Source organism: Psychrobacter sp. CoH-33_TS_01, from assembly GCF_058189395.1.
Genome location: NZ_JBVGQI010000011.1, coordinates 1 through 57,671, shown reverse-complemented (window position 1 = coordinate 57,671; position 57,671 = coordinate 1). Strand labels below are relative to the sequence as shown.

Sequence of the window (57,671 nt, the reverse complement as noted above, 5' to 3'; positions counted from 1 at the left end):
AGTGGCGCAAAAGAGTTATTATTTTCATTGATAGCCTTCGTCAGCCGTACTGCCGTGACATCGCCAATACCTTGTAATAGCGTGAGTATTCGATGCCAAGAAATCGTATCGTTAGGGTTAAAGAGCACCTTAATAAAGGCCAAAATATCTTTGATATGGCGGCGCTCGATAAACTTAATCCCGCCCACCACAATGAAAGGAATACCCCGCTCCATAAACTCTACTTGGATGTAGTTCGACTGAAAGGAGGTGCGGCAAAGTACCGCAAAGTCTTTGTAGTCCTGATCGTCTTTTAGCGAAATGATAGTGTCGGCAATATAGCTGGCCTCTGCGCGCTCATCAGTACGGCGGCAGAATATGGGCTTAAACCCGTCAACACTGACATTAGAAAACAGCCGTTTTTGATAGCCGAGCGTAATTTGCTCAGACAAGGCATTAACGTAGTTCAAAATAGCGGGACTGCTGCGATAGTTTTGCTCCAGTTTAATCAGCTTGGCCTCAGGATAGGTCTCCCCGAACAATAAGATATTCTCGTAATTAGCACCGCGAAACGCGTAGATACTTTGGTTGTCATCACCCACCACCATTAGCGATACTGAGTCCGGCTCGCAAATCAAATCAATCAGCTGCTTTTGCGGAATATTGGTATCTTGATACTCATCAACCATTACATGGCGATAGGTCTGTTGTAGGATTTCTCTAAAACGACGATTTTTACGCAAATGGTAAACGACTTGTCCGATAATATCATCGAAGTCATACAGGTGATTACTGCGCTTAAAAGTATGATAATCCTCCGCCAATTGCTCAATAATCGCGGTATGGATAGCCAAGTCAGGGTAGTTGTCTTCAATAAGATTGCGCAGGAGAATACGGCGGTTGCGCGAGGTCGAAATCATTTTCTGCAGGGTTCTTTTGCGCGGAAAGGCTTGTTTGCTTTTATCAATCGGATATTTTTTATCTTTGATAATCAGATCTAACGCATCCTCTGAATCGATAGTGTCCAAAATCGTAAAATTGGTGCTAATACCAAGCAGCCCAGAGTATTTGCGCAGGAGCATATTGCAAAACGAGTGAAAGGTACCGCTAGTGATATTATTGAGGCGCTGGCTGTCATCGAGTGTTGCCGACAGCAGAGCACGAGCGCGGCCTTTGATTTCATTCGCCGCCTTACGGGTAAAGGTCAGTAGCAAGATGCTACTTGGAGCAACACCGTTTTCAAGCAAATAGCTGGTGCGGTAAGTCAGGGTCTTAGTCTTGCCCGAGCCCGCTCCTGCAATCACTAATATCTTGCCATCAATAGTGGTGGTCGCTAATAACTGGTTGGGATTGAGCTCGCTAGCATAGTTGATCGCCAAATCTTGCTTCGCTAACCGCTGACTTATTTTACTAACGCCATCCTCATCGATATCAGCATCAATTAGATTGGCTTCAAGTTTGCTAATCGACTCTTGTAAGTGGCTAATTTTGCCACGGACTTCTTCATGCAAATCAGGGTAAGTGTAGCTATCAATATCAAAAGCGGTGTTCGCCATGGTGACTTCCAGTGGTTCTTATTGGTTATTAGATTGGGGGGTTCTACAGTATAACAGTGCCCTGCAAGCGTTGGCTTGGCGGCAAACAAATATCACGCTATTGAATATACCATATGCTCTGCCCAATCAATATTTTACGGGTTATAAATCTAGCCTAGTTTACGGAATTGGGACAATAGGAGTCCTACCCGCTTAGTCATGCAGTCAACCTTAAGCTCTACAGGCAAATTTAAATGAACTCAAGTCATAATAGCCCGTAAAAAAACCACCCGTTAAGGTGGTTGCTGTACAGCCAAAAACTTTATTTATTTACGGCGCCGTGGTCTCTTCAATAGTTAATCTCATCTTGCTAACATCATAATTTTTAATATTAAACTTTGCTTCAAACGGTTGCGGTAAAGACATAAACGGTAGGGTCACTATGGCTTCTTTTGCCGTAGTAAATTGATTAAATAGACGGTCTTCCACAATCTTATCTAGCGGTTTCAATATGCTATCGCTAGCTTGAGTCATACGATATCTACTAGTAACCCCATCAAAACTTATGACGACATCACAACTGGGCGTACATTTCACCGGCTCAACCGTATTAATGGTCACTGTCTCTGCAATACCGCCGGTCGCTATAGCGGTCCTTTGCACCTCAGCCGACACTCTTTTCTGAAAGTCGGGCTCAGTTGGGACGGTGAAAGTATTGTCTGAAACGACGGTCGCACGCGTGGAGAAGGTATTGTTGCCTTCAGTTTGTGAGCCGTACTTCCAATCACTAAACTGATTATTATCATTGCCGCCGTTATTACCGTTATCCCCATTATTATCAGGATTGGTCACGGTCGAACCAATACCGCCACCGGGTCTGGCAGCATCCAAATCGTCATAACCACCGCCACAAGCAGCTAAACTTAATACTGACGCGCATACCGCTAACTTTTTCATTGGTTTCATCTCTAATTTATCAATCAGACAACTGTATAACATCCACAATAGTTCAGCAATAGTAAAGACTTAGATATCTATCACTGTTATTGAAAACTCGAAATTAAAAACACAAATAACCTATTAAAAGAGCCATTAAAAAACCACCGGTTAGGGTGGTTTAAATCAAAATAGCTAGGGTATTAGCGGAGGAAGTTTATCGCTCCTGACTACGTTTGCCTAGCTTGATTATTAACTTTATTATTGCGCCCGCCAATAAACCTTTAACACGAGGTCTTCGCGCGACAGTTGCAACGCAGTTTTTAATTGTCGTCTTAAGGTCTTGGCGTCTTGTGCCTCTAGCGCTCCCCAGACCTTCTCAATCGTCAAATTAGCAAGAGCAGGATGCGTGTCAAGCAATCCCATAATAGTGTCTGTTAAGTATACCTCTGGCGTATTGACGACCGCTATTATGTTGTCAGTTTTAAAGCCCTGACGCTGTGCTAAAGGCTCACTCAGCTCAACCGCGTGTAGATATGCTAATTCCTCTGGGTCATTCGTCACTGCAATGACCACCGGCGCTACTGGATTTTGCCAGGTCTCTAAGAGATTGGCGACAGTTGGTAGCGAGGTCTCATCACAAATCAGCAAGCACTGTCCTGTTGATAAATGGGCAATCTTTTCGGGATAATCACGCACACTATTTAACGTCATCCCCGCCTGTTGCCGCAAAGCCCAATCGCCGCCAGGAGTACTGCCATGAATGTAGGCATCTACCCAAGCATGCACTTGCTGCGTCTGCGGGTCTTGCCAAGCTTTTCTTAACGTATAGTAACGCTGCAATTTATCGCCTTTACTCTTAGCGACTAACGCTGCACTTTCATCGGTTAAGTCCGCATAGACGTCAAACAGATAAGCATAGCCAGGATGGTCTAAAGGCGTATCGGCTGGCGCGGTCACCACCATTCTATACAGACTGGGACTGGCATAATAACTGTCGGTCACGGTAAACTGCCGGTCTTGTAACTTAATAGCTAGCTTGCCAAGTTTTTTGGAAGCGCTCTGCAGCAGTAAAATATATTGCGATTTTAGGGTGATATCGCCTGCTATTTTATTTTCAAACGCGATGAAATATTGCTCGATATCATCATCCTCATCGCTCTCTGCAGACTCCTCTGGCTGAGCTGTTTGCGATAATGGCGATGACGCTGACGCTGATGTAACCAATGGCGCGGTAACAGATTGGGAGATGAGCAATAAACCATCTGTATAGACATCAGCCACCTGCACGACTCTATCCTCCGCTACGGAGTCATCGGTGAAGGCTTCAATGAATAAGGCCAGCTCATCCTGATGCTCTTCATTAACATGCGTCATAAATTTGATTTTATCGACCACGGCTAGCGGAGTTTTATCGCTGAGTACTGCCGGGAATGCTGTCGCTAACTGTGGCATATTGTCCCCTTTAATATAAACACTTTATGGCTTAAATAGTTATAGCTTAAATAGTTGTGGCTGCAATAAAGGCTATTTATTAGCAACCGTAATGGTGAAAATGGGTGGGGCATCCTACTACTGCGAGAGACCGGCCACCCAGTTGCTCAATTGCTCAATTGCTCAATTGCTGACGTTATTAGAATTCATACGTCAGTGAGGCTTTTACTTCGCGCTCATCGCCTGGCATATTGAAAGTATTGGGCGAACCGACCCGCACATAGTGGTCATCATTGAATAAGTTATAAATGTTCAATTGTCCGGTCAGACGCTCTTGAAACGGATAACTCACCATCGCATCCCACGTGTAATAGACGTCCGCTTGTAGACCTTGTGAAGAGGAGAACTTACCGACTGCGTTGACGCCTAACCCTATCGTTAAAGGCTGCGGTAGTAAATCTGTAGCCTTGTAAGTGCTCCATAGATTAGCGGAGTGCTTAGGCATCAATAAGAAAATACCATCATCACGGTCGCTAGAGGCTTGCTTAATCTCGCTATCAAGGTAGCTATAACCGGCAGACACCTGCCAATTAGGTAGGATTTCTCCATTGACCTCCAGCTCTATGCCCTGCATCTCGCGCTTGCCCATGGCCACCTGGTCGCCATCTTGGGTCGGTGCGGCCGCATTTTCATCGGTGAGCTGATAGCCACTGATACGCGCAGATAGCGTGTCTTGCCAATGGCCTTTTAGACCGATTTCCACCTGCTCGCCTTCACGAGGTTTAAGAATATCACCCGCTTTATTAGCCACATACTGCGGCATAAAGACTTGCGTATAGCTGCCATAAGCATTGATATTCGGCGTCAACTCATAGACCAAACCGCCATAGCCTGTGGCCTTACTGCTATCATCCGTACTCATATGCGTATTGCTAACCTTGTCATCGCTCTCAACTTTATAACGGCTGACCCGGCCACCGGCGATGAGGTTTAATCGATCCAAAGGCTTATAGTTGATTTTGCCATAGACACCCGTTTCGCTAAGGGTATTGTCCGTATGGGTCAAGCGATAGCCAGGCTGCCCATTGCGAGCCAACTCTAAAATATCGACTTGCTCTAAATTATTAATCTGCTCTACAGTCAGGCCTTTACCGAGTGCTTGGCTGCTGGCACGGGCGGTATCCGCATTAAAGCGCTTATAATCGGCACCAAGTACGTATTCGCTCTGTAGGTCATTTAAGATAAAGGGCTGACTGAGGTTAATATCGGCACTTAACGCTGTCTCATGCACCTCAACACCGAGCCCTGCGACGTTGGTTTTACCATCTACTACGCTACTGCCCCCAAAGGCATAGTTATAATCAGCGTCTCTATTTGAGTAACGAACCCCACCACTGACTACCCCTTCACTGGCTAAGCGATGTTGAAAATCGGCAAAGATATCATGGCTCTCATTATTAAAATCATTCCAACGAGCGCCGTAAAACTGGTCATTCGGTAGCGATAATAAACTACCATCCGTATAAGAGGGCAAGCCATTATCCGGGGTAATATCTCGGCTTTGCAGTAGATAGCCCACGCCAAATTTAGTGCTGTCACTCAGCTGTTTGTCTGCACTTAAGTAGATGGTACTGTTGCTATTATCGTCACCACCGATGTCGTCTACTACAGGGTTAGTTTTTTGGTTATATTGCACCACTGCGCGGCCTACCGTGCTGTCATCCGTGCTCAAACTGCCCTGCAAGTCGGCTGATACTTCATAACCTGTTGGATTACTTACGCTCGCCTTAAAGGTTTGTGGGCCATCCACCTTGCCACGCTTGCGCACTAAGTTGACCACACCGCCCATCTCTGACGCTGAGTTAAAGAGTCCTGAAGGCCCTCGCATGACTTCAACTCGGTCAAACGCTGCAAGGTTGGGCAAGGTACCATTAATACTTGCCATAGGTGACGCCAAACCATCGATGCTAAATTGGTCGTACTCATAACCGCGCGAGTAAATAGAGGAGCGGCCATCATCATTTTGTAGTACTCGCAGGCCCGTAGTGCGCTTGGCCATTTGGTCTAAAGTCTCGACATTTAAGTCATCTATTTTTGCTTGGGTAATGACGCTAATAGATTGAGGGATATTTTCGATATAATCTGGAATCTTGGTACCGACTGTAGCGACGTTGGCGTTATATAACTCGTTGTCTTCACTAGGGTCAGTCACATAAAGCGGATTCGCCGTGATAACTATTTTATCTAGGGTAGCATTAGGCTGAGCTACAGGCTGCCCTTCAGTGACCGTGGGAGTAGCTGCTGCTGCAGAAGTAGAAAAAGAGACAGAGGCACAAAGTAAAGATAATAACGAATAGCACAGCGGTGACAAACGAAAAGTAGCAGAAACAGGCGACATAAATAGTCCTTACTGAAAGTGAAAAACTCTGACAGAATATCAAGCCTTTAGGGCTAAATAATGCTGTCAGAGCAAGGTAGTAATGAGCTATAACACTATAAAATCATTAACAATAATAAAGGTCGACTGCTAAAACCCTTTCGCATTATCTGGCGTGGCGGTATAAAAGATTTGGAAAGCACTGTCAGCACTGGTCGTGACCGGCTTGCCATCTACTAAAGCGCTGGCTTCAAAACGTACTCCACCACCTGCACTCTCACCACTGGCAAAGTTAGGCAGGGTTAATGCCTGTACCGTGACTTTCTTATTGGTTACAGAGACCCCGTCTTTGGTCAATTTAGTGCCGCGTGGCTTGACCACTTCGCCTTCTGCAAGTGCTTTAGCAGGGTCGTCATAGATGATGTCTAAATCTAATAGCTGCGCTTGTGCCAATACCGCTGTACCATTCACTACGGGAATACCCACTAACGCTTTACTGCCACGATGAATCATACGGTTATCGATGATACTGCCATTCTTCATCACTCGCCCTTCTGCTGCGACTGAATTGGTACGGTTAATCAATAAAATCTTATAGCCTGGTACAGCTGTTTTGGCTTTACCATCAAAGATATCTGCGACCAATTCAGGTTGGGTTTGTGCTGCATTGACTAGCAGACGTGCAGAAGTTTCAGAAACTGGCTGTACTTGACCGGCAATAGTCAGCGTGCGTACGTCGGCATAATTGCTCTGCGTTTGCGTAATATTTTTTGCGACTGCGCTGCTGACCGGTGCAACTTCGCTTTGGCTAAGCGGGGCAGTATTTTGACAGCCGGCTAAACCTAATGACAATAAAAGTGAAGATACGACCAATGATTTAGAAGTGAATGCCATGCGTGAACCTATAAGTTTTGTATGGTGAGTGGTGAATAGGAAATTTAAGTAGGGCTATACTTTTGCAGATGGATTAAAAGGAAATTAAGGACGATAAAAAATTACCGCTTTATACTTTTAATCTATATATATTTAAAAACAGTACTTTTGGAAAGAACCTTGAAAAAACTATCTTTGATAATGATTATCAGTTGTATTATTATTACTACTAAATTACTTATTGTCAATAACTTAGCGAAATGTTTATGGTTTTTATTGCCCTATTAGACTTTTTGTTATTGCTAGCTATTTTTTATTCTACTAGAGGTCTGTATGTCTAAACTTTATCGCTATATCCATCTTCCTATCTCACTAGCCTTGCTTATGACTGCCCCGAGTTATGCCCAACCTGACCTAACCACGCCCATAGATTTCAGTCTGCTACACAGCCACGATACGAGTTATCGCTTTGTGACTCAGAGCTTTAATCAGCCTGCCCCGCAACTCGATACTACGGATAAAGAGGCTCAGAAACTGACTGAACTGGCTAAACCTCGTCATTATCAAGTTTGGCTAGCTATCCCTGAAGGCTATGACTCAAGCAAACCTGCCAATGTCTTATATCTGCTCGATGGCAATGGGGTGTTGGATGATTTAGAGGAAGCGACTTTACGAGACTTGACTGAACAAAGCCACTCCCTCTCTACCGAGCAAAAACAGCCGCCCATCCTAGTGTTAATCGGCTATCAAACGCCCTATCGCTTTGATGTAATGGCGCGCGCTTATGACTATACGCCGCCTCTGCTCACCAGTACGGGAATAAATACGGCTTTTCAAGAAACAGGCCGCGCTCGTTTAAACGGGGGTGCCGAGACTTTCTATACCTTAATTGAAGGCGAAATAAAGCCTTGGGTAGCGCAAACGTTAGGGACAGCGCCTGCGAGTGAGGCCATCTGGGGACATTCCTACGGTGGTCTATTTGTGCTGTATACCTTACTCAAACATCCTGAAGCCTATCAGCACTACTATAGCGCCGACCCTTCGCTCTGGTGGCAAGACGGTGAGATGACTCAATATTGGCAGGCTTATCAAGCATCTTCTGCCGCTCAGTCCAAGCCTCAAGGGACTAATAGGCTAAACCCACACAAAACTATCCGACTAACTTTTAGTGGCGATACTGCGACGGTGGCTAACAGAACGGCGGCTATAGCAGAGCCAGTAACCCCTGTCGCAGACCAGCAAGCGATGACGCCTGCGGATCAAGATAAACAGCAATTCGCCAAAGAAGTTTGCCAATATTTCGTGACGCAGCAGCAAGCCGAATGCAGCTATCAGCAGTATAAACAATCGCATGGGGAACTGTTTACCAGCTCGCTACTGGACACTCTCAAACGCTTTAAGTAATAGCTTCAGCGTTAAAGCTTATTAGGAAAATGCGCCCTACCCGATCAAATCGTATCCACAATTACCGGTCGGCCATTATGCGTAAGCACGGTCACATCAACGCCATATAACGTAGCGATGGTTTCGTGAGTCAGCACTTCCGCCGGTGTGCCTATATTGGTAATTTGCCCTGCTTTCATCATGACCACGGTATCGGCAAACTGCGCAGCTTGGTTAATGTCATGTAGGACAATTACCACGGTCTTTTGCTCAGTATGCGCTAAGGTGCGCAAAGCGCGCATCAACTGTCCCGAGTGGTACATATCCAAGTTATTCAGTGGCTCATCGAGTAGCAGATAAGGTGTATCTTGGCAGACAATCATAGCGATTAGCGCCCGTTGGCGTTGGCCGCCAGACAGGGTCGACAAGTAGCGCTTGGCTAAAGGCTCAAGCTCAAAACGGGTAATCATCTCCTGCACTATTTGGCTGTCATTTTGACTAGGTCTGCCTTGATGATAAGGATAGCGGCCAAACATGAGCAGCTCTTCTACCCGTAAGCGCCCCTGAATTGCATTTTCTTGTGCGAGCATAGAAACCATACGCGCCATCGTCTGGCTCGAAGCTTGGCTAATATCGTGCTCAGCGAAACTTATCGAGCCACTTTGCAGCGGGCTTAAACGTGACATAACGCTAAATAATGTGGACTTACCCGCGCCATTAGGCCCAATCAAAGCGATGACCTGACCTACAGGCAGACTCAGCGAGACGTCGGTTAAGATAGTAGTTTCTTCGATACGGTGGCTGACATTGCTAATTTGAATCATAAGCGCGCTTCATAAATAAGGTTTAAAACGTTTTTAGAAATGGGAACATCGTTTGTAATGACAGTAGTAGGATAAGGCTCTTACTAGGCCTTCTGTGGGCGATATTGGCTAAGAATTAGCAGGATAAATACTACCCCGCCCAACAGCTCGATGACCACAGACAGTACCCCTGCCATGCCCAGTACTTGCTCAAAGAAGGTCTGACCGAGTACCAGACAAATCATCGCGATAAGGCTCACTAAAACCAGCCGCTCGCTGTGGTACATCGCCTTACTCATACGATTGGTTAAGGCACAGACCAGCAGCCCTAAGAAAATAACCGGTCCTACAAAAGCTGTCGCGGTCGCTACCAAGACCGCAATGACTATCAATAGTTTTCGCGTCAGTGCTTGGTAATCCACCCCTAAATTAAGCGCATGCGCCTTACCTAACATCAACACATCGACCTGATGCCGCCAGCGCCAGATAAACACCGCACTTACCACGCATATCGCTAAACTGGTCCACATCATCGTAGGATTGATGGTATTAAACTGAGCAAAACTGGCCGCTTGCACGGTGATAAAATCTTCGGGGCTGATTAACCGAGCTATCAAGGAAGACAGACTACGAAATAGCACACCAAAGATGATACCTGCGAGAATTAACCGGGATAAATTTTGGCTAGAGCGGGTAAATAAAAACCGGAATAACAATAAAGAAGCGACCACCATCAGGCCTATTTCGATCGTGAATTTCAATAGCGGTTGCTGGCTGAATAAATTACTCGCGCCCAAAAAATACACTAGTAAACTTTGAATTAACACGTAGAGCGCGTCAAAGCCCAATAGTGCTGGGGTCAAAATCGGATTGTGCGTTAAGCTTTGGAACAATAAGGTAGACACGCCAATGCTATAGCCGACAATTAATAAAGCGAGCAACTTTTTACCACGAAAAGCCAAGATAAAATCCCAATTGCCATGCGCATTTAGCCCCATAAATAATAGCGCACTAATCAGCAGCACCGCTAAGGCAATCCAAACTGGTTTGGTCGCTACTGTGGCAGTCAAATTTTTGCGAAGAGTGGCCGTTACGCCCTCAGGTTTTTGGGACGTAGCTGTGGAACTTTTGAGCGATTTTATAGTGGAATTAAGCATGAATAGTCAGCAATTAATTTAAAAAATATAGTCGGGTTAGCAAGTCTTGGAAGCTTGGTAGCCATTAATGCGTATCTGGCTGACGCATCAATAACCAGAGGAATATCAAGGCGCCGATGACCCCAAAGACGGTCGCCACCGGAATCTCATAAGGATAGCGAATACTGCGACCGATAATGTCACAAAGCAATACCAGACTGGCCCCCAATAACGCTACGGCAGGGAGACAACGGCGCAAGCGATCGCCCATCATTCGGCTAATGATATTGGGAACCACTAGGCCGACAAAAGGAATGGCACCGACCGTTACCACTACCACCGCACTAATCATGGCCACGGTGATAATGACAAACCACGTGACCAGACGCTGATTGACCCCAAGGTTAATCGCGATGGCATCGCCTAAGCCAACGATGGTCAGCTTATCCGCCAAGATATAAGCCATTGCCGCAAGTGCGCCGGTCAGATAAAGCAGCTCATAACGACCTGATAGAATGGTAGAGAAATCCCCAAAGCGCCATACCGTTAACAGCTGTAAAGACTCGGTCTGGTAAGCGATAAAGACCGTAATTGCCTCGACAATACCACCAAAAACGATGCCTACTAACGGCACCATTAAAAAGTCAGTCGGCGGCAAACGCTTAATCAAGCGCATGAACAGGACCATCCCGCCTATCGCACATAAGACCGCAAAGACCATCTTAGTGAATAACGCGCTGGTGGGCAGGTAAAGGCTCACCAACAATAACCCCAAGCTCGCACTTTGCGTCGCACCAACCATGGAGGGATCAACGAAGCGGTTTTTTAACACTACCTGCAAAATCATCCCAGCGACCGATAACGAGGCGCCGGTTAAGATAATCGCTAAGGTGCGCGGTAGCCGACTTAACAGCAATAACTGCAGATCAGTATTTTCTGCAGCAGTGGCGGCCCCTGACGAGCTAGCTTGCCCCATACTTTGCAGCAATGCCTGCCAAAGACCTGACCAAGAAAAATCAGCCACGCCAATAGACAGGCTCAATAAAATTAGCCCGATTAACAGAAAAACGCTAAGCGTATTGAGCAGACTTGGCGGTATAGACCATAAGCGAGGACGATTGGAGATAGCGGTGAGTGACATAGTGGGACAGTGTTTAGGTAACCCAGAATAGCAGGCTAATAGAAAGTAAATTTATAAGAAATAAATGCGGATAACAGTGAAGCGGCTCATTAATAAAGGCGATTAAGGCAATAAATTATCGAAACCCAAATAACGGGCTAAGCGCTAGCCCTGTATTACCAGGACTAACGCTTAAAAATTGCTAAACAGCTTTCTTATTTAATAAACAGCTCACTAGCTGTCTTATTGACTAGCAGCCGCCTTACTAAAGTTATCCGTGATCAGCTTGGCATCTTTAATCCACTGGTAATAACCACCAAAGGCTAGATACGAGTCTGGGCTGAGATAGACCACATGATCATTTTTCCAAGCATTGGTCTCGTGTACTAATGGGTTGTCCAATACTTCTTTGGCGCCAATACCCTCTTCGCCAATAGCAGAGGTTCTATCAAGTACAAATAACCAGTCTGGATTGGTCTTTTGTAGGTATTCAAACGATATGGGTTGGCCATGCGTGGCGTCTTTAATATCGGCATCTGCCATAGGAATATCAAAAACGGTATGTAAGAAACCAAAACGTGAGGCCGCGCCATAAGCAGAGATTTTATTGCCATTCACTAGAATCACTAAGCCATTACCTTTACCGGCACTGGCGGCTTTCGCATCGGCGATAGCGGTATCGATATCTTTCTGCAATTCTGCAGCTTTATCCGATTTATTAAATAAGCGCCCTAAATCTGCCAAACGGGTCTTGCTCGACTCATAAATATCGGTCGTATCTACGGTCAAATCTAGTGTTGGTGCCATTTGCTGTAAGGTGCTGTACTTTTCTGCCATGCGGCTACCGATTAAGATAGCTTTAGGTTGTAGCTCGTTTAACACTTCCATATTGGGCTCAAATAGCGTACCAATATCGCGGCTTTCTGGCGTATTTTCTGCTTTCAAGTTGTCTAAATGCAGACTGTTTGGCAAGCCTTCTACTTCCACGCCTAATGCGGCTAAATCTTGCATCAAAGTCATGTCATAGACCGCTAACGGATGTGGATTAACAGGGACTTCCACTTCGCCTTGTGCGGTATGTATTGTCACCATGCCATTACTATCAGCAGTTCCCTCGGTAGCTGCAGTGTTGTCTTTATCCTGTGCGTCAACCTGTGCCGCTGGCTCGGCATCCGGTGCCGCATTGTCAGTAGTTTCTTTTGGTGAACAGCCTAATAGGCTACCACTCATGATTAAAGCTACTAGCGCGAGTTTGGATTTGGACGGTAGCGAAGCAGTCGCCGCAATAGGAGTTAACTTAAACATAGAGCCTCATATATCAATCTGTTTTTAAGATGCGGCTATGATACGCTTTCTTAACAAGAAGGTAAATGATAATGATTAGCAATTGCGTGTTAAAGACACATTCTACTTTTGAAAATTTTGCTGTAACTCACTTGTTGCAAGGGTTTTAGGCGATTGAAATAATTGTGATTTTTTTGATATAAAGAACGATATATAGAGATTATTACTCGCTATACTTCGAAAGAGACTCAACGGACTACACAAAGAAACCACTAACCAAAAAAAGCAGCAACCAGAATGACCAGTTACTGCTTATAAAATCGGACTATTAAAAAACTATTCTGTATTAACTAAAAACCGTCTTAAGAGTGATCGGCAATCCAACTTTCCATGGTTGCAATCTCTACTTTTTGAGCAGCAATAATGTCTTCAGCCAACTTTCTCATAGCCTCATCTTTGCCATATTTGAGCTGTACTTCTGCCATAGCAATAGCACCTTGATGATGCGGCAACATGCCTTTAGCAAAAGCCATATCAGGATCACTAGCTTTAATCCCTGCCATCATATCTTCGTGCATAGCTTGCATGCTTTGCTCATAGGCTTGCTGTACTTCTGCCGTATTGTCTTGTTTTTCAGTGTCCGGATGCTCAGTTAGCCATTGTTGCATCTGGGCAATCTCAGCTTCCTGCGCAGCGATGATTTCTGTCGCTAGCTGTCTCATAGCGTCATCTTTGCCATATTTCAGCTGCACTTTAGCCATATCGACAGCGCCCTCGTGGTGAGGTAGCATCCCTTTGGCAAACGCCACATCAGCATCATTCGCCTGCATGCCCGCCATCATATCGTCATGCATTTTGGTCATGCCCGCCATATAGGCCTGTTCAACTTCGTTATCACCACCGGCCATCGCTGACATGTCATGACCGGCATGCGGGTCAGCAGTAGGTTCAGTCGTCTCTACAGGCACTACCGTTTCAGTAGCAGGCGCATTAGTATTGGCATCCACTTCACTTTCTGCGGCAGGCTGGCAAGCGGCCAAAGCTAGCATAGCGCTACATAGAGCGATAACTAGCGAACTTTTTTGCAATGTCATAGGATCTATCCTTACTAATTAATTTTACGAGGCTGCCTTAGCATCTCGGTTAGTTAAATCTAAAAATTTATTGGCATATCTAAAGTTGTTGCTGCTCAGAGTCAATCCTGGCATAGACGCTCGTCGTACCGTCCTTATTCAGTAACATGACGTCATACGAATCAAACTGACCCTGATATTCCATACCTGGACTGCCCATCGGCATATTGGGTACGGCTAAACCAAGGGCATCAACAGGAGGTTTGGCTAAAAACTGCGCCATATATTTGGCGGGCAAATGACCTTCAAACACATAACCGTCTTGTGTTACAGCAGTATGGCAAGAGCGCATCTGCTGGGGTACTTGGTAGCGGTCTTTGAACACTGTGAGGTCTGCTGGATGCTGAACCTGTAATTGCATTCCATGCCCTTCAGCGTAATCTATCCATTCTTCACAGCAGCCGCAGTTAACGTCTTTATAGACGGTCGCTGAGACGTTTTGTAGCAGCGGATTATCCGTAGTGCTTGAATTAGATGTTGTGTTAGTGGCGTTAGCTATAGCCGCTGACTTGCTATTTTGAACGTCATTACTAGCTGCCTTATTACTAGCCGTTTCATTAACAGTGGTTTCATTAATGGCAGCTTGCGTAGCATTAGACTCAGTCGTCGGGCTACAGGCCATTAGCACGGGCAAGACACTAGTAAATAGCGTCGCTTGTATTAGTCTGCGGCGGTTTATATAGGCTTTTTGATTTATATAGTTGCTTTGCTTTTGACCTTGTTCCATAAACATTCTAATTACCTTTAGTTATCACCCTATAAGCTAGACTCACAATTAACTTTATACAGCTCATCCTTTATTAATTATCAATAAGTTAGCGATATAGTTAACATAGTAATCTCAGCATTCTGACGCCTACATGACACCCAGATGACAATTCTGTCATGTTGTAGGATTACCATTCCATTTCCCAATCTATTGCTCTAGCATTAGATGCATAACCTATTGCGGTTATATGCTTTTACCGGTGTCATAGTGGCTAGTGTTAATAAATGCACAAGCACACCTAACCACAGTCAACGTGACTGGAGTACAAATGAAAATTTTATTGGTGGAAGACGAGCTACAACTCGGCAACTATATTAAGAAGGGACTGACCGAGGCAGGTTTCCTCGTTGAGCATCACACTACGGGTCTAGACGGCTATCATGCGTTAATGACGGAAGACTTTAACGTCGTGGTAATGGATGTAATGCTGCCCGATATCAGCGGTTTTGAGCTAATTAAGAATTATCGCCGAGCCAATCACTTCACACCGGTATTATTCTTAACGGCAAAAGATGATGTTAGCGACCGCATTAAAGGTATAGAAATTGGTGGTGATGACTATCTGACCAAGCCGTTTGCCTTTGCCGAACTATTGGTGCGTATCAAAAGCTTATTACGCCGTGCCACCCAAGCCGACTATAAAAGCACGACCTTAGAACTGGCCGATTTAAAGATGGATATCGCAAAACGGACCGTATATAGAGGGACAGATTTAATCAAATTGACCGCCAAAGAATTTGCCTTATTACAGTTCCTACTCGAGCGCTGTGGCGAAGTGCTACCGCGCTCCATAATCGCCTCGCAGGTGTGGGATATGAATTTTGACAGCGATACCAATGTCATCGACGTTGCCATTCGTCGCTTACGTAAAAAGGTCGATGACGATTACGAGGTCAAATTGATTCATACTGTGCGTGGCATGGGTTATCGCCTCGAGGCACCCGTCCCTATTTCTGCAATGACTGAGCTTCCCGTTAATACAACCGCTATAGAAACGACCTCAACACCTACACCTAAGTCCAATGCTGACCAACCTGACAATCCACAGGACAATCAATACAGCTACCTTGATGGTCACGTAAATGACTGAGACTAGACTTGCTGATCGGCGGTTGTCTTTATTGTGGCGGACGGTTTTATCCTTAACCCTCGGTGTCATCCTCACGCAAATTCTGATTTATGCTTGGGTACAGCGCTCTGTCACCGCCCACTTTGACCATATGGATTCGGAGATACTTACGCACGCTGCGTTTAATCTACGCCAACGCCTATCAAACGAGTCTAGCGACCCTGCTATCGCTACCACTACCCCACCGAGCATTTATAATAGTACTGCTGAATTAGACTATGAGTTAAAAGCAATTATCGCCAACGAAGACGGCAAAGTCCTGCGCAGTATGCCACAGGATTTTTATGGCGACTTACCCCCAGACTTCTCTCTTGAGACCTTGTGGCAACGCCCCTCTGAGCAGCAGTTTAGCCTTACTATTGGTAAAAACCACTATCGAGCCATTGTCATTCGCCACTCGCAAAAGCTTGCCCTTATTGCCTTACCTGTCGAAGTGCATCATCAGTATTTGGCCCAGTTCAATCGCCAATTAAGCTGGATTCTCTTCGCTATTACCTTGCTACTGGTCTCTATCGCCGCCCTTAGCGTCTATTGGGGCTTTGCGCCGTTATCTACCATTAGCGCCAAGATGCAGCGCATTAACTCTGAGCAATTGGATGACCGTATAGCCGTGCAGAGTATGCCCAGAGAGCTACGGCCCTTAGCAGAATCCTATAATGCGATGATGGATAAACTCGAGGATAACTTTGACGCCTTATCCCGATTTTCAGCCGATATTGCCCATGAGCTGCGTACCCCGCTTGCCAGCCTAAATACTCAAACCCAAGTCATGCTGAGCAAGCCTAGAGCCGTAGACGAATATATCGAGCAGCTGCATCATCAACACGAGACCTTAGCGCAATTATCAGTGCTCATTAATAACATGCTGCTGCTAGCAAAGACGCAAAAAGGCTTACGAGACTCGCAGCTTGTAGCGGTAGATTTGTCTGAGTTACTAGCCAAGTTAGTCTCGTATTACGAGTGGATGGCGGAAGAGCGCAACATTGAGCTGCAGGTGATCGGGGAATTTTATCCTGTGCACGGAGATGCCAGTCTGCTGCAAAGGCTGTTTGCGAATCTTTTATCCAATGCTATTCAATATGCTGCTAGCGATAGTGTAATAACAATTGTGGCACCTCAGCTTGCGACCGCTAGTGACCTTAAAAATAATGACCACAACGAGAATCAGGCACGCAGTCCGCAACGGTTAATTACTATTAGTAGCCGATTAGCAGCGCCTATGACGCAAGCCCAAGCCGATAAATTAACCGAACGTTTTCATCGGCAGCCTTTAAGTCAGGGTCAATCAGGTACAGGATTGGGGTTGTCAATTGCGCAAGCGATTGCTGTGTCACATCGCGGGTCACTGACAGTTCGTATTCTTGATGATGATTATTTTGAAGTTGGGGTGCGGTTGTTGGCTCTATCAATATAAACCATGGTCAAAAACGCATACTGCATCTAAATTATTAATATAATTAAATATTTTATAGCATGGAAGGCAAAGATATTATTGTATTAGTAAACAATTATTGTATCAATAGCTTTTAAAAAGGGTCAATTATCAACACTTGTTTATTATAGATATAAATAACCACATTCTTATCGGTGAGTTACTACCAAATATCTTAATTAAAATATTAAACTTAAAATTATGTTTAATTTATATAATAAAATTAACTTTTTATGTAATTAATACTCCCACTTATTTTATTACTATAAATACCCTACAAGTATGATGGATTACTACTTACAGCATAATATTTTAATAAAGCTAAAGCTTTTTTTAGTCAAAATAAGGGGTTCGATATCAGAGAAAACCGGTAGTTTCAAGGGTATAATAAGTCTCTGAACAATTGGTTAAAGTACTGAAATTAATGGATTTTATATGAGATAATGAATTATAGAATTTGTACAGAGAATTGGTTACTTCCCTCTCCAGCTGCAACTTTATTATCGTTAGATAGCATAGCGACAAGTAGACATGGCAAGCTAATGGAATGGCGTACAAATTGTAAAAGACATTTTTCTGTCAGATGCGCTCTCAGCAAATGACAATGTGTTCCACTCATCGAATACCTAAACCCTTGGAGGTTTGCCATGCAATTTCAAAAATCTTTATTGACCGCTACTTTACTTGCCGCTGCTAGTTTGACTGCTGTTTCTGCCAATGCTGCTGAAAAGACTGGTAATTTCAAAGTTACAATGACTATTGAAAAGACTTGTAGTGTGATTGCTGCTACTACTGGTCAAGACATTAAACTTGGTTCTCATATCGCTGGTACTACTGGTGTAACAGGAAGCTCTGCTGCTGCTATCAAAGTTAACTGTTCTAACACTACTCCTTATACTGTTGGCTTAACCCCTTCAAACACAGACGCGTCTGGGGCTGGAATTATGACAGGCTTAACATCCTCAGATACTATCCCATATCAGCTAACCTCTGGTTCTGCCAGTGGTAGTGCTTGGGGTAATACTGCAGGTGTAGGTGGTAATACGGTGGGTGGTACAGGAGATGGGATGTTAACTACTTCTACAGAATATACTGTGTACGCTACAGCAGGTGCGACTGACGTTACTCCGGGTGATTATGAAGATACTGTCCAAGTTAAAGTGATTTACTAATCATTATGTTAAGTCTCTGGTTACGCAGTATAGCCACACCGGCTGTTATTTCTAGCTTACTGCTAGCTAGTAGTGCTGTGATGGCGAGTGGCCTACAAGTCTCTCCCATCTCACTAAGCTTGCAAGCTAAAGAAAACGCCAGTGGCTTAACGTTGAGTAATACCGGTAATGATGTGGTACATGCGCAAGTGCGGGTGTATCAATGGTCTCAGGATGAAAAAGGCGATCAGCTTACAGCATCACGCGGCTTATTGGCGAGTCCACCGATGATTGAACTTAAACCGGGTGAGCAGCAACTCATCCGGATCATCCGTGCGTCCGCGCCACCCAGCGGTATTGGTGCCGTAGAAAGCAGCTATCGCCTCTCTATTGATGAGCTCCCTATTCCATCTACTGAGCAGAAGACGGGCTTGCAGTTTGCCCTGAGCTACTCTTTACCTGTATTCGTAAACCCTGTTGGCGTCACTAAGACTATGCCACAACTGCAATGGCGTTACAGCCCCAAAGCAGATGGCGAACAGGTAGACTTACACGTCCGCAATAGTGGTAATGGGCATGCCCAACTGGCAGCGCTCAGCTATACAGATGCTGCCGGTAATGATGTTGCCATTCATCCCGGCTTGCTAGGGTATGTCTTACCAGGTGCCAGTATGCACTGGACCCTGAAAATACCGCCCTCCGCCCTTAAGACTAGCGGTAAATTCAAGGTGATGATCAATGGTACTCAGACGACACAAGACCTCACGTTGGACGTCGCCCCTCGCTAAAGCGCTGCTGCTACAAAGTGTGGCAGTGTCGGTCAGCCAGGCGGCAGTTGCAGATGACGTTCCGCCTGCTGTCTCTACTTCACAAACTACTTCTGTTGATAATAGCTTTACCCAACTCGGCCTCAATGAGGATGCGAGTCAAACGCGTGGCTTGGATTTATACCTAGACGTGACCCTAAATGGCGCTAGCGCAGGTTTGGCGCATTTTGATTATCGTGAAGACCAGCTTTGTGCGAGTATTGCTGTATTGCAGCAGCTGGGCTTTATCGTACCTCCCGGTATTACAGACCCTGTACCGCTCAATAGCTTTGCCAATATCAAGGTCGACTATAACCCGCGTATGCAATCGGTCAACATTGTGGCGCCCTTAAGTATCCTGAACCTAGATACTACGGTATTAAATAATCGCGATAACCGACGCACCCAAGCCAGCTCATCGCCTGGGGTCTTATTAAATTATAACCTTTATGGCTCGCGTACCGACAATAACGCCATCAATTTAAGCGCCTTTAGCGAAGTGCGCGCCTTTAATGCTAATGGGGTTTTAAGCTCAACGGCACTCACTACTAGTAACCGTCTGGCCCGCACTAATAATACTGATAATAGTGTTGATAACGGTGCTGACCGCGATTGGAAGAACCGCACTGTACGCTTGGATACCAGCTGGAGTCAGTCCTTTCCAGATAAGCTGATAACCGTCCGTGCTGGCGATATTCTCACAGGGGCATTATCTTGGACGCGCTCTACCCGCTTGGGTGGATTACAGATTGGCAGTAATTTTAATCTGCAACCTTACATGACGACTACCCCGTTGCCTTCCTTCTTTGGTTCAGCCACCCTACCTTCCGCAGTAGAGCTGTATGTAAATGGCCTCAAACAATATAGTGGTGAAGTCCCTGCCGGCCCCTTTGAGTTAAATACTACTCCTAGCATCAGTGGTACAGGTAATGCGCAACTGGTATTGACCGATGCGCTAGGACAGAGCTCTACGGTTAACTTCTCGCTTTATGATACCCACCGTTTACTACAGCCCGGTTTATCAGATTGGTCTGTCGAGCTTGGTACTGTACGGGAAAACTATGGCATTAAATCCTTCGACTATGGTAGCGATGTCGCCGTCAGTGGCACTTGGCGTTATGGCGTGAATAACCGCTTTACCGCTGAAACTCATGCTGAAGCGACTAAAGATATAGCCAATGCAGGCGTTGGCGGCACTTGGGTATTGGGCGGTCCAGGTGGGGTATTATTTGCCTCATTAGCGGGTAGTAATAGCCAAGATGAAAGCGGCGCCCAATATAGTGCTAGCTATCAATGGAATAATAAACGCTTCAACGTTGGTGTTAATACTTTAGGCACCCAAGGCGAATATCGCGATGTAGCGACCCAGTATGGCTCAACCCCTATTCGCCAAAGTTATCAACTCTCCACAGGTTATGGCAGCCAAATGTTAGGCAGCTTTGGGGTCAGTTATAATCAAGTGGATTATGCTGAGGATGACACTGCACAATTTGCTAGCGCTTATTGGAGCAAATCTTTAGGCAGGCGTGTGAGCATCAATGCCAACTATAACCATGACCTGAATAACTCTGATAATAATAGTGCTGCTATTGGCGCGTCTTTTTCATTCGACCGCAATATCTCGGTGAATAGTAGCTTGCAGCACAGCAATGCACAAAATGTCATGGTAGCAGATGTCTCACAGTCAGCGCCTAGTGCTGGCGGATTAGGTTGGCGTGCACAGGCGCAACACAGTATCGATAATGGGGATAATGACGATAGCTCTCGGGGCTTAGCTGAGCTGAATTATCTCGGACGCTATGGTCAAGTACAAGCAGGCGTCAGTAGTTATGATAGCAATTACTCTACCTTTGCCAGTGGTACAGGCTCGCTAGTCATGATGGGTGGTGGGGTGTTTGCTGCGCGGCAAATCAACGATGGCTTTGCCGTAGTCTCTACTGATGGGGTTGCCGATGTGCCGGTACTATTACAAAACAATGTCATCGGTACTACGAATAGCCGTGGGCTCTTGCTAATCTCACCGCTCAACGCTTATCAAGACAATAAGATTGGTATTGACCCTATGGACTTGCCTGCTGATTTACGTATTGATCAAGTCAGCATGAGTGCTACACCGACTGACCGCGCCGGCACATTAGTGGCCTTTGGCATTACCGAAGCGCGCTCTGCCTCGGTTATCCTAAAAGACAGCAACGATGAGTTTATACCGATAGGCAGTCAAGTTGGTTTACTCAGCAAAGTAGGGACACCAGCGGCCATTGTAGGCTTTGATGGTGAGGTCTATTTAGATACGCTCGATAAGCAGAATATATTAGAGGTAACTACCCCCTCTGGGGACCGTTGCCAAGTTAGCTTTGATTATCAGAAACAAGGGGATGGTATTCCGTTAATCGGTCCCCTTGTCTGTCAGAAGGTACAGTGATGAAAATAAATATATTTCAGTGGCGATATAGCCCATTTTTGTTGCTTGGATTTGGCGTGTTTGGTGTCGAGTCCGCACAATCCCAAGTGCTATGTAGCGCTTCGTCGATGACACCTCTCAAGTTCGGTAATGTAGACCCTCTGTCTGGCCAGACCGATGCCACGGCAGAATTCAGCATGGTGTGCAGAAATAATAGTCCCACAGGAACAAGGGCGGCAACTGTCTGTTTGAGCATTGGGCAACCGCGCCAGATGGCAAACGGCTCAAATCAGCTTAATTTTCAGCTCTATAAAGATGCTTCACGAACCGACACTTGGGGTAGCCAGTTCGCAGGTTCTATCACACCACTTCAGTTTGACATAGTATTAGGTCCAAACGCGTCGAATTTCCCGGTTCCAAAAACTCTGTATGGGCGCGTACTACCGGGACAGACAGCTGTTGTTCCCGGTGCTTATACTATAATCCTACCCTGGAAACAACAATGCACGAGTGTCCCTTAATGCTCCACTTGATAATACTGCGCCTGGGACGTGCAATACAAATCCTACCGGAAGCCTATACTTTGGATTCACAGTATCAGCCACTGTACCTAAAGAATGTAAAATTAATACTACTTCTGATATTAATTTAGGTAATAAAGATGCAACGGCAACCAATATAATTGGTAACACTGTGATTGGTGTAACCTGTACTGCTACCACACCCTATAATATTGGCCTAGCGCCTGCGACGTCCGACCCTTTAGGCACTGTTAATAATGGCTCTGGTCTTTTAAACGGAACTGGCAGTAATACAGATACAGTACCATATCAACTATTTTCGGATTCTAACAGAACGAAGAAATGGGGTAATACAGCCACTTCTACTTCTGTAGGAAATGGCGTAACAGGTCAAGGTAACGGATCACCTAAGACTTATCCTGTATATGTCACAGTACCCAGCGCCGATTTTAAGCCAGATACCTATACAGATACCGTCACCATTAACGTAAATTATTAGTTACTAATAACCCAGTAAAACAAAAAAACGCACCCCGTCAAAAGGTGCGTTTTTTATTAATTCAAAAACCTCTAATATTAAGCAACAAACCAAGCTCAATAATCCGCAGCCCCCTATCCGGTGACCAAACCAAATCCTCATACTCTACCGCCAGTTGATACGCCCACTGACTAACCGTCTCTGAGCGCTGTCGATTATTAATAAAACCAAGATTTTGCGATTGTGACTCTGCTTCAATAGCCTGCCCATATTGCTGATTGCGTATCAGCCACTGCTCATAAAATTTCTCTTCCGCCAGATAGTCTCTTTTTTTATTATTACAACTGTGGTCTGCCAAAACAAAATTATGCACCGTATCGATAGGATATTTAGACCACGGGATAAAGTGATCGACCTCAGTGCGATTTTTAGCATCCTTTTTTAACGGCTTATGGCAGTAAAAACATTGTCCATGTTGTGCATCGATTAATACTTCCTGCAACTTCCCCAAATACAAGCGTGGTTGTTGGAATAAAAACTGTTTTAAATCGATATCGTCACTGAAATAGCCTTGGTTATAGCTATTTTTACGGACAAATTCCGTCCAATATTGTTGAGATAATTTATTAATAATTTTGCTAAAGCGCGACAGGCAATAAGCTATGCCAGGTTTTAAAACTACCTCATTCGACTTAGCATTATAAACATAGATAAACTCGCGATTGTTGTTATTCTCAGCGCTTTGCAAGTGTCTGGCAGGATAAGTTTTAATGACCCGAGCGACTTTCGATATCGTGGATTGCCACTTTTTTACATCGCTAGTGCGGGCTTTATTAAGACTGGTCTGTTGAGTGTCACTTTGCAAATTTAAAATCAGCGTAATCACACTAGCTTGGCCTTTGGTAGCACTTTGTCGCAGTATGAAGTCTTCATTGTGGGCGGCAAAAGGGATAGCTTGCAGCCAATATAGCTGTATAAATTGTTCAGCGAGTTGTCGATAAGAAATAGTGTGCGGGCTATTATCACTAATGCCCGATTCGATAGAAAGGTTTGCCAGTGCCATTAATAAGGCGAATTTATACGTTGAAGTATAAGAGCTGGACTCAAGTAACCATTGAATATCACGCAGAAAGTTAAGCTGGAAGGCGGCACTAGGTGGTTCGGCGAAGGTATTAATAGTAAAAACTTCGGTAAAGTCAGCGATTGACGACATGGCACTATCTCTATTTATGGACTTCTCTGTATTCACAGCTATATCTAATATAACGCTAGCCAATACAGTTACTTATCATTCATATTAGCTAAAATCATTAACAATAGACAGAATAGTGAAATTTTAATAAAAACAGAGCTTTATATCTTCTATTAAACATTAACCCCTTCCCTATAAAATCCGCCTTCATAAAACAAAAAAACGCCCCTAAATATAGGAGCGTTTTTTATTAAACCATGTATTTTAATCTAGCAAAGCTATCTGCAAAGGCTTAACTCACTGCTGAAACTTTTGAGCCATCGGTTTTGGTAATGGTAATACCTGTAAAGCCAAACAAGATGGTCAATAGTAGCGACAGATAACAGAAGAAGGCATACGGCAAATATTCGATGACCGATACGCCTAACGCTTGGCTAATAAATACCCCACACACACTCCAAGGTACTAATGGGTTGATGACCGTACCGGCATCTTCAATCGTGCGCGATAGGTTTTTCGGGTGTAGGTTTAAGCGCTCAAAGGTCGGACGGAAAGCGGTACCCGATAGCAGGATACTCAAGTACTGCTCACCGATTAGCACGTTAATACTCAAGGCAGCCATAGCGGCGGCAAAGATAGCGCGACCTGAGTTGGTCAGCATACCACTGATGCCGAGTAGCAAGGCTGGTAAGATACCTAATGCGCGTAATAGACCACCTAAGCTTAATGCCAAGATAACAATGGTTTGGGTAAAGAACATGCTCTGCATACCGCCGCGAGAGATCATACCGCCTACTTCGCCAAGCTCTAAGTTTTCGGCAGGAGTATAGCCGGCAAACATATAGCCGCCCAATTGACCGATGCTAGGCGTGCTGTGCAGATAGGTCACTATCAAAGCCGTGGCAATGGTCCAAATGATGGTATAGATGGCATTGACTCGGCATAGTGCTAAGACGACCAGCACGATAAATGGCAAGACCGAATAACCATGGACCAGACCACTATCAACCAGCTGTGATTGCAATAGAGTCACTTGGCTTAAATCGCCGGTACCTGCTTGCCCAGAGAAGAACCAAAATAGCCCCGCAGTGATGAGCCACGCTGGTACTGTGGTGTACATCATATTGCGAATATGCTCGAATAAATCGATACCTACGACTGAAGATGCTAGCGTACAAGTATCGGATAAAGGTGACATTTTATCGGCAAAGAACGCACCTGAAACGATAGCACCGGCGGCGATGGCTACGTTGGCATCAAAGGCATTACTCATACCGATAAATGCCACACCGATAGTCGCTGCAGTGGTCAAACTACTGCCTAGCGCCACCCCAATAATAGAGGTCAAGACAAAGGCAGAGATATAATAATACTGCGGTGAGATCAGCTCAAAGCCATAGTACATAATGGTAGGAATGGCGCCCGACATCATTAACGCGGCGACTAGCAAACCAATAAAGAATAATAGATAAATAGCCCCGATACCACTGGAGACGCCTGAGGACATTTGCTCCTGCATCTTCTCAAAGCTGAGACCTTTAAACATACCTAAGGCCAGCAATACAGCAATAGCGAGCATTAATGACAAGTGCGGCACCCAGCCAAAGCCAATCATGGTAATACCCATAATCGCGATGACTACGCTAGCAATAATAAAAGCTACTTTAGGAGATAGCTCGGTAAGTACTTGTGGCGGCATAACACATCCTTATGTTGCCTGTTTTTCTTAAAGCCAGAAATCGTGCTTTGAATAAGTAAAAACTAACGGCTAAAGACTAATGGTAAATGAGAGTGATGGAATAAAAATGACTGAGGATAGCTTATTGAGCGAGCAAAGTATCGGTCTTCGCCGCCATCACAAAGTCGTTGTTATGCAAGCCTTTGATACTGTGCGACCACCAAGTGACTGTGACCTTGCCCCACTCCACCAATATGCCAGGGTGATGCCCTTCGGCTTCGGCAAGCTCGGCGAGTTGATTGGCAAACTCCATAGCCTTCACAAAGTTTTTAAACTTATATTTGCGCTCTAATTGTTGGATATCATCCACTTCAATGACCGACCAATCCGGGATTTGTTGCATCAGCTCTTGGGCTTCGGCTTCAGTGACTTTCGGCGCGCCGATACGGCAGACTTCACAGCTGGCTTGTGATAATGCGGACATGATAATCTCCTTTTTTTAGTTTTGCTCTATTGATAATTTATTTGAGGGGTAATTCATTTCAAGCGTACTTTATTGCATATCTATTGACGTCTATAGCGAACCTCTATACCCGTCAGCTTGGCTAAGCTATTTTTTGGCATAAGTCGGTGCAAATAAGCCCAAACTCATGGCTTTTTTCACCGCACCCATAATGTCACTATTGACGATATCGAACAGGCTGTCTAAATCATCGATGGCATAATAGATGGGCTGAATTTGGTCGATACGGTAAGGGGTACGCAGCACATCAATGAGATCAAACGCACGGCATTCGGGCTCATCGCTCAAAGCGTAGACGGTCTCAGAGGGTGAGCTTAAAATACCGCCACCATAAATTTTACGGCTGTCTTTGCTCGCACCCACGAGGCCAAACTCGATAGTGAACCAATACAGGCGTGCTAAATACAGACGCTCTTGCTTGGTCGCATTGAGGCCAAGCTCGCCATAAGTTTGGTTAAAAGTAGCGAAGGCAGGATGGGTTAATAAAGGACAATGACCGACGATCTCGTGAAAGATATCCGGCTCTTCGATATAGTCCATATCCTCCGGACGACGGATAAAGGTCGCGACCGGAAAACGCTTGTCCGCTAACAGCTTAAAGAATTTACCAAAGCTAATTAATGCTGGTACAGCAGCGGTCTGCCAACCGGTAGTCGCTTGTAATACTTCATCAATATCTTGTAATTGCGGGATACGGGTGGGCGATAGCTTAAGCTTTTCTAAGCCATTTAGATACTCGCTACAAGCGCGATCAGGGGTTTGCTCGGCTTGCCGTGCTAATAAGGCCGCCCACATAGCATTTTCTGCATCGCTATAGTGAATGAGGCCTTGGCTATCGGGTTGATGCGAGACATAGGGCTGCTTGGTGGCTGGCGAATTCGTTGCGTCCGCTTGCCTACCGGTAGGCAGCTGGTCGCTAGTAAGAGCAGGATTAGCATTAGAGAGAGTGGGATATTGCAGAGAGTTCTGCTGAGTAGAAGCGGTGCATTCCATGCCAACTTTCCTTCTGTATGTCCATATTTTTTACGGTTTTGCTAGTGCGTTTTCAACATGGGGTGATAAATCAAGGGGAGATAAATAGAGTTAAGTTTTCTATCTTTATGGGGATAAAGGGGCAAGATAAAGTCCTTTTACCTTGCCCACTCCACCGTCTTTATTTAGCTTATTACTGCTTAGCGCCTGTCATTTGACAGACTGCTATTTAAGAGGCTACTAGCTGTACTTACTCAGCAATTATTCAGCGGCTTCAGTCTCACCGATAGCGCCGCGACGGACTTGGTCACGCTCGATAGACTCGAACAGTGCTTTAAAGTTACCTTCGCCAAAGCCTTCTTCGTAATCGCCTTTACGTTGGATAAATTCGAAGAATACTGGGCTGCCCAAGATAGTTTCAGAGAAAATTTGTAGCAGTAAACGAGGCACATTGCCTTCAGTGGTACCATCTAACAAGATACCGCGCATTTGTAGCTCAGAGACGTTTTCGCCATGACCCGGTAGACGCTCATCCAGCATCTCGTAGTAAGTTTCGTTAGGCGCCGTCATCAACGGAATACCCATCTCTTTTAGCTTATCGATACTGTCGAGCAAGTTATCACTTAATAATGCGATATGCTGGATACCTTCGCCATTAAACTGCATGAGGTACTCTTCGATCTGACCACCGCCCTGCTTAGACTCTTCGTTTAATGGAATACGGATTTTGCCATCGGGAGCGGTCATTGCTTTACTGGTTAGGCCGGTGTATTCGCCTTTGATATCGAAGTAGCGGATTTCGCGGAAGTTAAAGATACGCTCATAGAAGTCTGCCCAGTAAGCCATACGGCCACGGTAGACGTTATGCGTGAGATGGTCGATGACTTTAAAGCCAAAGCCTTCAGGGTGCTTATCTACACCAGGTAGGTATTCAAAGTCGATGTCGTAGATTGAGTTACCATCTTGGAAGCGGTCGATCAAATAGATTAGTGAGCCGCCGATACCTTTGATAGCAGGGAGACGTAATTCCATAACACCGGTCTTCACATCGACAGGCTCAGCACCGTTTTCGATAGCGAGGTCATAGGCTTGTTGAGCGTTTTTTACGCGGAAGCCCATGCTACAAGCGCCAGCACCATGCTCACTTAAGAAGTAGCTGCCATGGCTCTTAGGCTCACAGTTCAAAATAAGGTTGATGTCGCCTTGACGGTATAAAAAGACATTTTTTGAGCGATGGTTGGCCACATGAGTGAAGCCAAGATTGTGGAATAGCTCTTTTACTAGCTCAGGCTCTGGTGAGACAAACTCAATGAAATCGAAACCTTGTAGGCCCATAGGGTTGTCAAATAAATCTGCCATTGTCATCATCCTTAATTTTAATGTGGGAAAAACCGGCTAGCTTATAACGGCAAAGTGGTAATAACTTTTGCAAACTAGCGGTTAAAAATTTACTCAGTCAAGGGTCGTGGTAATCATTAGCCAGAGCAGCTTGTATCTTTGTTAAAAGAGCCAGTGTTTCTTAAAAGAGCCAGTGCTCAATACACATGGGCTACTTATTCCGATATACAGCGCCTACTCATTCCACGAAGTTGATTGACCGTGTATTTATATTAGAGTAGCTTTATTTATAAGACTAATCGTTTTTTTTGATTTATTTATCAGGATTTCTTATGAATATCAGTTTTCGCCAACTTGACGCCTTTATCAAAGTGGCGGATAACGGCAGCTTTACCCGCGCTAGTGACAAGATGCATTTGACCCAATCTGCGGTCAGCGGCTTGATTAAAGAGCTCGAATCTACCCTCGGTATTGTGTTGTTTGACCGCACTACTCGCCAATTATCCTTGTCTGCAGTCGGTCGGCATTTACTGCCACAAGCACGGCGGGTACTCAACGAGATGCAACTGTTTGAAAATGAAGCCAGCAGTTTGACCAGCTTGGCGCAAGGGCAAGTACGCTTAGCCGTGTCGCAATTTGCTGCCTCTTCCATGCCGGCGGTGATTGCGCAATTCTCCAAAGCTTACCCCGATATTAGTGTGACCTTGATTGATTGCTCTGCGAAAGACGTGCTCAGTCATATTCATGATATCGAGGTGGATTTGGGTGTAGGGACTGAGCTGTCCTTTTTGGAGACCGAAGATGATATCCATGCTGACTTACTGTATGAGTTACCATTTTGTGTGGTGATTCCCGAGGAACACCCGTTAGCCACGCAAAGTGAAATTACTTGGCAAGACTTGCTCGCGAGCCAATTGATTACCCTCAAAGGGCCTTTTATCGAGCAAGTGACGGCTGAACTGGACGAGAAAATTACCGCTCATATCCAGCAAGCCCCTTACAAAGTCAACTTTATGTCCACGGCGTTAGAGATGACTCGGCAAGGTTTCGGCATTACGTTATGTCTCCCCTATATGCCAGAAGTCATTGACTGGGTCAGCGCTAATGGTTTGCAGATGCGACCGGTTGCCCAACCTGTACGGATGCGTAAATTCTTTATCTATCAACGGGCTTCGCGTGCCTTATCACCTGCCAGCATTGCTTTCAAAGACTTCCTACGAGAGTATTTTGCCAGTCACTTTAACGACTTACAGAGTTTTTAGGCTTTAGTATGACTGCCGATTTCTATCTGCTGAGAATTCACCTACTAAACTTGTAAATGCTTAGATAGAAGACGCTTAACCTTTGTAGTTGGTTAGATTTAAAACCGATTCAGTGCGACTGGGAGAAATTTTTTGCAGCCTTTGTAAGCTTTTAGCGCACAACCAGCCATAAAAATTTTTACCAGTTGCAAGACCTAAGATGGCTGAGGTTTATTTGAATTTGCTTATGATTACATTAAAAACCTTATTAGAATTGTGGTTATAAAAAGTAGCTATTATGAAAAATTGCCGTTATATAAGACAACGTCTAAACAACTTAATTTCTGCTAAGTTTAGGAAGCAATCAAACGAACACCCTTCAAGCACATCGAAATTGACCAAAAGCGTACGTTATAACTCTAAAATTACGAATAAATGATTTATCTGAAAATCGGCGATTGAGTTCACGGCCAATCTGATTTATCCTTTTACGACGCTTTATCTCACTCCTCTAAGGAAATAACATGTTTGCAAGTATCGAGTTTTACGCGGGCGACCCTATCCTAGGTCTTATGGATAAATACAATGCCGATAGCCGAGCTGACAAGGTCAATTTGGGCGTTGGGGTATATTATGATGAGGCTGGTAAATTGCCAGTACTTGAGTGTGTCAAAACCGCCGAAGAGCGTATTGCCGACCCTATCTCACCACGTCCTTATCTGCCTATGGCCGGTCTACCGGGTCATCGTAAAGGCTGCCAAGAGCTGCTATTCGGTAAAGATGCGCCTGTATTACAAGAAAATCGTGTGGCTACCATCGCTACTATCGGTGGCTCAGGCGCCTTGAAAGTGGGTGCGGAATTCATCAATAAATGGTTCCCACACGCTAAGTGCTATGTGAGCGATCCAACTTGGGGCAACCATATCGCTATCTTTGAAGGCAGCGATGTTGAAGTCGGTAAATATCCGTACTACGATAATGCCACTAGCAGCGTAAAATTTGACGAAATGCTGGCTTTCTTTAAGCAATTGAACAAAGACGACGTGGTATTACTGCACCCTTGCTGCCATAACCCAACCGGTATGGACTTGACGCAAGAGCAGTGGGATCAAGTACTAACGGTAGTGAAAGAGCGTGGCCTAATCGCATTTATGGACATCGCTTATCAAGGTTTTGGCGAAGATATGGACAGCGATGCTTATCCTATCCGTAAAGGCGTTGAGATGGGTCTGCCCATGTTTGTGAGTAACTCTTACTCTAAAAACTTATCGCTATACGGTGAGCGCGTCGGTGGTCTATCCGTCGTTTGCCCAAGCGAAGAAGAAGCGGCTCGTGTATTCGGTCAATTAAACTTCACCGTACGTCAAATCTACTCAAGCCCACCAACGCATGGCGGCCGTATCGTCGATATCGTGATGAACGACGAACAACTGCATGAGCAATGGGTTGGCGAAGTCTACGCAATGCGCGACCGTATCAAAGCGATGCGTCTCAAGCTGAAGTCTGTATTAGAGGCCAAAGTCCCTGGTCGCAACTTTGACTACCTAACGCGTCAAAACGGTATGTTTAGCTTCACAGGTCTAACCCCTGAGCAAGTCGAACGCCTACAAAGCGAATTCGCTATCTACATGGTATCGAACTCACGCATGTGTGTGGCTGGCCTCAACGAAAATAACGTGGATTACGTCGCTAATGCCATGGCGGAAGTTTTAGCTAACTAAAACCCTTCCCTAACCTATCTCGATAAAAAAGCTGAGCCATTGCTCGGCTTTTTTTATGGCTAAAAATTAGCTATACCCCTCTAAATCTACATTTTCTAGTCTCGTGTTAGCAAAAAGGCAACTAAAACACCTTGCAAGATGCTCCATAATTAATTACATTATGCGTAAGCAATTCACTATTTCGTAACTTTTAGGCTAGAATAAGGCTAAAAATTGCCAAAAAAAGCATAAATAATTTCACTATGCGTAATTTAGTGTTGCAAAAAATTAGCTTTACTCGTGTAGCTTAACCCTTAAAAACCCTCTTATTTTAATAATTCTTTCATTTGCCTCAGCAAGGAGCAATCTATGTCAACGATTGACAAAAACCTTAAATCTTTCCTAGATATCGCCGCCGATTCAGACTTCTCTATTCATAATTTACCTTATGGTATTTTTTCCGCTAAAGATGGCAGCCCTCGCGCAGGTGTGGCCATTGGTGAGCATATTTTAGATTTATCCGTATTAGAAGAAGCCGGTCTACTAACCTTAGATGGCGGCCCTTATTTTAACCAAGATAAGCTTAACGCCTTTATCGATTCAGGTCGTGATAACTGGACCAAAGCGCGCGAAACTATTCAACAGTTGCTTTCTGCCGATTGCGCCACGCTGCGTGATGACCAAGACCTGCAAGCTAAAGCTTTGGTTAAGCAAGCCGATGTCACTATGCATCTGCCGGTTCGTGTCCCTGGCTTCACTGACTTCTATTCTTCAGAAGAGCATGCGACCAACGTCGGTACGATGTTCCGCGACCCTGCCAACGCCCTATTGCCAAACTGGAAAGAAATGCCAGTGGGTTATAACGGCCGTGCCAGCACTGTCATCGTGAGTGGTACTGAAGTGGTGCGTCCATCAGGTCAGCTAAAACCTAAAGCGGATGAGCGTCCTATCTTCTCGCCATGTAAGCGTCTTGATTTTGAACTTGAGACCGCCTTTGTCGTGGGTAAACCCAACCAAATCGGTCGTCCTATCGCTGTAGATAATGCTTGGGAGCATATCTTCGGTATGGTGCTGCTAAACGATTGGTCAGCGCGTGATATCCAAAAGTGGGAATACGTGCCATTAGGTCCATTTAACGCCAAGACTTTTGCTTCAGAAGTGTCGCCTTGGATCGTGACTATGGATGCGCTAATGCCATTCCAGACTACTTGCCCAACGCAAGACCCGCAACCTCTAGCCTACTTACGTGGCGAAGGTGCTGAGGTGAGTTTTGATATTAATCTATCCACCGAAATCTTACCTGAAGGCGCTGATGAGGCGACTGTGGTCTGTGAAACCAACTTTAAATATATGTATTGGTCTATGGCGCAGCAACTGACTCACCACACTATTACCGGTTGCTTAGTAGAAGTGGGCGACATGATGGGCTCAGGTACAATTTCAGGCCCAACGCCAGATAGCTTTGGCTCAATGCTTGAGTTGGCGTGGAATGCGACGAAACCTGTAGAGCTGAAAGGTGGTGGAACGCGTACCTTTATCGAAGATGGCGATACGGTCATTATGAAAGGCTATGCAGAAAAAGACGGCGTACGCGTCGGCTTTGGTGAAGTCAGTGGCAAGGTGCTACCAGCCTTAGACTTTAACTTTTCTGAGTAATACTTGAATTTCTCAGAGTAATACTTAAATTTCGCTGAGTAATTTTTACAGCGTTATTTATTAGCCGAGAGTAGCGAGTGCAGTAGTCGTAAGCGGTAATCACCCCCTTACCTATTGTATTTGCTACTCTGCCCTTTCCTATCGCATTTACCCTAGCCTATTTAATCTATTCAACTCCTCTTCAGACTATCAAAAGGACATTGATAATGAGCTTTAAAATTCAACAAATTCATCATGTGGCCTATCGCTGCAAAGACGCGAAAGAAACCGTCGAATGGTATAAAAAACACCTCAACATGGACTTTATCTTGGCTTTTGCTGAAGACCATGTGCCCTCTACTCATGCCTTTGACCCGTACATGCATATCTTTTTAGACGCCGGTAATGGCAACGTCCTCGCCTTCTTTGAAGTGCCGAATCAACCTGAAATGGGCTTTGATCCAAACACGCCAAACTGGGTACAGCATTTAGCCATGAAGGTTAAAGACCGTGAAGAATTGATAGTCGCCAAAAAGCATTTAGAAGATGCGGGCGTAGACGTCATTGGCGTGACCAATCATGGTATTTTCCACTCTATCTATTTCTTTGATCCAAACGGCCACCGTTTAGAGCTCACTTATGATGACCCCATGTCAGAAGAAAAAGTGGGCATGATCACTGAAGAAATGAAATACGAAATGTTGGAAGAATGGTCACGGACTAAGCGTGCGCCTAAACATACCGCTTTCTTACATGCTGAAGAATTGGCTGAAGCTAAAGAACAAGCGCCTGTTGGTGAGTAAGAGTGGTTAAGCTCTAACCTCTGGCAATGTTGTAGCAGTTAGTGTTGTAAAAAAACCGTCGTAAAGGATTGCGACTGGAAGGATTAAGACCCACCCCACCCCATCATCAAAAAAAGGATTTTATGATGACTACCAAACTGGCTTACGGCCTAGCGCTAGCTACCCTACTTGGGATTGCCGGCTGCTCAAACAATACCGAAACTGCTAGTACTGCTGATGCGGCTACTAGCAATCCCGGTGAAGTTACTGTCTTACGTTTTTCTCATTTTATGACCGCGACCGATGATTTGAATCAACAGATTTTTGAACCGTGGGCGAAGAAAATCGAAGAGGATTCCAAAGGTAGGTTAAAAGTTGAAATCTATCCTTCAGCGACTTTAAGCAAACCAGGTGTTACTTATGAAGCCGCTGCCAAAGGCACAGTAGATATTGGTATGCAGGCGCATGGCTATACTGCCGGTCGTTTCCCGCTCTCACAAATTGTTGAATTACCGGGTATCTCGAATACCGCCGAACAACAAACCTGTATCCTGCATAAGCTCTACGATGAGGACGTCATTGCTAGTGAATATGCGGACTCACATCTGCTGTATATGGTCGGCACTGGCCCTGGTGCGCTCCATACCATCGATAAACCGCTGCGCACCCCTGCTGATATGAAAGGTTTGCGTATTCGCCAACCTTCTGCCGTTGCCAGTTATATCATCGAAGCGGTTGGTGCCGCTCCCGTCGGTATGCCCGCCCCGGATACTTATACAGCTTTGCAACGCGGCGTAATTGATGGGCTTAGCTTAGCTTTGCTTGGCAACCGGTACGCGCCTTTCGTTTAGACGATCTCGTTAATACCCATACCAATATTCCTTTCTACAGCGCGGCACTCGTCGTCACCATGAACAAAGACAAATACAACAGCCTGCCCGACGATTTAAAGAAAATCATCGATGATAACTCAGGTATAGAGATGGCTATGAAAGCTGCAGATGTGTTTGATGTGGCTAATGCGGAAATTATGCAAGAAGCTAGAGATAAAGGTGACTTGATGATTGAAGTACCCGACCCGCTGAATGATCCGGATTGGAGTGGCCCGTTAATAGAAGGCTCACAAAGATATTTGGATGAAGTTGCTGCGACAGGTCTAGACGCACAAGGTGTCTATGAGAAAGTCAAAGCAGCGAGTGCGGCGTGTAAAGCTAAGGCTTAAGTCGCTAAATTTAAGCTATCTGATAGCGCTGTGCGATGGCTAAAATTTTATCTGCCGCTCTATTTTGCTCTTGCATAGGCAACTGCTCTGAGGTGCCGATAACAGTAATGGCATACTCTAATAAATTAGCCCTATCCGTAGGGCGATTCGCGTTTAAAGCCTGCGGTAGTAAAACGGGAATCGTAATTGCATTAACCCCAATCAGCATATCGCCGGTGACCGTTGCATACCCTTGCGCCCGAATCTCAGCTTGCAGTTGGGTGAATTGCTGCCAGTGCTCGGCCAATTCCGTAGCATTAATTGACTCTGCGCTATCTGGCGTTGGATTGGCTGCACTACCCTGCCACTCTGCCATCACTAATGGCTCAATTACAGCTTTGGGCTGATAGCTGGCGAATAGCTGTCCGGTCGCTGAAGTGGTCAATGGCATGCGCGAGCCGATACGGGTAATGATGCTAATGGGACTGTCCGGCTCGACCGATTGAATAATTATGGGCCCCTCGCTAAACCATTTGGCGATTTGTACGGCACAATTTAGGGTGTTTTTAATCTCATTTGCGACCGTGGTCAGGTGCTCTAATAGACTATTGTGATTAAGTCCGGAATGCCCTAACGCATTCACGCGCACGCCAAGCCCGTAACGCCCGTCCTCTAACTGCCGCGCATAGCCTTTACGAATCAAGCTGACCAAATAGCGATGGGTCTTGGCAGGATGCATCTGCGCCGCCTGACCAATCTCTTTGAGCATCATAGGCGCATTGGCATCGATTAAAATATCGAGTATGGCCAGACCAATCTCTAACGATTGCACCCCACCTTGGGGTTTATTGGCGGTCAAAGTGGCGGTTGAAGGAGCAGTGGCTAACGGGTTTTCGGTTGACGACATGACGGACTCAGTTGAATAAAATAGGACTTATCAGTACTTGGAATAACAAGTATCGGAACTTGATTGCATAGGGTTAAGTTTAGCAGATTTCACCTAAGTGCTGATGAGAGTTGTCATCACTTACTCTATTATTCAATAGTGCTATTCTTAACAACCTTCATTATAAAAAACCAGCTCGTTATAAAATCAGCTCGTTATAAAATCAGCTCGTTATAAAAACAGTGCCCGTTTAACAAAACAGGGATTACATAAACCAATAATAGGACATAAATTATGAAACTTTATAACTACTTCCGCAGTGGCACCTCGCATCGCATCCGTATTGCCATGAATTTTAAAGGCGTAGATTACGATTATATCTCGGTCAACCTAGCGGCAGATGAGCAAGCGGGTGATGCATTTAAAGCCTTAAATCCACAAGGTTTGGTGCCCTATCTTTATGACTCGGAGCAGCCCAATGGCGCCACTGGAGAAGAGTTACGCTTGGCGCAAAGCCCGGCTATCTTAGAATGGTTAGAAGAGGTCTATCCAGAGCATTCACTACTGCCAAAAGACGCTATGGGTCGCGCGCAAGTGCGGGCATTAAGTGCGATGATTAGCTGTGATGTCCATCCTATTAATAATCGCCGCATCTTGCAGTATCTGCGTAATGAGTTGAATGTAGAAGAAGATAAAGTGATGGGCTGGTGTCAGCATTGGATGGCTGAGGGCTTTAGTGCGCTAGAGAAAATACTGGCGGCTGATAAAAATCGTGGTAACTTTTGCTATGGTGATGCCCCGAGCTTCGCGGACTGCTATTTGATTCCGCAGGTATATTCTGCACGCCGCTTTAAGTTGGACCTCACGCCTTATCCGAACATTGTGGCTATTGATGCGCATTGTCACACCCTTCCCGCCTTCATCGATGCGGAACCTGCCAATCAACCGGATGCTCCTAAGGCTTAGATTAATTTGCCGTGGGTTTTACCCACGCTACCGTTCATATTGAATTATGCAGATTAAGTTCCTCCCCCTGTTTTTATGGGGAGGTCAGGTGGGGGTCGCCGTCCATATCAAGACTTAAACGTAGCGTGTGATTAGCGCAGCGTAACCCATGGAATTAAATTAATATAATAAAAAGCTGGGCAAAATGCCCAGCCTACGCGTGATATATTTACATTAAAATCCTGACGTAGCGTGCGGTTAGCACAGCGTAACCCACGGAATTAAATCAATACAACAAAATGCTGGGCAAAAATGCCCAGCCTACGTACGATATATTTACGTTAGAATCCTGACGTAGCGTGCGGTTAGCGCAGCGTAACCCACGGAATTATTACAAATCATCATCGTGGTTTTTCCCACCTATGTCTCCACACTGAGTTAAGAAAAATAGAGTCCCTCCCCCTGTTTCTAGGGGGAGGTCAGGAGGGGGTTAAGGTTTTTAACTTTAACCAATACAGTAAAAAGCTGGGCAAAATGCCCAGCCTATGCACAATCTATCTACGTTAGAATCCTGACGTAGCGTGCGGTTAGCGCAGCGTAACCCACGGAACTATTACGAATCATAACCGTGGGTTTTACCCACGCTACGCCTCTACATCCCCATATCGAGTTATGCAAAATTGAATCCCTCCCCCTGTTTCTAGGGGGAGGTTAGGAGGGGGTTCGACCACATTAAAATTTAATCAATAATCCCGACTAAAAAGAAAAGGCGCAGTCCGACTGGTCTTAGACTTGGCAACTTCTTCTGGCGTACCTTGCGCTACAATATCACCGCCCTCATCGCCCGCACCCGGCCCCATATCAATCACCCAATCACTATTACTCGCCACTTGCATATCATGCTCGACCATAATCACGGTATTGCCCGCCTCAACCAGTCCGTTCAGTTGCGCCATTAGTCTTGCAACGTCGGCAGGGTGCAATCCAGTAGTCGGCTCATCCAACACATATAAAGTATCGCCACGCTGGCTACGCTGCAGCTCAGTAGCGAGCTTGATGCGTTGTGCCTCACCCCCTGATAGTTCGGTAGCCGGTTGACCCAAACGCAGATAACCCAAGCCGACTTGCAGCAAAGCGTCTAAGGCGCGCAATACCGGTGGCTCGTCTGCAAAGAACTCGTACGCATTCTCTACCGTCATAGCCAGTATCTCGGCGATATTTTTACCGCGATACTTAATCTCAAGCGTCTCATCGTTATAGCGCTGACCATGACAAACTTGGCACGGTGAATACACGCTCGGTAAAAACAACAACTCCACCATCACAAAACCTACGCCTTCGCAATTGCCGCAGCGACCTTTCACCACATTAAACGAAAAGCGACCGGCATCGTAGCCGCGTGCTTTCGCTTCCGGCGTCGCCGCAAACAGCTTGCGAACATGGTCAAACAATCCAGTATAAGTCGCTAAGTTGGAGCGTGGCGTGCGGCCAATGGCTTTTTGATCGACCGTGACTAGACGCTTGATATGCTGCATACCCGCGACGACTTGCCCACCCGTCGGCACCGCTTGCTCTTGCTGCAACAAATCCGCTTCATCGGTCGGCGCCTCGATGACTATGGCCTGCCCTAGCGCTTCCTGTACCAATTCAACCAACGCTTGGCTGACCAAACTTGATTTGCCCGAGCCTGAGACCCCCGTCACCGTAGTTAGCACGCCTAATGGAAATTCTACATCCAGACTCGCTAAGTTATTACGGGTAACGCCGCCTAATTTTAACCAAGCGCTCGGTGCTCTAGGCACGTGTTTCTCGTTAGCTACTTCACCAAATAGAAACTGACTGGTATGCGACTCAGGCACGTCCTTTAAGCCCTCGATAGGACCGCTATACATAATGCTGCCGCCGTGCACGCCCGCGTCCGGCCCGACATCGACTATCCAATCCGCATGGCGAATCACGCTAACATCATGCTCAACCACAAACACCGAGTTACCCGCCGCTATCAGCTCATCCAAAGCTTGCAACAAGGCTTGCGTGTCTACCGGATGCAACCCTGCTGACGGCTCATCAAGGATGTAGACCACCCCAAATAACTTCGAGCGAATTTGAGTTGCCAAGCGCAACCGTTGCAGCTCACCCGGTGACAAAGTCGGCGTAGTACGCTCTAGCGATAGATAGCCGAGCCCAAGCATAGTCAACGCCTCTACTCGCGCCAAGATATCGCTAGCAATACGCTGTGTAACGATAGCCTTTTCGCGGTTATGCTTGTCTTCATCAGGGTTTCTATTCACCGCTTCAGCAAATAAGGGCGCTAGCTCATTCAAGGTTAGCTGTGATAATTTACCAATATCTAGGCCAGCAAATTTAACCGATAGCGATTCTTTTTTGAGCTTTTTACCGTGACAGTCCGGACATACCGAAATCTGCATATATTGCGACACGCGCTTTTTGGTGCGTAGGCTTTGCGTGGTGGCAAACGAGTGCAATACGAAATGTTCAGCGCTGACATAGGTGCCCATATAGCTGGGTTCTTCACCCTTGGCTATCGCAGCTTGTACTTGCTCGATGTTATAACCGGAATATACAGGGACGGTTGGGGTCTCATCGGTAAACAAAATCCAATCGCGGTCTTTTTTCGGTAACGACTGCCAAGGGGTATCGATGTCATAGCCCAAGGTAACCAATATTCGCGCTAGATTTTTACCTTGGAATGCCGGTGGCCAAGCCGCAATTGCTTTATCACGAATACTCTTGGTAGCATCGGGCACTAGCAAATCTTCGGTCACTTCAAATACGCGACCAATACCGTGACAGGTAGGACAAGCGCCCTCAGGGGTATTGGGGGAAAAGGCATCAGCGTAGAGAATATCCTGACCTTCTGGGTACTCGCCTGCCCGCGAATACAGCATGCGTAGCGCATTCGATATCGTCGTTACGCTACCTACTGAGGAACGCACGGATGGTGTGCCACGTTGTTGTTGCAAGGCGACGGCTGGCGGCAAACCTTCAATAGCATCGACATCCGGCTCATCGACTTGATCAATTAAGCGGCGCGCATAAGGCGAAACCGAATCTAAATACCGATGTTGCGACTCGGCAAATAAAGTGCCAAACGCCAAAGAGGATTTACCAGAGCCAGAAATACCGGTAAAGACCACCAAGGCATCACGAGGTAAATCAACGTCAACGTTTTTTAAATTGTGCACGCGAGCACCACGCACTTGGATGCCACTGTTAGGGTCGGCAAAATCGCTGTGATTATTATTAGAGTTATTTTTATTGGCTAAGTCAGTGCTATCGTTAGTGCTGCTATTGATACTAATTGTCATAAAACCGCTATTCCTATTACATTATTCTAAAAAGCTGCCAAAAGATTTAAAGGACTAAGTCGTTATTTTTATAGATAAGCTATTGTATTAGCCTACGATACGGGCTTAGTAGTGATTCCGTACGGGAATGGTGAGCGCGTTGGCCTAGAGCAAAATTTTTTTGGATTAATCACGTTTTGTCCCCCATTCTATGTTTTAATTTATAAGACGCTACGCAAGGATTTAGCGTTACGATAATAAGTCAGCATAAACTCTATAAATAATAAAAGGATTTATCATGTCAGCCTCCCATTCTAACTCCCACTCTTCCTCCCCCTTTAAACTCAATAAACTCCTCGCCGCTACCCTCTTTGTGGCCTTAACCAGTCAAGCTTATGCCCTAGACCCGTCAACAGCTCCGCAGCCTATCACCACCCCTGAGCAAAATGTCCTAGCGGTAGCCAACCCTAACTCACAGACGCTACAAGTTTCAGAAACCACTTCCATTAAAGTCGTCAGTGCTGCTAATACGCAAACCCTCAAGCCTACTGGCCTTGCTCCCTCTGCTGCTAACGACAAAGCCATCTTTTCTCCCAATGCTATTGAGCACCCTCTCTGGGCAAAAAACGGCATGGTCGCCTCACAAGAGGCTTTAGCTTCAGAGATTGGGCTGCAGATATTAAGAGACGGTGGTAACGCGGTAGATGCGGCAGTGGCCGTAGGTTTTGCCCTTGCGGTAACTTTGCCAAGAGCTGGTAACTTAGGTGGCGGCGGCTTTATGATGATTTATGATGCCAAGACCAAAGAAACCATAGCTTTAGATTATCGTGAGAAGGCGCCTATCAAAGCCTATCGCGACATGTATTTAGATAAAAAAGGTGATGCTGATAGTGAGCTATCGCGTTACCACGGTCTAGCTGTGGGTGTACCGGGTACCGTGGCCGGGCTAGTGACCGCCCTGCAAACGCATGGCTCAATGCCCCTAGAGCAAGTCATGGCGCCGGCTATCAAGTTGGCGGAAGACGGCATTGAAGTCACGCCGGGGTTGTCCGAATCTTTAATCGCTTTGGAAGACCGTCTAAAAAAATGGCCGAGTACCGCCAAGATTTTCTTCAAACCCGATGGCAGTACCTATCAAGTCGGTGAGCGCCTGCGCCAACCTGAACTGGCCGCTTCAATGAAGCGTATCGCGGCTCAAGGGGCAGCAGGTTTTTATAAAGGCAAGACCGCTGAGCAAATCGTCAAAGCCGTTAACGACGCCGGCGGCCTAATGAGCATGCAAGATATGGCCGATTATCAAGCGATAGCGCGCAAGCCCGTAAGCGGTAACTATCGTGGCTTTGAAATCGTATCAATGCCACCGCCTTCCTCCGGAGGCATTCATATCGTTGAGATTTTGAATATTTTAGAGGGCTATCCGCTGAAAGATTACGGACAAAATAGTGCCCAGACCATCCACTTAATGGCGGAGGCCATGCAGTTGGCTTATGCGGACCGCTCAGAGTATCTCGGCGATTCCGATTTTATCGATGTGCCGGTGAAAGGACTGACCTCAGAAAAGTATGCGGCAAAGTTACGCGCCACTATCAATCCTAATAAGGCGCGCCCGGCTACCGAAGTAAAACCCAACAACCCTATGCCGTATGAGAGCGATCAGACCACGCATTTTTCCGTAGTGGATAAACAAGGCAATGCGGTGGCGAATACTTATACGCTGAATTTCTCGTATGGTACGGGCTTAGTGGCGGATGGTACGGGGATTTTACTCAATAATGAAATGGACGACTTCTCTGCCAAACCAGGCGTGCCCAACGCTTATGGACTATTGGGCGGTGATGCCAATGCGGTAGAGCCTGGCAAGCGTCCATTATCTTCTATGAGTCCCACGATGGTCTTTAAAGATGGCGCCCCTTACGTAGTGACCGGCAGTCCGGGCGGCAGTCGTATTATCACCACCGTCACACAGATTATCTCCAATGTCATTGATCACGATATGAATATTGCCGAAGCAACCCATGCGCCGCGTATCCATGACCAATGGATGCCCGATGAGATTCGTATCGAAAAAGCGCTCAGCGTCGATACCGTCAAAAAGTTAGAGTCGATGGGCCATAAAGTGTCGCCACAAGAAGTAATGGGCTCAACGCAATCGATTATGGTGACGCCACAAGGGCTCTATGGCTCGTCAGACCCAAGACAGGTGGATGCCGCCGTAGTGGGATATTAATTTGCAGAGGTTATTGATTTACATAGGCTGTAGCGAGATAAAATGGGTAATAGATTCGTTTGTATCCACTAATTCTCTAACGCTAATATAAAGTTAGTAATATTTTACTTTACTAGAATAGAAGCCTTAATGGCTTCTATTCTTCGTTTAAAAGATTAAGCATTGACCAGTTATAATTAGAGAAATACTCCATTGGCACTAATACTTCCTTATATCCCTTTTAAAGTCAGCTAACGATAATAAAAACTCTATCAAAAAATTGAAGAAAGTCGCCTTATTCATAACAAATATATGCGGCAGCGTTAGCAAAGGTCTGTTGGCCATTTTTAAAGCCTGCTAAAGCTTGAGCTGCGGTTCTAATGGCTGATACGGCATCGCTAGCTTCTAGTACCACTAAGGTAGCTGGAGCGCCCACCTTTATTTCCGTTTGCTGCGATAGTAATTTGGCGGCATTTTTACTGACCATAGCAAAGACAGCTGTCATTTCGCTATCTTTAGACAGTTGCGCAATATTGGCATACATATTGGCCATTCTAATTAATGAGGCGTCCCCAAAAGGGGTAAACGCATTCAAAATATTGTTGCTCGCAATGGTAGTGCTAATGCCCATTTCTGTCAGTTCATTCGCATTCACCATACCTCTCGGAATCAAGGCATCGTGGTCACGGCCATTTAAATAAATATCGGTGGCGGGCAACACGGTCAATGTGATATCGGCTAGCTTTAATAGGGCCGCCATCTCGAGACGCTTGGCCTTATCCATCGCTGATAGTTTCGTCACGTGACCTATCGAGACCCGACCTTGGTAGTTGCGCTTAATGGTTTCTTTGACCAATTTAGGAATGCTAGAGCCTTGTGGGTCTAAATCGAAATCCAGATGAAAATCGACATCGACATCAAATTTCTGCGCTAAATCAAATATCATTTCGATATGCTGCTCTGGGTGCTCATCTTTGTAAGGACAACCGCCTATTAAATCAGCACCTTGCGCTAGCGCTTGCTGCAACAGCTCTTGGGTGCGTGGCTCAGTGGTCAAGCCGTCTTGCGCAAAGGCACAAATCTCGATATCGATAGCAAAGGCATATTTATCCCGCACTCTTTTTATCGCCTCAAAGCTACGCAGCTCGGTCTTTTTATCGGTTTCTACAAACGTCCGTAACCCTACCGTGCCTTTCTTAATCGCCATTTCTATCACCCTGCAGCCGCGCTCAAATACGTCGGCCTCGGTAAACCCTTCCTTGGCTTTACCCGTCTCTTTAACTGCTTCGTCTAAGTCGCCCTCTTCTATGCTACAGCGGTCTAAGATACAGGCTTTATCCAAGTGAATATGACTCTCATAAAAGCCTGAGCAGACAAAATTGCCCTGCGCATCGTAAATCATCTTGGCAGCATTTTCTGCATTGCCTTGGCCTTCTGAGGGACTACTTTTGCTACTGTCGATACTGTCGATACTGTCGATACTGTCGATACTGTCGATACTGTCGATACTGTGAATATGGCCGTCTTTGACCCTAATATCGACTAGGTCTTCATAATCCGTAAGTCGGGCATTTTTGATTATTAGATCTAGCATTGGGGTGAATCCTATTGAGGTAATATTTGCTGAATAGCATTTGAGTTATTGTAGGGGTGACAGACTCATTCTCGGTTGTGATTCAGTGTTTTTATGGTTATTGGACAGTGTCAAGGTCGGTTATAAACCCTTAATGCAAAGTTAGCGTAAGGTATGCCCTGCGCACCATGGAAAATTAATCTTCCCAAAGTTCGATATTACAATTCGCAATCCCTGCAAAATAATTCAAAAAAACCATTCATCTTAATGAACACCAATCATAGCCTACGATCGCCATTCCTATGTTTATAAACAAGCTCACTCTTTCACCTCAGCAACCCGCAACATCTTAACCCCACCCCAAGTTACACAAACCACCCCGATAGCAATTAACGAAGCCCCTAAGATTAAACCCTCAGGCGGCGCCTCCCCTTGGATAAATACTGCTATTGGGACACCGACTACTGCCCCAACTGCACCGAGCAAACTCAGCAAAACTGGCCCTCCGGTCTTTTGTAGCAGAAATAGCAATAGAAACTGACCGGCAAATAGTAGCGCCTGTAGCATAATTAACCCTACGGGCAAACTTCCCAAAACGCCACTTATTGATCCAGACGCTAATGGGATGGCAAGCGTGAAATTCGGCAACATACCGACGATGCCTAATTGGATAGCCGCAGCGATTAACATGCCTGGGGCTAGCCCACTAGGCGAGGCATTAGGCGGCCACCTTAGCGTGCGATAGATATTGCCAATCGCTAGCAATACCGGGCCACACAGAGCTATCAACACCCAAACCACACTGACATCGGGAGTAGCAAACTTATTTGCGGCGAGCACCCCTGCCCCGAGCAAAGCCGCGGCCACCCCGAGCGCTCGCAATGGCTGAAAGTTTTCAATACGCAAGGCGAGCGCACCAAGATAAGTGAGTAATGGCGGTAGCGCGATAATCATAGCGACAAAGCCCGCACCAACCTGCGGAATAGCAGAAAAGAAAATCAGATTGGAGCCCGCCACACTGACCAAAGCGGCCACGATATAGTATTCAAAACTACGCGAGCTCAGTGGCGGCAACTCATTTCGCCATAGTGCCACCAGCAATAAAATAATCCCGGCACCACTAATCGACCAAAAAAGAAATGCTACCGGGCTTAAGCCAACCGTCCCTGCGTACTTCGCCATATTGGTCGTCACCCCTAGTAGCATCCCACCGGCCAATAAGCACAGACAAGGAATTAACCAACGGTTTCTATGGCGCAATAGGCGCGCCTCTGTAACATCACTCATAACTTATCCCAGTATTAACTGCATTTCTTTACGTCAGCATAACCGTAATATACTGGTGCAAAAATATATATTTAACTACTATTAAAACCTTAGTTTATCACCTTAATTTAGCAGTCATTAACCGCCTGCGTTGAGTAAAAGCTGCCCTCACCCACTCGCGTAAGGCTAGGCATCATATAGGTTTATACCTAATTATTATCAAGAGGATACTCGCAAGTGGATTGGGCCAGTATTTTTATTCATGACACCACGTGGACATTCGCCGCCGAAATCGTTGTGCGCGTTACCATCATGTTTACTATGGTGATTTTATTCCTGCGCTTCACAGGTAAGCGCGGGGTACGCCAACTGTCAATTTTTGAATTGACCATTATTTTATCGCTGGGCTCTATTGCCGGCGACCCTATGTTTACCGAGGATTTACCGCTCATTCAGGCCTTACTGATTATGAGTGTGGTCATCGGCCTTTACCGCCTCTGCACTTGGCTGATGATGAAGTGTCAAAGGTTTGAAAATCTACTAGAGGGAAAGCCCATCTATATCGTCGAAGATGGCATGCTAGTTTTAGAAGACATTCAACAGGGCAAAATGTCGCACGATGAATTTTTTGCAGAATTACGCCAACGTAGCATTGAGCATTTAGGCCAAGTCCGTACTGGGCTGTTAGAGACTGATGGTACGCTAAGTGTGCTGTTATTTACAGATGATGAAGTGCGTTATGGGTTGCCGCTATTTCCTAAACAATATAAAGCCGTGACTCAGGTCGAGCCCGATCACTGCTACGCGTGTATGCACTGCGGACATGTGGAATATATCACTGACCCTAAACAGCTTTGCAAGCGCTGCGGCAACCAAGATAAGGGTTGGACACAAGCGATGGCGGTTAAGGTAGTGAGTTAACGGGCCTTGCGAGCTTGGCCTTAGCAGATGATGCTCATCGTTGGGTTAGAGATACCCCTTGCTGGCTTAGATACTGCTTACTGAACTAGCAACCGCTATTATTATCGGGCTATTGCGGTTATTCATTCATAGGTGGACAAGCCTTGTCCCAATACGGCTCATCCCCTAAACGCTCGGCTAAAAAATCAATCAGTAAACGGCAGCGTTGTGGTAAAAAGCGATTTTTGGGATAAATGGCATAAGCATTGGTCATAGGCAATTGATACTGTTGCAATATAGGCACCAGTTCGCCCCGTGCTAGGGTTTGATAAGCGATAAAAGTGGGCATAAATATAATGCCATGGCCTTTGACCGCCATATCTATTAAAAAGCGGCCGTTATTGGCCTTCATTTTTGAATGAGTAGCAATATTATGCGTCTTGCCTTGCTCATCGATCAGCTCTAAAGCGCTATCTTTACGTAAGCTATAGTGCAAAAAGGTGTGATTGGCCAAGTCCTGTATCTTGGTAGGCGTGCCTCTCTCACTCAGATAGCCGGGGCTGGCACAGATAACAAAGCGGATGCGGGTGAGCCGCCGCGCCTGATAGCTGGAGTTCTGTAATTCGCCGATGCGGATGGCCAGCTCATAGCCCTCTTCCACCAAATCGACTTGGCGATCGGAGAAGTCTATCTCAAAAGTGAGTTTGGGGTAGTCATTGGCATACTCATCGATTAGCTCACTCAGATGCATTAGCCCAAAGGATAAAGGGGCGGTCATTTTTACCTTGCCCTCGATATGGGTCTTGACCCCGCTGGTTTGTTCATTAAGCGCATTCACCTCCCCTAGGATAAGTTGCGCTTGTTGATAATAATGCTCGCCAGCTTCTGTGAGGCTTGATTTACGCGTGGTTCTATTGACCAGCTGGGTGCCCAAACGGGTTTCTAAATCTTTTAGCCGGCGACTAACCGCTGATTTGGCGATGTCCAATTGGGCAGCAGCTTTAGTGATACTGCCGGCATCGACTACGCGAACGAACATCGCCATGTCTTCTAATTGACCCATGAGTATTTTTTTACCTTATTAGCAGCCATTGTTCTCTAAATAAGAACTTACATTTGCGATTGTTACTGTTTATTTACCCCTAGTCAATGGTTAAACTTAGCTCATCAACAATCTAGCCAATGGCTTAAAGGCGAATCTAGCCAACGGCTTAAAGGCGTTAACTGATTATTCGCTAAGCGCTAGATTGTACTAACCAGGAGAATGCTCATGACTATCAATGTAGCTGTAACCAATAACCGCGAAAACGCTAATACTGCCCAAACTGCTAGCGACACTCCCAGCAAAAATCGTACTTTGCTACAGCAGTTCCCAGGCATGGCCACAGCGGATGGCGATGGCGTCAAGCTTACCCGCATTATAGGCTCGCCCTATTTGGATATGTTAGACCCTTTTTTAATGCTCGATTGCTTTGAGAGTGACGATGCCAATGATTATATCGGCGGTTTTCCGACCCATCCGCATCGGGGCTTTGAGACTGTGACCTATCTGCTCAATGGCCGCATGCGCCATAAAGATAATGCCGGTAATGAAGGCGTGATTGAGCCTGGCGGGGTGCAATGGATGACCGCAGCCAGAGGTATTTTACACTCTGAGATGCCCGAGCAAGAGGATGGGCTATTAAAAGGCTTTCAGCTGTGGGTCAACCTGCCAGCCTCAGCAAAAATGAGCGACCCGGCGTATCAAGAATTTCCAGCAGAATTAACCCCACTTGAGCGCCGCGACAATGGTACTGAAGTGCGCGTGATTGCGGGCAAGACCAATCAAGGTACGCTGGGGCCTGTGGTCAATACCTACACTTACCCCACCTATTTAGACGTGACCCTGCCTGCCAATACCGCTTTCGAGCAAGCGCTACCTGCTGAGCACAATGCTTTTATCTATATGATTGAAGGCGAGGTTGCTATCTTAGAGTCAGTAGATTTAGAATCAGCAGACAGTCACAACGCGCAGGACGTTGATAACACTAAAAATGCCAAAGTATTAACGGCTAAAAACTTAGGCATACTGACCCAAGGTGAGCAGCTAATGCTAACTGGCGGCGATACTGGCGCACGTTTTTTATTGATAGCCGGCCAGCCTCTTAACGAGTCTATCGCCCGTGCTGGCCCTTTCGTCATGAATACCCGAGATGAAGTTTTGCAAGCTTTTAGCGACTTCAAACAGGGTAAATTTTAACCAATAATTTAACAAAGGAAAGTCGATATGGGCTTACTCATAGAAGGCCAGTGGCACGATAAATGGTATGACACAGCTAGCAATTCAGGCCGTTTTGAGCGTGATGCTGCCAATTTTAGAAATTGGGTCACTAAAGATGGTAGTGCCGGCCCTTCCGGTAGAGGTGGCTTTAAAGCCGAGCCCAATCGTTATCACTTATATGTGTCTTTAGCCTGCCCTTGGGCGCATCGCACGCTGATTTATCGTCGTCTCAAAGGCTTAGAGGAGATGATTTCGCTCTCGGTAGTGCACCCTTTTATGGGCGAGCATGGCTGGACCTTTGCAGAGGCTGACGGGGTCATCCCCGATCCCAATGTGAATGCTCGCTATTTATATGAGGTTTATACCGCAGCACAGGCCGATTATACCGGCCGGGTGACCGTCCCTATTCTATGGGATAAAAAGACCCAGACTATCGTGAACAATGAGTCTTCAGAAATCATTCGTATGTTCAATTCAGCTTTTGATGAGGTCGGTGCCTTAGCCGGTGACTTTACCCCAGCGGCGTTATTGGCTGAGATTGATGAGCTCAACGACTTTATTTATCCTAAGATCAATAATGGGGTGTACCGCGCGGGTTTTGCCACTACTACCGAGGCTTATGAAGAAGCGGTGCTGGCTCTTTTTGCGGCCTTAGATACCATAGAGGCCCGTTTAGCGAACCAGCGCTATCTCACCGGCGCGACTATTACCGAAGCCGATTGGCGTTTATTTACCACTTTGCTGCGTTTTGATGCCGTATACGTCGGGCACTTTAAATGTAACATTCGCCGCATTGTTGACTACCCTAACCTTTGGGGATATCTGCGTGACTTGTACCAGCAGCCTGGCATCGCTGGCACCGTGTGTCTCAAACATATTAAAGCGCACTATTACACCAGTCACGAGATGATTAATCCTACCCGTATTATACCTATAGGCCCCGATATCGATTTTACTACCCCGCATAATCGTGAGCAGCTAGCGTAGCTGCAGAGCTTTTTTGACACGCGCTATTTTTTAACCAACCCTGATAGCACAATAAAGACCGGCTATCGCTACAATAAATGATAAGGAAAATTATGACTACTAACCTCTACCCCCTCCACAATGCTTTTGAAACTCGCCGCTCTATCTATGCGTTAACCGATACGCTGCCCGTCTCTGAGCAGACTGTTATCGATGCGGTCGAGCACGCTATTTTGCACACCCCTTCGTCTTTTAACTCACAAACCACCCGCATCATCGTCTTATTCGGCGCTGAGCATAAAAAAGTTTGGGATATTGCGGAAACCAACTTACGTAAAATAGTTGGTGATGGCGATTTTTCTAGCACAGAACAGAAAATGGACAGCTTCCGAGCAGGCGCTGGCACAGTGTTATTCTTTGAAGATGAGAATGATGTCAAGGCGTTGCAAGAGCAGTTCCCTTTATACGCGGATAACTTCCCTGTTTGGGCTGAGCATACCAATGCAATGCACCAGTACGCCATTTGGACTGCCCTAGGTGAAATGCAAATCGGTGCCTCCTTGCAGCATTATGCGCCCATATTTGAGCAGGACGTCGCACAAGCCTTTGATGTGCCTGCCAGCTGGCAGTTAATCGCACAAATGCCGTTTGGTGGTATTGGTGCTCCTGCTGGCGACAAAACCTTTAAACCGATCAGCGAGCGCGTACGCGTTTTAGGTCAATAGTAGCTTTCATTGATAGTAGCTTTCACTATAGTGGGGTATAAGACAAGTACGCTAACCCTTATGGGCAACCCTTACTCAGTAAAATGCTATAAAAAAAGCCCGCATCTCAAAGAGTTGCGGGCTTTTGCTTAGATCAGTCAGTCTGACTATGTAAACGGTCGGTCTAGATGAAAACTAGAAACGATAACCAACACCTAGATAGCTAATGACCGGGTCGATATCAAGCGTATCAACGGCACGGATCAACTCTTCACCGCTGTCGTTTTTAACTGTAATAGTGGTGTCACTGCTTAATTTCGCATAAGACACAGAGCCTACGCCAAACCAACGGTCATTAAAGTCATAAGTAGCACCCACGGTAAAGATCGGAGCAAAAGCGCTGTCCGCTTCCACATCGATATTCATACCGCTATTCGATAACTTATTCTCTAACGCCGCGCCAGCTTTATCCGTTTTAAGGTTTTGAATTTGATGGCCAGCCATCTCTAGGTCATTACGGATACCAGAATTAAGCTCGATGTCATTAAAGTAAGCATAAATGACCCCTGCACCCACGTAAGGGCGGAATTTATTTACCCCAGACTTACCAAATTGATAATGGACTTCAGCGGCTGGTAACCAGGCGCGTGCACTTGACGCTACTCCGTTGCCCTGCTCTAAATCCGTAATAGGAATGTCTTTTTTGACGGTAAACTCTGGTAATAATCCGCTTGCTGCGCCACCAGGCGTAACCTTACCGGTCAATGGCGCAGTAACTTTACCTTTGCCTAAGATATCGACTTTAGGCGGTACACCGGCTTTTAATTCTACGGACCAATTATCATCAATATGATAGTTGAATAATAAACCTACGGTATCAGCATCGTCGGCTTGTAAGCCACTACCGGCAGCAGAGGCAAAGTTCTGCAAACCACTAATCTGTGAAGTACCTGATACATCGCCTAATAAAGGCACATCAGATAAATCTGTATCATCACCTAAGGCACCTAAGATTCCAGTAATAAGGTCCTTTTGTGGCTCATCCGGATCAATAATACCGGTTACAGTGCCGACTTTGACACTGCCGTTTTTGGCCTTTAGCCCATCGGTAGCAGCAGTAGTATTTTGTAGAGGATTGGCATCACCCTGCGGGGCAGCATGCAACCAACCGGCAGAGACTGAGAAGCGCTTAAAGCTACCATCGGTTTTGAAATAATCAAATTCAGCAAAGGCAGATTGGCTAAACAATAATGGCGCGGCAACCGCTAATGAGAGAGGGAGAAGATTTTTCATGAAACGTCCTTGTATGAAATTTGAAAATCGTCGTATAGATAGAAAAAACTATCCAACTAGCAAACGAATGCGACAAGAGTTAGCAAAGCTATTAAGGTAACCCAGTCGAAAAACCAACATCCTGTCAGAATTCGTCAATCTATATACTGCCTGTATAAAATAGCGTATTTTTCTAACAAAAAACACTACAAAACAACGCCTTTAGTAAACAATAGGTTGCTAAACAGTGGTATGCCTTATAAATTGCCACATTAGTAACAAGATATCAACACTCACTAATGAACTGGTGTAGTCACAATATTTTCTAGTATTTTACTTAAAATGCTTAATCTATATTAATCATACTCTTATATATAAAAATTACCGTCAATCACAGTTAAATTTCAATATTAGGGCGTGCCCTTAATTGCATTATGAGACTAAAATTAAGATAGATTTTTGTCAGTTCATGAAAATTTTGCAGAGAATATGAGTATATTTTCCAGAAATTTTCGCAGAGTAGCGCAAATCTAGTCAGTTTTAGTCCATTACACGCTAGTATTATTAGTTAAGGATAGACCCTAGTATTTAGCGTAAAGCCGGAAAGCGCTGGACCATATATAGCATAAGGAGCAGCGCTATACCTGCAATAGCCGCACCAACGAAACCCACACTCGACAACGATAAGTGCGTGACGGTGTAGCCGCCGAGTAGCGCCCCCATACCGATGCCTAAATTGATAATGCCCGAGAACATCGACATCACCATATCTTGCGCATTAAGATCAATCATGATGACTTTAGCTTGAATAGCCAGCATCAGAAGCATTAGCGCGGCACCCCAAAGCAGCGTATTGACGCTAAGCGCCCATATTGAGGTCACTACTAGCGATAGCGTCAGCATAGACACTAGCATCAGAGCTATCGAGCCCAGCATCAAAGCCCTATTATACTGATCGCCCCAACGACTAAACAGCACACTACCAAGAATCCCTGCCCCGCCAAATAACAGTAAGATAAACGTGGCCATATTGGCACTGATTGACCCCACCTCCCGCATAAACGGCTCGATATAAGAATAAGCCGCATAATGTGCCGTGAATACGATAAAGCAAAATAGATAAAGCCCAACCAGTACTGGATTTTTAAGCAATTCTGGTACTTTTTTGATGGTACCGGTAAACATGCTGGGCAGCGTTGGTAACACTCTAGCTTGCAGCACAAACACCACAAAGGCTAACACACCAATACCTGCAAACGTCGCCCGCCAACCAAACCACTGTCCGACTAGCCGGCCTATAGGCACGCCCAGCACCATAGCTAGAGACGTCCCTGTGGCGAGCACACTCAGCGCCAAGGCTTTTTTACCTGCAGGTGCGACGCGTAAAGTGATGGCGGCGGTAATCGACCAAAATATGGCATGCGATAGCGCTATACCGACCCGGCTAATCAGCAGCACTTGAAAGCTCCAAGCAAATACAGATAAGACATGGCTGGCAATAAACACGACAAATACGGCTAGCAGCAAGCGTTTGCGCTCTAACTTGCCGGTGAGCAACATCAAGGGCAATGACATGGCCGCGACTATCCAAGCATACAGGGTCAACATCCAGCCGGTCTCTGCGGTGGTGATAGAAAAATCTTGGGCAATATCACTAAGTAGAGCGACGGGGACAAATTCGGTAGTGTTCACAATAAAGGCACTAATGCCCATTAAGATGACTCGGAAATACTGAGTGCGGACAGCCTCTGGGCTGGTCTCTATGTCTGGGGTATGGTTCATAAGCTCGACTGTATAAAAAGCGGTTTCGGCAGAGTGTGCTCGAAGCAGGAAAGAAGTATTTGACTGGATTGCAAAGGTTAGCGAGGGCAATCGTTGTATAAAAAGAGAGTGTCAATAAATGATTATTAATAAATGAATATAACCAGATAATAGCTATAGAGTGCTTGGAATAGTATGGTTTGCATGACCAATAACAGCGGGGCAAGATAGCAACTTAACCACGCTATTTAAAGTAATTTTTTGCTAAAAGTTTTAGTCAAAAGACGGGAGATAGATATGGTTAAATCTTTTATTAGATTTAGACGCTAACGCTCAGTAAACGCTAAATTTTCAGCACACCACTGCCAGACTTCATCGACGGCGCGGCGCGGAGTGGTTACCCGTTTGCGTACTAGGTAGTAACTAGGCTCAAACAGCAACTGGGTATCACACACTTTGAGCAACCGGCCTGCAGCAATATCCGCTTGCACGAAAGCGTAGCAAGCGATGGCCATACCTTGCCCCGCCACAGCGGCTTCGATGGCCAAAGTGGTCTGGTTGAATACCGCCCCAGCTAGTTTGCTATTGGTGCCAAAAAAAGAGCGCCAATGTTGATGATCGTCGTGTAAAAGCGGCCATTCTTGTAGCCGCTCTGGCGATAGAGGCAGCGAGATATCCGTGAGCAGATGAGGGCTAGCAACCACCACCAGCTCTTGTTTAAATAATAATTTTGTCTCAAAAGCAGTCGGAAATGGCGGCTGAGTAAAGCGTACAGCTATATCCACCTGATCACGGTCAAAATCTGCAATGGTTTCAGTCGCCACAGTTCGCAGCTCTATGCCGGGTAGCGCAGTCGTTAAGGTCACTAATTGCGGTAATAATATCTTGGAGGCAAAGGTCGGTGTGACACTGATGGTGACTTTATTAGGATCCATTAGCAGCTGAGCTGTGGCCTCATTCAATAGCGCAAAGGCACGGGTCACCTCTGCAAAATAGGTGGCCCCTTGTGGGGTAAATGCCACCCCTCGCGGCAATCTCTGAAACAAAGAAAAGCCAAAATAACCCTCTAACGTGCGGATCTGTTGCGCCACAGCGCCTTGGGTCACATACAGCTCTTCCGCAGCAGCGCGGAAGTTAAGCTTGCGACCGACAACCTCAAAGACCCGTAGCGCATTTAAAGGCGGCAATGGACGATGATAAACAGCCATAACACTATCCTAGACAATAGATTTTCTACAGTCTAACAGCTTTTAATATGATGCGAGATAACTAATATTATTAGCTATCATAGAGCTCTAAAGACTAATGCTGCTGATTAAGGCCCTAGTAAATCTAATTTATAGCACAGCTGGCACTGACGCATTAGCCAATGGTTTATTTCCTGTCTGTATTTAAGGACTCTATCTAAGGCTATAGATATGTTTAGAGCTTATGCTGCCCTCCTCACCCTCGGTCTCATTTGGGGCTCCAACTTCATTTATATGAAATGGGCTACGGCGCTAATATCGCCGGCTCAAACTGTATTTTTACGGGTATTATTTGGTTTTTTGCCATTGTTATTCATAGCTTGGCGCAGCAAAGTGCTTACTAGAAAGCAGTGGGCTCATATACCGCATTTTGCTGTTATGTCTGTATTGGCCGCCTCCTTTTATTATTATGGTTTCGTCGCGGGTACAGCACTACTCTCTAGTAGCGTGGCCGGCTTATTGAGTGGTGCTATCCCTATCTTTACCTGTTTATGCGCAGCATTACTGTTACCCGACGAGCGCCCCACTAAGCAGATGACCATTGGGGTGGCATTAGGGTTTGTGGGTATCGTATTAAGCGCGCAACCCTGGGAGGGAGACTCCGGTATCTCTCTGCTAGGTGTCGCTTGGATGCTGCTAGGCTCACTCAGCCTTGGCGGGTCTTACGTCTATACACGGCGGTATTTATCTCCTCTAAAACTACCACCCTTAGCGTTGGCCACTTGGCAGACGGGATTTGCCTTGCTTACCCTGCTAGTGCTAACTGATTTTACCGATATAGGACAGTTAGCCACCAGCCCGCAAGCTTTATGGGGCACTATTATTGGACTGGGGGTATTGGGTACTGGCGCAGCTTTTTTGTTGTATTACTTTCTGATCGAACATCTTGGCCCTGTACGCGCGGTGGGTGCGACCTATATTGCCCTTATCGTAGCCGTCATTATTGGCGCTGCTATTGGTGACCATATCACCTTTTTACAGATTATCGCGCTAGTGCTTATATTGGGCGGGGTATTACTGATTCAGACCGCAAAACGCAGCTTGGTACCGACAGCAAGCAAATTAGCAACTGATTTGGCCACCAAAAATATAGAGAAAGTTCTGCCCCATTAGACCAACTGTCTTAACCTAATAAACGCCCTATTTGGGGCGTTTATTATTGGGTGTTTTTAATAGCCCTCTACATAGGTATAGCGGCGATTAATTTACTAAAATTACTCGTCAATTTATTTTCGGATGCAGTACTTCTAGGCTGGGCACTTATAACAAAAAAGCCCACAACCTTATAAATTATGGGCTTTTTTCATTCTTAGACGTTATGAAAAGCTGAGTGAATCTTACCAGCTAAAGCCAAGACCGACACCACCAGAGCTTTCTTTTTGGGTGAACGCTCCGCCTAAACTCACGCTAGCATTAGGATTAATAACGCGCTGGTAGCCTACCGATACCGCCTGCTCAGAGCCTTGAATCCCGACGCCCACGCCCACTCGGTTTTTACCTTGTAGACCAGCGGTACTAGTGGCCATGTTTAACATAGCAGCACTCATAGCGCCTTGACGCTCAAAACGCTCATCCACTTCTTGGAAACGCTGCCCATTTTCGTAGGCATAATTAGAGAACGCGTCGTTCAAAGTCGCCATTTTGGTATCGGTATACGTCTGCGCTGTCGTCACAGCATTGGTTTGCGCGGTCTGCAACTGGCTAACGTTAACCGCATCAGTATCCGCTGTACCTGCCGCCACATTGACGATTTGACGCTGACTGGTAGCAGAGCCAACCGCCACAGTGTTATCACGGTCGGTGCTAGAGTTATTGCCTAATACCACCGCATTTTTAGCTGAGGTATTAACATTACTCCCTACCACAAAGGTATTATCACCAGTGATCGTATTGTCATTGCCTACAGCATAGCTGTTATTACTACTCACTGTATTGGGATCACCGATAGCGCCTGAGTGATTACCAGTTACCTTATTGCCTGTACCGATACTGATAGCTTGCAGGCCAGTAGCTTGCGCCCCTTCACCAATGGCAATACTTTGGTCGCCTTGTGCTAGTGAAGCCGCTCCTAAGGAGATGGCATTGCTACCACTAGCGACCGCTGCACTGCCAGCTGGCATGGGGCCATTATTGGCGTTAGCCGCATTGATACTAATATATTGACTGCGCTCTTCTAGACTCTGCTGGACACTGGCTACCTGGCTATCGGTATAGCCCTGAGCTGCCGTCACTGCAGCAGAGGCTTTTTGGTCGGTATAACCTTGAGATGCTGTTACCGCATCAGAAGCCTTTTGATCGGTGTAACCTTGAGCTGCCGTCACCGCATCAGAGGCTTTTTGGTCGGTATAACCTTGAGCCGCTGTCACTGCAGCCGAGGCTTTTTGGTCGGTATAACCTTGAGCTGCTGTCACTGCAGCAGATGCTTTTTGATCGGTGTAACCTTGAGCCGATGTCACTGCATCAGAAGCCTTTTGGTCGGTGTAACCTTGAGCCGCCGTCACTGCATCAGAGGCTTTTTGGTCAGTATAACCTTGAGCTGCTGTCACTGCATCAGAGGCTTTTTGATCGGTATAACCCTGAGCCGCTGTCACTGCATCAGAAGCCTTTTGGTCGGTGTAACCTTGAGCCGCCGTCACTGCAGCAGACGCTTTTTGATCGGTGTAACCTTGAGCTACCGTCACCGCAGCAGAGGCTTTTTGGTCGGTGTAACCCTGAGCTGCCGTCACTGCAGCAGAAGCTTTTTGGTCAGTGTAACCCTGAGCCGCTGTTACTGCATCAGATGCTTTTTGATCGGTATACCCCTGAGCTGCCGTCACCGCAGCAGAGGCTTTCTGGTCGGTATAACCTTGAGATGCTGTTAAAGTAGCGGCATCTTGGGTATCCACATAAGTTCTTAATTCAGTAATAGACCCTTTTATCAGCGTTAACTGGCTGTCTACTTCTGTAAAAGCACTGCCAACGTTATTCACTTGTACATTTTGAATGCTATAACTAGGCGGTGTGAATATGCCATTATTAAACCCTGCACCACCACCGAATGCTGTAGTCATAGCATCGTTAGTATTCTGCAGACTCTGATTAGTAAAGTATAGCTGCTTACCCGTGACTGCATCCGTTGAAGTATCGCTTAAGTTTGCTTCTTGGAGATTGCTAATCTTAGTACCGTTAGCGCCAGCTAAGATAATACTGTCTTTAGAGGTACTGTCATAAATCACAGCCCCAGCATTTAAACTGCCTAGGCCTGATTTCAAAACTGTAATCTCATCAGTATTGCCCGTTATTCTATTACTTAATCCCGTATCAGCCGCAGCAAACTCGCTACGAATAACGCCGCGGTCAGTAGCAGCCTCACCCAATGCAGTATTTACTCGAGTTTTTTCAGTGGCAGCTGCCTCACGTATGCCGGTATCAGCAGCAGTAAACTCGCTACGAATA

Annotated in this window: 43 protein-coding genes and 2 pseudogenes (1 of these 45 running past the window's edge); 20 read left to right on the top strand and 25 right to left on the bottom strand. The window is 45.9% G+C overall.

Annotation, left to right across the window (positions count from 1 at the left end; genetic code table 11):
* The 5 genes from ACZ2XM_RS14095 to ACZ2XM_RS14075 all read right to left on the bottom strand — a co-directional run.
* Nucleotides 1-1,535, bottom strand: the 5' portion of a protein-coding gene (locus tag ACZ2XM_RS14095) for an ATP-dependent helicase (RefSeq protein ID WP_490588746.1). The gene continues 634 nt to the left of window position 1, outside the view; only the first 1,535 of its 2,169 coding nucleotides appear in the window; its start codon is at nucleotides 1,533-1,535; the stop codon falls past the left edge of the window.
* Between the two features lie 309 nt (nucleotides 1,536-1,844).
* A complete protein-coding gene (locus ACZ2XM_RS14090) occupies nucleotides 1,845-2,471 on the bottom strand; it encodes a hypothetical protein (protein ID WP_490588745.1) in 627 nt (208 codons plus the stop codon).
* Between the two features lie 240 nt (nucleotides 2,472-2,711).
* On the bottom strand, nucleotides 2,712-3,905 hold the full coding sequence (locus ACZ2XM_RS14085; protein ID WP_490588744.1) for a siderophore-interacting protein: 1,194 nt from the start codon (nucleotides 3,903-3,905) through the stop codon (nucleotides 2,712-2,714).
* 178 nt (nucleotides 3,906-4,083) lie between these two features.
* Nucleotides 4,084-6,282 carry a TonB-dependent siderophore receptor gene (locus ACZ2XM_RS14080; RefSeq protein ID WP_490588743.1) on the bottom strand — a complete coding sequence of 733 codons (2,199 nt, stop codon included), beginning with the start codon at nucleotides 6,280-6,282 and terminating at the stop codon, nucleotides 4,084-4,086.
* A 129-nt stretch (nucleotides 6,283-6,411) separates the two neighbouring features.
* Nucleotides 6,412-7,155 carry a hypothetical protein gene (locus ACZ2XM_RS14075; protein WP_490588742.1) on the bottom strand — a complete coding sequence of 248 codons (744 nt, stop codon included), beginning with the start codon at nucleotides 7,153-7,155 and terminating at the stop codon, nucleotides 6,412-6,414.
* A 312-nt stretch (nucleotides 7,156-7,467) separates the two neighbouring features.
* Between ACZ2XM_RS14075 and ACZ2XM_RS14070 the strand changes: the two genes are divergently transcribed.
* Entirely contained in the window at nucleotides 7,468-8,538 is a 1,071-nt protein-coding gene (locus ACZ2XM_RS14070; protein WP_490588741.1) for an alpha/beta hydrolase, read from the top strand.
* 44 nt (nucleotides 8,539-8,582) lie between these two features.
* Here ACZ2XM_RS14070 and ACZ2XM_RS14065 read toward each other — a convergent pair whose 3' ends face one another.
* The 6 genes from ACZ2XM_RS14065 to ACZ2XM_RS14040 all read right to left on the bottom strand — a co-directional run bounded on the left by ACZ2XM_RS14065 (nucleotide 8,583) and on the right by ACZ2XM_RS14040 (nucleotide 14,726).
* Complete coding sequence (locus ACZ2XM_RS14065) at nucleotides 8,583-9,341, bottom strand: iron ABC transporter ATP-binding protein (RefSeq protein WP_490588740.1); 759 nt, start codon at nucleotides 9,339-9,341, stop codon at nucleotides 8,583-8,585.
* Between the two features lie 83 nt (nucleotides 9,342-9,424).
* Nucleotides 9,425-10,390, bottom strand: coding sequence for an iron chelate uptake ABC transporter family permease subunit (locus ACZ2XM_RS14060; protein WP_490588739.1), 966 nt, complete (start codon nucleotides 10,388-10,390; stop codon nucleotides 9,425-9,427).
* A 151-nt stretch (nucleotides 10,391-10,541) separates the two neighbouring features.
* Nucleotides 10,542-11,597 (bottom strand): ABC transporter permease, encoded by a 1,056-nt coding sequence (locus tag ACZ2XM_RS14055; protein WP_490588738.1) that lies wholly within the window; start codon nucleotides 11,595-11,597, stop codon nucleotides 10,542-10,544.
* A 222-nt stretch (nucleotides 11,598-11,819) separates the two neighbouring features.
* The gene (locus ACZ2XM_RS14050) at nucleotides 11,820-12,881 is read right to left on the bottom strand and encodes a siderophore ABC transporter substrate-binding protein (RefSeq protein WP_490588737.1); all 1,062 of its coding nucleotides are present in this window, start codon (nucleotides 12,879-12,881) and stop codon (nucleotides 11,820-11,822) included.
* A 341-nt stretch (nucleotides 12,882-13,222) separates the two neighbouring features.
* Nucleotides 13,223-13,954 (bottom strand): CopM family metallochaperone, encoded by a 732-nt coding sequence (gene copM, locus ACZ2XM_RS14045; protein WP_490588736.1) that lies wholly within the window; start codon nucleotides 13,952-13,954, stop codon nucleotides 13,223-13,225.
* A 79-nt stretch (nucleotides 13,955-14,033) separates the two neighbouring features.
* Entirely contained in the window at nucleotides 14,034-14,726 is a 693-nt protein-coding gene (locus ACZ2XM_RS14040) for a DUF411 domain-containing protein (RefSeq protein ID WP_490588735.1), read from the bottom strand.
* A gap of 304 nt (nucleotides 14,727-15,030) precedes the next feature.
* Here ACZ2XM_RS14040 and ACZ2XM_RS14035 point away from each other — a divergent pair.
* The 7 genes and pseudogenes from ACZ2XM_RS14035 to ACZ2XM_RS14005 form a co-directional block, all read left to right on the top strand.
* Nucleotides 15,031-15,699 (top strand): annotated as a pseudogene (locus ACZ2XM_RS14035) (heavy metal response regulator transcription factor); the annotation flags it as partial.
* A 145-nt stretch (nucleotides 15,700-15,844) separates the two neighbouring features.
* Nucleotides 15,845-17,305, top strand: coding sequence for a histidine kinase dimerization/phospho-acceptor domain-containing protein (locus ACZ2XM_RS14030; RefSeq protein WP_490588734.1), 1,461 nt, complete (start codon nucleotides 15,845-15,847; stop codon nucleotides 17,303-17,305).
* A 665-nt stretch (nucleotides 17,306-17,970) separates the two neighbouring features.
* Entirely contained in the window at nucleotides 17,971-18,495 is a 525-nt protein-coding gene (locus ACZ2XM_RS14025; RefSeq protein WP_490588733.1) for a Csu type fimbrial protein, read from the top strand.
* 5 nt (nucleotides 18,496-18,500) lie between these two features.
* The gene (locus tag ACZ2XM_RS14020) at nucleotides 18,501-19,262 is read left to right on the top strand and encodes a fimbrial biogenesis chaperone (protein ID WP_490588732.1); all 762 of its coding nucleotides are present in this window, start codon (nucleotides 18,501-18,503) and stop codon (nucleotides 19,260-19,262) included.
* Nucleotides 19,213-21,702, top strand: a complete 2,490-nt coding sequence (locus ACZ2XM_RS14015; RefSeq protein WP_490588731.1) for a fimbria/pilus outer membrane usher protein — start codon at nucleotides 19,213-19,215, stop codon at nucleotides 21,700-21,702. The genes ACZ2XM_RS14020 and ACZ2XM_RS14015 overlap by 50 nt, the downstream gene beginning before the upstream one ends.
* Nucleotides 21,702-22,202: a spore coat protein U domain-containing protein gene (locus tag ACZ2XM_RS14010; RefSeq protein ID WP_490588730.1), complete on the top strand. Its 501-nt coding sequence runs from the start codon at nucleotides 21,702-21,704 to the stop codon at nucleotides 22,200-22,202. Before ACZ2XM_RS14015 ends, ACZ2XM_RS14010 begins: the two co-directional genes overlap by 1 nt.
* Nucleotides 22,192-22,701, top strand: coding sequence for a Csu type fimbrial protein (locus ACZ2XM_RS14005; protein ID WP_490588729.1), 510 nt, complete (start codon nucleotides 22,192-22,194; stop codon nucleotides 22,699-22,701). Before ACZ2XM_RS14010 ends, ACZ2XM_RS14005 begins: the two co-directional genes overlap by 11 nt.
* Before the next feature lie 61 nt (nucleotides 22,702-22,762).
* Here ACZ2XM_RS14005 and ACZ2XM_RS14000 read toward each other — a convergent pair whose 3' ends face one another.
* The 5 genes from ACZ2XM_RS14000 to hppD all read right to left on the bottom strand — a co-directional run bounded on the left by ACZ2XM_RS14000 (nucleotide 22,763) and on the right by hppD (nucleotide 28,404).
* A complete protein-coding gene (locus tag ACZ2XM_RS14000; RefSeq protein ID WP_490588728.1) occupies nucleotides 22,763-23,893 on the bottom strand; it encodes an HNH endonuclease in 1,131 nt (376 codons plus the stop codon).
* Nucleotides 23,894-24,164: 271 nt separating this feature from the next.
* Nucleotides 24,165-25,571 carry a Na+/H+ antiporter NhaC gene (gene nhaC / locus ACZ2XM_RS13995; protein ID WP_490588727.1) on the bottom strand — a complete coding sequence of 469 codons (1,407 nt, stop codon included), beginning with the start codon at nucleotides 25,569-25,571 and terminating at the stop codon, nucleotides 24,165-24,167.
* Between the two features lie 121 nt (nucleotides 25,572-25,692).
* Nucleotides 25,693-26,034, bottom strand: a complete 342-nt coding sequence (locus ACZ2XM_RS13990) for a 4a-hydroxytetrahydrobiopterin dehydratase (RefSeq protein WP_490588726.1) — start codon at nucleotides 26,032-26,034, stop codon at nucleotides 25,693-25,695.
* A gap of 126 nt (nucleotides 26,035-26,160) precedes the next feature.
* Nucleotides 26,161-27,066, bottom strand: coding sequence for a phenylalanine 4-monooxygenase (phhA, locus tag ACZ2XM_RS13985; protein ID WP_490588725.1), 906 nt, complete (start codon nucleotides 27,064-27,066; stop codon nucleotides 26,161-26,163).
* A 240-nt stretch (nucleotides 27,067-27,306) separates the two neighbouring features.
* Nucleotides 27,307-28,404, bottom strand: coding sequence for a 4-hydroxyphenylpyruvate dioxygenase (gene hppD / locus ACZ2XM_RS13980; RefSeq protein ID WP_490588724.1), 1,098 nt, complete (start codon nucleotides 28,402-28,404; stop codon nucleotides 27,307-27,309).
* Nucleotides 28,405-28,715: 311 nt separating this feature from the next.
* Between hppD and ACZ2XM_RS13975 the strand changes: the two genes are divergently transcribed.
* The 5 genes and pseudogenes from ACZ2XM_RS13975 to ACZ2XM_RS13955 all read left to right on the top strand — a co-directional run bounded on the left by ACZ2XM_RS13975 (nucleotide 28,716) and on the right by ACZ2XM_RS13955 (nucleotide 34,963).
* On the top strand, nucleotides 28,716-29,645 hold the full coding sequence (locus tag ACZ2XM_RS13975) for a LysR family transcriptional regulator (protein ID WP_490588723.1): 930 nt from the start codon (nucleotides 28,716-28,718) through the stop codon (nucleotides 29,643-29,645).
* Nucleotides 29,646-30,148: 503 nt separating this feature from the next.
* Complete coding sequence (locus tag ACZ2XM_RS13970) at nucleotides 30,149-31,345, top strand: amino acid aminotransferase (RefSeq protein ID WP_490588722.1); 1,197 nt, start codon at nucleotides 30,149-30,151, stop codon at nucleotides 31,343-31,345.
* Nucleotides 31,346-31,693: 348 nt separating this feature from the next.
* Entirely contained in the window at nucleotides 31,694-32,980 is a 1,287-nt protein-coding gene (fahA, locus tag ACZ2XM_RS13965; RefSeq protein WP_490588721.1) for a fumarylacetoacetase, read from the top strand.
* 206 nt (nucleotides 32,981-33,186) lie between these two features.
* Complete coding sequence (locus tag ACZ2XM_RS13960; RefSeq protein ID WP_490588720.1) at nucleotides 33,187-33,762, top strand: VOC family protein; 576 nt, start codon at nucleotides 33,187-33,189, stop codon at nucleotides 33,760-33,762.
* Between the two features lie 122 nt (nucleotides 33,763-33,884).
* A pseudogene (locus tag ACZ2XM_RS13955) lies at nucleotides 33,885-34,963 on the top strand (TRAP transporter substrate-binding protein).
* Nucleotides 34,964-34,973: 10 nt separating this feature from the next.
* Here the strand turns inward: ACZ2XM_RS13955 and ACZ2XM_RS13950 are convergent.
* Nucleotides 34,974-35,849: an IclR family transcriptional regulator gene (locus tag ACZ2XM_RS13950; RefSeq protein WP_490588719.1), complete on the bottom strand. Its 876-nt coding sequence runs from the start codon at nucleotides 35,847-35,849 to the stop codon at nucleotides 34,974-34,976.
* A gap of 273 nt (nucleotides 35,850-36,122) precedes the next feature.
* Here ACZ2XM_RS13950 and maiA point away from each other — a divergent pair, with 273 nt between their 5' ends.
* The gene (maiA, locus tag ACZ2XM_RS13945; protein WP_490588718.1) at nucleotides 36,123-36,794 is read left to right on the top strand and encodes a maleylacetoacetate isomerase; all 672 of its coding nucleotides are present in this window, start codon (nucleotides 36,123-36,125) and stop codon (nucleotides 36,792-36,794) included.
* Nucleotides 36,795-37,516: 722 nt separating this feature from the next.
* Here the strand turns inward: maiA and uvrA are convergent.
* Complete coding sequence (uvrA, locus tag ACZ2XM_RS13940) at nucleotides 37,517-40,102, bottom strand: excinuclease ABC subunit UvrA (protein WP_490588717.1); 2,586 nt, start codon at nucleotides 40,100-40,102, stop codon at nucleotides 37,517-37,519.
* 277 nt (nucleotides 40,103-40,379) lie between these two features.
* On the opposite strand from uvrA, the gene ggt reads away from it, so the two are divergent.
* Nucleotides 40,380-42,308: a gamma-glutamyltransferase gene (gene ggt, locus ACZ2XM_RS13935; protein ID WP_490588716.1), complete on the top strand. Its 1,929-nt coding sequence runs from the start codon at nucleotides 40,380-40,382 to the stop codon at nucleotides 42,306-42,308.
* Nucleotides 42,309-42,582: 274 nt separating this feature from the next.
* On the opposite strand, the gene ACZ2XM_RS13930 is transcribed toward ggt, so the two are convergent.
* Nucleotides 42,583-43,881 (bottom strand): amidohydrolase family protein, encoded by a 1,299-nt coding sequence (locus ACZ2XM_RS13930; RefSeq protein ID WP_490588715.1) that lies wholly within the window; start codon nucleotides 43,879-43,881, stop codon nucleotides 42,583-42,585.
* 297 nt (nucleotides 43,882-44,178) lie between these two features.
* Nucleotides 44,179-45,147 (bottom strand): DMT family transporter, encoded by a 969-nt coding sequence (locus ACZ2XM_RS13925; protein ID WP_490588714.1) that lies wholly within the window; start codon nucleotides 45,145-45,147, stop codon nucleotides 44,179-44,181.
* Between the two features lie 216 nt (nucleotides 45,148-45,363).
* Between ACZ2XM_RS13925 and ACZ2XM_RS13920 the strand changes: the two genes are divergently transcribed.
* A complete protein-coding gene (locus ACZ2XM_RS13920; protein WP_490588713.1) occupies nucleotides 45,364-46,047 on the top strand; it encodes a DUF421 domain-containing protein in 684 nt (227 codons plus the stop codon).
* A gap of 118 nt (nucleotides 46,048-46,165) precedes the next feature.
* On the opposite strand, the gene ACZ2XM_RS13915 is transcribed toward ACZ2XM_RS13920, so the two are convergent.
* Nucleotides 46,166-47,089: a LysR family transcriptional regulator gene (locus ACZ2XM_RS13915; RefSeq protein ID WP_490588712.1), complete on the bottom strand. Its 924-nt coding sequence runs from the start codon at nucleotides 47,087-47,089 to the stop codon at nucleotides 46,166-46,168.
* Nucleotides 47,090-47,296: 207 nt separating this feature from the next.
* Here ACZ2XM_RS13915 and ACZ2XM_RS13910 point away from each other — a divergent pair, with 207 nt between their 5' ends.
* The 3 genes from ACZ2XM_RS13910 (at nucleotide 47,297) to ACZ2XM_RS13900 (ending at nucleotide 49,977) form a co-directional block, all read left to right on the top strand.
* Entirely contained in the window at nucleotides 47,297-48,265 is a 969-nt protein-coding gene (locus ACZ2XM_RS13910; protein ID WP_490588711.1) for a pirin family protein, read from the top strand.
* 27 nt (nucleotides 48,266-48,292) lie between these two features.
* A complete protein-coding gene (locus tag ACZ2XM_RS13905; RefSeq protein ID WP_490588710.1) occupies nucleotides 48,293-49,273 on the top strand; it encodes a glutathione S-transferase family protein in 981 nt (326 codons plus the stop codon).
* Between the two features lie 92 nt (nucleotides 49,274-49,365).
* A complete protein-coding gene (locus ACZ2XM_RS13900; RefSeq protein WP_490588709.1) occupies nucleotides 49,366-49,977 on the top strand; it encodes a nitroreductase family protein in 612 nt (203 codons plus the stop codon).
* Nucleotides 49,978-50,151: 174 nt separating this feature from the next.
* Here the strand turns inward: ACZ2XM_RS13900 and ACZ2XM_RS13895 are convergent, their stop codons facing one another.
* From ACZ2XM_RS13895 to ACZ2XM_RS13885, 3 genes are all read right to left on the bottom strand, one after another.
* Nucleotides 50,152-51,249, bottom strand: coding sequence for an OmpW/AlkL family protein (locus ACZ2XM_RS13895; RefSeq protein WP_490588708.1), 1,098 nt, complete (start codon nucleotides 51,247-51,249; stop codon nucleotides 50,152-50,154).
* A gap of 567 nt (nucleotides 51,250-51,816) precedes the next feature.
* Nucleotides 51,817-53,010 carry a sugar transporter gene (locus tag ACZ2XM_RS13890; protein ID WP_490588707.1) on the bottom strand — a complete coding sequence of 398 codons (1,194 nt, stop codon included), beginning with the start codon at nucleotides 53,008-53,010 and terminating at the stop codon, nucleotides 51,817-51,819.
* Between the two features lie 305 nt (nucleotides 53,011-53,315).
* Entirely contained in the window at nucleotides 53,316-54,197 is an 882-nt protein-coding gene (locus ACZ2XM_RS13885) for a LysR substrate-binding domain-containing protein (RefSeq protein ID WP_490588706.1), read from the bottom strand.
* A 210-nt stretch (nucleotides 54,198-54,407) separates the two neighbouring features.
* Here ACZ2XM_RS13885 and ACZ2XM_RS13880 point away from each other — a divergent pair, with 210 nt between their 5' ends.
* Nucleotides 54,408-55,349, top strand: coding sequence for a DMT family transporter (locus tag ACZ2XM_RS13880; protein ID WP_490588705.1), 942 nt, complete (start codon nucleotides 54,408-54,410; stop codon nucleotides 55,347-55,349).
* A 224-nt stretch (nucleotides 55,350-55,573) separates the two neighbouring features.
* On the opposite strand, the gene ACZ2XM_RS13875 is transcribed toward ACZ2XM_RS13880, so the two are convergent.
* Nucleotides 55,574-57,671 (bottom strand): YadA family autotransporter adhesin (locus tag ACZ2XM_RS13875; RefSeq protein WP_490611145.1); only part of this gene is annotated, 2,098 nt, incomplete at its 5' end.

What these genes read in the sequence shown, in the direction of transcription:
- ACZ2XM_RS13915 (WP_490588712.1), bottom strand. Translation starts at nt 47,089, where the DNA reads ATGGGTCAATTAGAAGACATGGCGATGTTCGTTCGCGTAGTCGATGCC.
- uvrA (WP_490588717.1), bottom strand. Translation starts at nt 40,102, where the DNA reads ATGACAATTAGTATCAATAGCAGCACTAACGATAGCACTGACTTAGCC.
- ACZ2XM_RS14010 (WP_490588730.1), top strand. Translation starts at nt 21,702, where the DNA reads ATGAAAATAAATATATTTCAGTGGCGATATAGCCCATTTTTGTTGCTT.
- hppD (WP_490588724.1), bottom strand. Translation starts at nt 28,404, where the DNA reads ATGGCAGATTTATTTGACAACCCTATGGGCCTACAAGGTTTCGATTTC.
- ACZ2XM_RS14065 (WP_490588740.1), bottom strand. Translation starts at nt 9,341, where the DNA reads ATGATTCAAATTAGCAATGTCAGCCACCGTATCGAAGAAACTACTATC.
- maiA (WP_490588718.1), top strand. Translation starts at nt 36,123, where the DNA reads ATGAAACTTTATAACTACTTCCGCAGTGGCACCTCGCATCGCATCCGT.
- ACZ2XM_RS13990 (WP_490588726.1), bottom strand. Translation starts at nt 26,034, where the DNA reads ATGTCCGCATTATCACAAGCCAGCTGTGAAGTCTGCCGTATCGGCGCG.
- ACZ2XM_RS13905 (WP_490588710.1), top strand. Translation starts at nt 48,293, where the DNA reads ATGGGCTTACTCATAGAAGGCCAGTGGCACGATAAATGGTATGACACA.
- ACZ2XM_RS13950 (WP_490588719.1), bottom strand. Translation starts at nt 35,849, where the DNA reads ATGTCGTCAACCGAAAACCCGTTAGCCACTGCTCCTTCAACCGCCACT.
- fahA (WP_490588721.1), top strand. Translation starts at nt 31,694, where the DNA reads ATGTCAACGATTGACAAAAACCTTAAATCTTTCCTAGATATCGCCGCC.
- ACZ2XM_RS14050 (WP_490588737.1), bottom strand. Translation starts at nt 12,881, where the DNA reads ATGTTTAAGTTAACTCCTATTGCGGCGACTGCTTCGCTACCGTCCAAA.
- ACZ2XM_RS13910 (WP_490588711.1), top strand. Translation starts at nt 47,297, where the DNA reads ATGACTATCAATGTAGCTGTAACCAATAACCGCGAAAACGCTAATACT.
- ACZ2XM_RS14075 (WP_490588742.1), bottom strand. Translation starts at nt 7,155, where the DNA reads ATGGCATTCACTTCTAAATCATTGGTCGTATCTTCACTTTTATTGTCA.
- ACZ2XM_RS14020 (WP_490588732.1), top strand. Translation starts at nt 18,501, where the DNA reads ATGTTAAGTCTCTGGTTACGCAGTATAGCCACACCGGCTGTTATTTCT.
- ACZ2XM_RS13930 (WP_490588715.1), bottom strand. Translation starts at nt 43,881, where the DNA reads ATGCTAGATCTAATAATCAAAAATGCCCGACTTACGGATTATGAAGAC.
- ACZ2XM_RS14030 (WP_490588734.1), top strand. Translation starts at nt 15,845, where the DNA reads ATGACTGAGACTAGACTTGCTGATCGGCGGTTGTCTTTATTGTGGCGG.
- ACZ2XM_RS14070 (WP_490588741.1), top strand. Translation starts at nt 7,468, where the DNA reads ATGTCTAAACTTTATCGCTATATCCATCTTCCTATCTCACTAGCCTTG.
- copM (WP_490588736.1), bottom strand. Translation starts at nt 13,954, where the DNA reads ATGACATTGCAAAAAAGTTCGCTAGTTATCGCTCTATGTAGCGCTATG.
- ACZ2XM_RS14000 (WP_490588728.1), bottom strand. Translation starts at nt 23,893, where the DNA reads ATGTCGTCAATCGCTGACTTTACCGAAGTTTTTACTATTAATACCTTC.
- ggt (WP_490588716.1), top strand. Translation starts at nt 40,380, where the DNA reads ATGTCAGCCTCCCATTCTAACTCCCACTCTTCCTCCCCCTTTAAACTC.
- ACZ2XM_RS13960 (WP_490588720.1), top strand. Translation starts at nt 33,187, where the DNA reads ATGAGCTTTAAAATTCAACAAATTCATCATGTGGCCTATCGCTGCAAA.
- ACZ2XM_RS14055 (WP_490588738.1), bottom strand. Translation starts at nt 11,597, where the DNA reads ATGTCACTCACCGCTATCTCCAATCGTCCTCGCTTATGGTCTATACCG.
- ACZ2XM_RS13975 (WP_490588723.1), top strand. Translation starts at nt 28,716, where the DNA reads ATGAATATCAGTTTTCGCCAACTTGACGCCTTTATCAAAGTGGCGGAT.
- ACZ2XM_RS13970 (WP_490588722.1), top strand. Translation starts at nt 30,149, where the DNA reads ATGTTTGCAAGTATCGAGTTTTACGCGGGCGACCCTATCCTAGGTCTT.
- phhA (WP_490588725.1), bottom strand. Translation starts at nt 27,066, where the DNA reads ATGGAATGCACCGCTTCTACTCAGCAGAACTCTCTGCAATATCCCACT.
- ACZ2XM_RS14015 (WP_490588731.1), top strand. Translation starts at nt 19,213, where the DNA reads ATGGTACTCAGACGACACAAGACCTCACGTTGGACGTCGCCCCTCGCT.
- ACZ2XM_RS14040 (WP_490588735.1), bottom strand. Translation starts at nt 14,726, where the DNA reads ATGTTTATGGAACAAGGTCAAAAGCAAAGCAACTATATAAATCAAAAA.
- ACZ2XM_RS13890 (WP_490588707.1), bottom strand. Translation starts at nt 53,010, where the DNA reads ATGAACCATACCCCAGACATAGAGACCAGCCCAGAGGCTGTCCGCACT.
- ACZ2XM_RS14090 (WP_490588745.1), bottom strand. Translation starts at nt 2,471, where the DNA reads ATGAAAAAGTTAGCGGTATGCGCGTCAGTATTAAGTTTAGCTGCTTGT.
- ACZ2XM_RS13895 (WP_490588708.1), bottom strand. Translation starts at nt 51,249, where the DNA reads ATGAAAAATCTTCTCCCTCTCTCATTAGCGGTTGCCGCGCCATTATTG.
- nhaC (WP_490588727.1), bottom strand. Translation starts at nt 25,571, where the DNA reads ATGCCGCCACAAGTACTTACCGAGCTATCTCCTAAAGTAGCTTTTATT.
- ACZ2XM_RS13925 (WP_490588714.1), bottom strand. Translation starts at nt 45,147, where the DNA reads ATGAGTGATGTTACAGAGGCGCGCCTATTGCGCCATAGAAACCGTTGG.
- ACZ2XM_RS14025 (WP_490588733.1), top strand. Translation starts at nt 17,971, where the DNA reads ATGCAATTTCAAAAATCTTTATTGACCGCTACTTTACTTGCCGCTGCT.
- ACZ2XM_RS13880 (WP_490588705.1), top strand. Translation starts at nt 54,408, where the DNA reads ATGTTTAGAGCTTATGCTGCCCTCCTCACCCTCGGTCTCATTTGGGGC.
- ACZ2XM_RS14085 (WP_490588744.1), bottom strand. Translation starts at nt 3,905, where the DNA reads ATGCCACAGTTAGCGACAGCATTCCCGGCAGTACTCAGCGATAAAACT.
- ACZ2XM_RS14080 (WP_490588743.1), bottom strand. Translation starts at nt 6,282, where the DNA reads ATGTCGCCTGTTTCTGCTACTTTTCGTTTGTCACCGCTGTGCTATTCG.
- ACZ2XM_RS13885 (WP_490588706.1), bottom strand. Translation starts at nt 54,197, where the DNA reads ATGGCTGTTTATCATCGTCCATTGCCGCCTTTAAATGCGCTACGGGTC.
- ACZ2XM_RS13900 (WP_490588709.1), top strand. Translation starts at nt 49,366, where the DNA reads ATGACTACTAACCTCTACCCCCTCCACAATGCTTTTGAAACTCGCCGC.